The sequence below is a fragment of the Methylorubrum salsuginis genome (assembly GCF_900114375.1).
Lineage (GTDB): Bacteria > Pseudomonadota > Alphaproteobacteria > Rhizobiales > Beijerinckiaceae > Methylobacterium > Methylobacterium salsuginis.
On the sequence record NZ_FOSV01000010.1, the window covers coordinates 106669 to 159441 of the forward strand.

Sequence of the window (52773 nt, forward strand, 5' to 3'; positions counted from 1 at the left end):
GGAGCCTCGATCGCATCGGCAAGCCGTCGGGCGATGCCGCACAGTGGTTGACTGAAGCCGCTAAGTTCCTCGGTGTTTCGAGCCGAAACCTGAAGTGGCGCTTGATCAATTCGAAGCGGTGCCCCGAGCTGGCTTCCGTTCAGGAGGGTGATCTCATCGCAGCTGGCCGAGCGCAAATTGATGGCCCACGCTCTGAAGAGAAACCGCTCCTGTTCAGTCGCCCGTTTATGAAAACCATCGCCGCGGCTATCGAACAGGGCCATCTTTCGGGACAACGCGCTGCCGCCCTGCTTCGCATGGAACGCAGCGCAATTGGCGACTTGTGTGACGCCTATGGCGTGCAACGCCCTGTAGAGCTTGGAGGGAGATGCGTCGTGGACGTGGAGACTACCTCCGCTTGATATCCCGCGATACACCCATTCTGCTCGACGCTAACGCGATCGCCGCTTGCCACGAGTTCGCGTGCTGGCGAGCGATCGCAGGTGCGTTTCGTCTTGAAACAGTTGAAGAGTGTATTAAAGAGTTTCAAACTGGCGGCTACGCTCTTCAGTCGCAAGAGTACGTCGATGAGCGGACCTTGCGAGGTCAATTTCGCCACGTACACAATCCAACCGAGCTTGAGCTAGCAGAAGTCCTGCTTGACGGGGGCGCTGGCATCCATTGCGGCGAGCAGCACCTTTGGGCCCATGCCCTGGGGCGCGAGGATGCTTGGGTTTTGTGCGGACCAGATCGCGGTTCGATGCGATTTGGCTGTCACAGAAATCACGGCCAAAGGCTGATCGCCCTAGGATCGCTTCTAGATAGCCTTAGACATCCATCGGCAGGCAGGCTTCCTCACCACTATACGCAGAATTGGTTGGAAAAAGTGCGGCGAGATTTCATACTCGGGATCGTTTAATTTTGCACTTCCTCCCAGCTTTCAGTCGCTACGGAAAGACCTCTTCCTATTTCAGACCAGCTTGCCTCTGGCAGTGATTGAGCATGAGGGCGAAATAACGGCCCGGCTGGACATCAGATCCTTCGCCCGCCGCCGAACGATTCGCTCGCGCAGCCGGTCGAGCGGGCTCTTGCGCGGGTCCAGGAAATCGTCGCAGACGGCAGCATGCTGACTGCGGCTGCCTTGCCGGAGGAGCGCTCCAGTGCGATCTGGAAGCTGACGCGCGACTGGCGCCTGATCGCCGGGAAGCTGCGACAGGCGCAGGATCCGGCTTCCTTCGTCACGCGGCCGAACATCGCGACGCTGGGAACCTGGGCCGCGCTGCCAAACATCTCGGTCAGAGGCTACTTCGCCCTGGAGGGCACCGATCTGCAGATCGGGCCGGACGCGCGCGAAACCACAGCGGTCAGCGTTCTGGACGTGCTGTTGACCGAGGTGCCGGCGATTCCTCCGTTTGGCGAGCGTATCGAGGCGGTCTGACCCAGACTGCCGCCTAAACCCACGGGCGGGCGACTCCTGCCCGCGGCGCTGAGACCTAACACCTCGATCTGCTCAGCGGCCCGGCGCGCCAGCGCGCCGAGGCGCTTGCGGCGCTGCAAGGCAAGTCTCAATCGGCTTCAGGCCGAGGCGGGCCCGGCTTCTACCTCGACGATCTCCAACGTCCGCAAGATCGCCAGCGCGGTCACGTCCGCATCGGTCCGACCCTCGTGCGTCGCCGGCATCACCGCAACCGCCTCGAGCTCGTTGCCCGCCAGCGGGCCGACCACGACCCTGAGCACGTCGCCCTCGGGACCATTGGCATCCTCCATGAGCGCGACGAGGTAGCCCGCCGCGCGCCCGTAGACGTACGGCGGATGGAGCTCGGCAGCGGCCTGTGACGCGACGGGCGCGGCCTCAGCGCTTGGGCGCGGGCGGCTCCCGAAGGTCGGACGGATGACGTTGGACATGGCGGGCGCCTCCTCTCTCTCGGTCACGCCTCACGCCGCTTCGAAGGAAACCACGAGGCGACCGCCGAGCGCCGCGGCGGTCTCCTCCAGTTGGTCGAGCTTGGTGCCGTGGTCCGGGTCGAGGATCCGCCGTACCTCGGTCTCTGATCGGCCAAGACGCTCGGCCAGGGCGACCTTCGTCATCCCCGAACGCTTCCACGCGGCGTAGACCGAAGCCTTGGCGGCAAGCCGGGCCGACAACCGCACCGGATAAGATACCGCACCCGCGCGGGCGATGGTCGGGGCGACGAGGATCATGTCGTCCTTGATCCGTCCCCGCACCGCCGCCGCGAGTGCGTGGCCCATCTCCTGGAGCGCTTCGGCCTCCGTAGCGCCCGACGCGATCGCTTCCGGCACCTCCGGCGTATAGGCGTGCCATTCGCCGCCCTCGCGCCGCAGCTCGACCGGGTAAACCCATTCCTCCGACATCGTCCGCTCCTCAGGCGGGTGACACGAAACGCAAGGGGTGGGCCCCGCCTATAGATCGGCGGGGTCCACTCCGAGTTGCCGGCAGATGCGTTGAACGTGGAAGGGGCTGAGTTCACCGCTCTGGACGGTGGTGACGGCCCCTGCCAGCCGCACCCTGTAGTGGCTTCCCTTGCCGCCTGCCGTATCCACCTCGAAGAGCAGGTCTCTCTTCCTGGCGTACCGGCGGAGGGCTCGGATCAGTGCGTCTCGTGTCACTCCTCATCTCCGTTCCGATGAAGAGACTATCGAACATTTCTGTTCGAATGGCAACCTGTTTCGTACAAAAATGTTCGCTTTTACGCCTTGGGATACCCGGCGAGCACCGTAAACCCGCCCTCCCGCATCCGCTCGTAATGCGCGGCCATGTCCTTCAGCGGGGGCGCTCAGAGGTCATCGGTCGCCCCCTCCAGAAAGCAGCTTATCGATTTGCGCCATCCCGTTCTCGCGAGCTTTCGTCTCGGTTCGGAGGTCACGGTCCGATCGTTGTGTGAGCTTTCCATTCTTGCGGATCGCCCAATGGAACGAGCCCCCCTCCTTTTTCGGTTGGAGAATTTCTAGGCTGTAGGGGTAAGTTGCCGGGTTGGTCATTACCCGACCATGGCACGCCCAACCGCCGGGACCAAGGACGGGTCAAGCGGGGCGGATTTCAAACTGACCCACTACGGGCGGGGCTTGTTCATCGCGCTCCTGACTTTGCCGCGAACTCCCAGATCGGCACGCCGACCGGCCGCCCAGGCTTGTCCCGATATCCGTGCTGATTCCCGAGCGTCACGCAACGGGCGTCGACCCCGCCGGCCTTGCGGTCGCTGGTCATCATGACCTCGCAATAGTCTGGTATTATGCAGCATCGCCACCAAGCCCCACCCGTGAGCGCGACCACTCCCGCTGGGGCAGCTTGCATCTGTCACAGACGCGGCAATAATCGCCCCAAGCCGGCAATGACCGGCAGGGGGTGGGCGTCATGACGTTTGAGATTTTCCTGGCCGCGATGCTGGCGGCTGCGCTGATATCGCTGACGGTGCTGTTCTCGCGCTCGGCTGAGGGCCCGACCTATCTGCGTCGGGGCGGCAAGGCAATCCGTTGGGACCCGCCGACCCGGTGTTGACCAGATCGCGCAGGCCTTAGTGAAGCTGAGGCACCTCTTCATCGTGCGAAAGGTGCGCCGCCTCTCTCACAACCTGTCTCTCTAGCGTGTCCGCGTGCGCGTCGAAATCGTCGGCCATTGTGCGGAGTTGGGCGACGATACGATCATCCTGACCGTCGAGAAGGTCCGCCAATCCACGGAACAGGTCAGCCTTCTCACGGAAGTATGCGGCGGTGGCGTTCATGGCGGACCCATAACATAGGTTATTGGACCGCGTCTCGATGCCGGTGAGCCAAGCTTGTTCGGCAGAAGCAGTTGCCCCCAACCAACCGCTAAAAAGAAGCGCGCCACGAAGGGCGAGCTCTGGAGGTTGGCGCTGTCGAAATGGGGCAGATGACAGCGTTGCCGCACTGTAACGCTTCGACGGCGGCGCTAACAACCAAGCCGTCGTCACCGATGCGTGAAGGTCCCCCTACCGGAACGTCGTGCCAATCCCCTGAGTGAGCTTGCTGCCTAATTCCGCGGATGTGCGCGCTCGACCTCGGCGAGGTATTGTTCGAAGGCGTCGCCGGGCGGTTCTGGGGTCGTCACGTCACGTCTTCCGTCACCTTGGCCCGCTCTCGCGCCAAGGCCCGCAGCGCCTCTGCGTATAGATCGATCCGCTCACAAGGGATGGCGAGCCCGGTTTCGCGGCGCCGCTCGATGCGGCGGGCGATCTCCTGAAGCTCCTCGGACGTGAGCGCGTCCACCGGCGTCGCGGACAAGTCGCCGATCTTGCTCACGCCTTCTCCGCCCGCGCCAACAGGATCGCCGTCCGGACCGCGCTGCGCCGCGCCGCCGGCTCGCTGTCCTTGTCGCCCAGCACCGATTTCGCGAACGCGCTGGCCTCCACTGCCGCGCCGAGATCGACCACGTAGCCGTCGGCGGGCGAGACCCGGTCCGCCTGACCCTCAAGCGCCGCCCGCACGAGCCGGCTCACGTGGTCGTCGGTGACGGCCTTGGCCTTGAAGAGGTCGGAGACGGTGGGGGAGGATTCGGCCATGGCTGAACCTATCGACAGGTTCAGCGGAGCACCACGGGTTCTAGCGAACCTGCAAGCACTTCATAAATTGTCAGCTAAGTCGTTGAGATGAATGGTGCTGCGAGAGAGGATTGAACTCTCGACCTCCTCATTACCAATGAGGTGCTCTACCACTGAGCTACCGCAGCGCGGGTCCGGCGGGCGCTGCCTGCGCCGAACGTGAGGGGGCATTAGCGGATCAAATCGCGCTTGGCAACGCTCCTGCCGCGGTTCGGGGTCAGGAAAATCGAGGCGACCGGATCGGCGGTATAAACGTCACATCCTGCGCCCGCAGGAGGCACGGCCGTAGGCTCGGAACGTTGAGCGCCGCGCAAAGCGGGCCTGGGCGTCAGGCGAAGCGTCGAGCGAAGCCTGAGCTCGACTTTGGCCAATCATGCAGCGTTGCAAAAGGCATAGGCCCAGGGCGCTGGCAGTCGGAAGCGAGCTTTTTGTTCGGGCGCGTTGGCACCGCCACGGCGCCTCCGTCTTCAACGACGGTGCGCAGCCCGTTGAACACCTCGCGCAGGTCGTGGTCGCGCTGGGCCGAACCTCCCGCAGGAGCGCGAGGTCGAGCGCCAACAGCGCCTATTCCTCATCGGACACGTCGGACAGTCAGGCGGGGCGATCAAGCGGCATCCCCCCTCAAGGTGACGCTTTTCAACCCGTTCATAACACGCTCTAAGCTTCTGTGCCACAGCGACTTTTTCCGGAAGCCGGCTCCCCCCGTTCGGGCCGATGCCCGAACCCTCCGATCGATCTCGGTGAACTGCGACGGCGTTTCTGACGTTGGTGCAGGACCTTGCCGATCCATCGACTTCGGAGACGCCGACGTGCGTTCCAACGCCACCCGCCTTGCCCTTGCTCTGAGCCTCGCTCTCGCGCTGCCCATCGCCGTGCCGGCCTTCGCCCAGAGTCACGCGCCCTTCCTCGCCAAGGCGCCGACGGGGACGCTGAGCGGCGCGAAGTTCGTCGGCGTGCCGGTGATCGGCATGGACCATGTCCGCGTCGGCGAGATCGAGGATCTGCTGATCGACGGGTCGGGCCAGATCCGCGCGGTGGTGATCGGCGTCGGTGGATTTCTGGGGGTCGGCGAGAAATCGGTGGCGGTGCCGTTCGAGGAATTCGCGTGGAACACGGGCGATGTCTCGCTCACCAGCGGTCCGTCCTCGGTGGTGAAAGTGGATTCCGCGCCAAGCCAGGCGGCCGCCGACAAGGCGACGCCGGATACGATGCCGGGTTCGCAGACGACGCGCGAGGTACTCGGCGCCGTCCAGAACCAGCACAGCGACCGCGTGACGGACGCCACCGGCTCGGTCGAGGCCGCGCGCCCGTCGAAGCACCCCGCCACGGTGCTGGCCGGCGACAAGATCGTCCACGCCGAAGTGCGCCTGACCAAGGCGCAGCTTCAGGACGCCCCGGCCTTCAGCCTCAAGGGCAACTGATGCGGAGCGGCGCATGCCGATCCGGGACGTGCCGTCCATCCCTCGCCAGACCGGGACATCGCATGCGCCCCATCGCCACCGCCGCCGTGATCTGGACCGTGAGCCTGCATCGGGCCCTCGCCCAGCAGACCAACCCGGCGCCGCCCATTCCGGAATCCGGCCCGTCCGGCTCGAACTCGGCCGCGGTGAACGCCGCCGCGACGGATTTCAATTGGGTCTGGCTGAGCCTGCTGATCGCGCTCGCGGTGCTGGGCCTTTGGCTCGTCGCCCGCAGGCGGCGCTAGAGCGTCGTCCTGGATATCGGATCCAGGACGACGCTCTCCGTTCTTGTGCCGCATCGGCTTTTTTCCGAAAGCCGCTCCGCACCTTTCGGACCGATGCTCTAAGTTTCCCACGCGACGGCCGCGGATCACGATGCTGTGTTTCGCCCTGCCTCCGACGACCGAGGCCGTTGCTGGCCGACGCCTCGACTTGCATTGCGCCTGACCTTCGAATGCGCGGTGCGGTTCCGAAGCCGCCTCCTGCCGACCGCCGCGCGTTGACGGATAATGAATCCTGAAGTAGAAAATTCTCGCGCCAAGCCGCCCACTTAGCTACTTGAGGTTTTTCCTCGGGTCGCCGGGTTTGTAGCCGCGCTCGATTTGAGGGGGCCGTTCCTCGGCCGTCGATGGATACATGCCCGGTGCAGCATAGCATTCGGGCACCGATTGCGATCACGGAACCTTAGCTCTTCATGGGGCGGCGCGGCCTTTGTCGGCTGCACCGCCCCTTTTCCTGCTCCAAATCCAGTGGTGGAGGATGGCCGGGCCGGCGACCCGATGCTCTCTGGTATCGGACCGCATCGGCTTTTTTCCGAAAGCTGGTTCCCACCTTTCGGGCCGATGCTCTAAACGAAACACCGAGCTTGTCCGTGATCGGATGAAGCGCCTCGGGGAACGCCTCACCACATGACCGCCGCGCGGGAAATCGAGCTGAAGCTGGATTGCGACGCGGCCGACCTGGCGGCGCTGAACCTCCATCCGCTGCTGCCCTCGACCGACGAGCGCACGATTGCGCTGCGCGCCACCTATTACGACACCGATGCGGGCGACCTGCGCGCCGCCGGCCTGTCGCTGCGGGTGCGTCGCGAGACCGGCCCCGGCGGCGAGCGCGTGATCCAGACCGTGAAGGCCCAGGCGCAGGGCGCCGGGCTGTTCGACCGGGCCGAGTGGGAGCAGGCGATCGCCGGCCCGGCGCCCGACCGCGCCGCCCTCGACGACACGCCCGCGGGCAAGGTGCTGGAACGGGCCGGCGAACCGGAGATCGCGGCCCGCTTCTCCACCGTGATCGAGCGGGTGATGCGGCCGATCCGCTACGGCGCCTCGGCCATCGCGGTGACGCTCGACCGCGGCCGCATCGAGACGCCCGGCGGCGCGGTGCCGGTCTGCGAGGCGGAACTCGAACTCACCGAGGGCGACCCGGCCGATCTCTTCGCCCTGGCCCAGGCGCTCGTCGAGACCGTGCCCTTGCGCCTCGGGGCGCTGGCGAAGGGCGAGCGTGGCGAGGCGGCTCTGGCCGGACGCCTCGACCGTCCGAGCAAGGCGGAACGGGTGCCGCTCGATCCCGGCGCCGATGCGGGCGAGGCTTTCACGGCCGTGGCCCGGGCCTGCCTGCGCCACTTACGCCTCAACGAAGCGGTGTTTCTCGACACCCGCGACCCGGAGGCGCTCCATCAGATCCGCGTCGCCTTGCGGCGCCTGCGCTCGGCCTTCACCCTGTTCCGGCCGCTCTTCGCCGCCGACCCGGCCGCCGCGACCCTGCGCGACGAGATCAAGCGCGTCACCGAGCCGTTCGGCCGGGCACGCAATCTCGATGTCTTCCTCGACGAGACCCTGGCCCCCGAAATCGAGCGGCGGCCCGACGAGGCCGGCCTGCACGAACTGCGCGCCCTGCTCGGGGCCGAGCGCGAACGCGCCGCGACGGCGGTGCTGGCGATCCTCGACAGCGCGGCCTGGCGCGGTCTGATCATCGACCTCGTCGCCTGGATCGAGGCCGGGCCCTGGCGCCGCGCGGCGAAGACCGAGCGCAGCCGCCCGGCGGAGGAATTCGCAGCCGAGGTGCTGGAGCGCCTGCGCCGGCGGATCAAGCGGCGCGGGCGCCGTCTCGACCGGCTGGAGCCGGAGGAGCGCCACCGGGTGCGGATCGAGGCGAAGAAGCTGCGCTACGGCGCCGAGTTCTTTGCCGGGCTCTACACCGAGGGCAAGGCTCGCCGGCGCCACAAGGCGTTCGTGACGGCGCTCGCCGCGTTGCAGGATCGTCTCGGCGCGCTCAACGACATCGCCACGGCGCACGAGATCGGCGCCGATCTGGTCCCGCCGGAACGGCGGACCGCGGACGATTTCCCCGATCCGGCCGCGGCCCTGTTCTCCGCCGGCCTCGTCGCCGCCGATGTCGAGGCCCGCGCGCGGACCCTCTTGGAGGAGGCCGCGCAGGCGCATGCGGACCTGTTGGAGGTGCGCCCGTTCTGGCGCTGATCAGGTGTCCGGCGATAGCCGCACCGCGACCTCGTTGCGGCGCAGGAACGGGATCGAGAAGGGCGGATCGTATCCCATGAAGAAGGGCGGTCCCGCCGCCCGTTTCCCCGCGGCGTCGAGCACCCGCGTCAGGATCTCGGCTTGCCGCCGCCGCGCCTCCGGTTCGGCGCTCCCGGAGAAGCGCAGCACCGCCAGCCGCTCGGACGGGATGCGGACGATCCGTAGACCGGGCTCGGTCGGCTCCGGCGCGCCGGCCTCGACGACCTTGTGCGGCAGGTAGAACCGCATCGTCCCGCCCGCGCCCTGCTCGACCGGGATCGTCATGGCGATCATCCGCCCACCGGTCTCGACCGGCGTCGTCATGGCGATGCGCGCCTCGCCCGTGTTGGCGCCGGTGATGTAGCGGAAAAGCCGCCCGAACGCCGCGCCGTCCTGCTGGCCCCTCGCGTCGGTCTCGACGGCGGTGCGGGGCTCGTAGGCCCGAACCTCGACGCCCCGGTCCAGTCGCTCGACCACGGCGTAGCGCGGCTCCTCGTAGGTCGCCCGGATGCCGACGACGGACAGAGCCGATTCGAGAAAGGTGACAAGATAGTAGACGAATTTTTCCACGAGGCCGCTTCCGGAGACTCGCGCCCGTTCTGGGCCGCGCGAACACGAAAAGATCGGATATCGGATGCCGTTCCCGCCTCGGGCGGGCCGGAATGCCGCGGGGTCGGTCGGCGTATCGCATGGCACCGACCGACCGTTTCGACGCTTGTCGTCGGTCGGCACGCGAGAGGTGAATGTGACCCACGTCCTCGTCATCGGCGCCAGCAAGGGCATCGGCCTTGAGACCGTGAAGGCGGCGCTCAAGGCCGGGCACCGCGTGCGCGCCTTCGCCCGTTCGGCCGCCGACATCGCGATCTCCGATCCCGGCCTGGAGCGCTTTACCGGCAACGCGCTGGATTCCGGCGACGTCGTCGCCGCGCTGGAGGGGATCGATGTCGTGGTTCAGGCGCTCGGCGTCCCGGCCTCGAAGCTTCTCGGTCCCGTCAGCCTGTTCTCGGAGGCGACCAATCGGCTCGTGCCGGCCATGGAGCGGGCCGGAATCCGCCGTATCATTGCGGTCACCGGCTTCGGCACCGGCGACAGCCGGGCGGCGATCGGCCTGTTGCAGCGGGTTCCGTTCCGCCTCGTCTTCGGACGCGCCTACGACGACAAGGACGCGCAGGAGATGCGCATCCGCAAGAGCGGGCTGGACTGGACCTTCGTGCGCCCCGGCGTGCTGACGCCGGGCGCCGCCACCGGGCGCTACAAGGTGCTGGCCGATCCGACATCCTGGCGCAACGGCCTCGTCTCCCGCGCCGACGTGGCGGATTTCATCGCAGGGGAGATCGGGCAACCGGCCCATGTCCGGCAGGCGGTGGTGCTGGTCGGCTGAGCGCCGGCCCCGGAGGATCGAAGTCGCCGCGCGACATATCGAGGCGTCGGGCGGTCGCCGTGCCGCTTCGTCGAGCCGTCGAAGCGATCCGATGTTGTGGACGCGGGATCGGAGAGCGTTCATCCCGGAGAGCCGATACGCTTTCACGGCAACCGCCCTTGACCGACACCACCTATCCGCCCCTCGACACCCTGAAGCCGGTCGCGGCCGATCTCTGGATCGTCGATAGCGGCCCGCTCTCCGGCTCGCTCCCGCTGCCGGTGCGAATGACCGTCGTGAAGCTGTCCGACGGTACGGTCTGGCTGCATTCGCCGACGCGGTTCGACGAGGGACTGGCCCGCACGATCGAGGCGATCGGCCCGGTCCGCCACTTGGTCGCGCCCAACATCGCCCATTGGACCTTCCTCGCCGGTTGGCAGCGGCGCTTTCCGGAGGCCGTCACCTGGGCCGCGCCGAACCTGCGCCATCGCGGACAGGTGCGCCGCAAGGTCGAGGCGGGCGATCTGAGGCTCGACCGCGATCTCGGCGAGCAGAGCCCGGAGGACTGGGCCAGCGACATCCGGCAGACCGTGGTGCCCGGGGGCCTGCGCTTTCGCGAGGTCGCGTTCTTTCACGCCCCCTCGCGCAGCCTGATCCTCACCGACCTCGTGCTGAATCTCGAACCGCACAAGCTCCCGTGGCACCTGCGGCTGCCGATGCGGCTCGCGGGTGCGACCGCCCCGGACGGGCGGGCGCCGATCTACCTGCGGCTCACCGTGCGCCTCGGCGGGCGGGCCGCCTCGCGGGCAGCCGCCGCCCTCGTGGCACTCGCGCCGCAGCGGGTGCTGTTCGCCCACGGCGCATGGTTCGAGCGCGACGCGACGCCCGCCCTGCGGCGTTCGTTACGTTGGCTGCTGCGTTAGAGCATCGTCCCGAAAGGTGGTTTCCGGCTTTCGGACGACGACGATGCGGCCCAATAACGGAGAGCATCGTCCCGCAGGATGGTTTCCGGCTTTCGGAAAAACCCATTGCGGCACAAGGATGTAGAGGATCGTCCTTGTGCCGATGCCCAGGACGATGCGCTAGGCGGCCGCCGGTACGGGCGCGGTGCGGAGCCGGGCGCCGCGCATCAGCGCGAAGGCCAGCGCCGAGAGCGTCAGGCAATCGCCGGTCAGGCCGAAGACCGAGCCGACGAGAAGGTTGTGGGCGGCCCAGCAAGAGGAGGCGGCGAAGAACAGCCGGCGCATCGCCTGCGGCGACGCCTGAAGACGGGCCAGCGTCGCGAGCAGGGCGCCGATGCCGGCGCAGGCCGAGGGCCAGCCGTTCCACGTGGCGAGCGTCAGCCCGGCGGCGAGCAGGCTGGAGCCGGCAAACAGCGGCACGATCCAGGCCGGGCGGCGGCCCTCTCCCATGGCGAGGGCGGCGACGAGGCTCTGCATCGCGGAGACGACGCACATCGCCGTGCCGGTATAGGCGCCCAGATGCCCGTAATGCAGGGCGAAGCAGACCGAGCAGGCCGCCGCCGCGGCGAGGATCAGGTCACGCCGGGGCATGATGCCCGAAGTGAAGCCGAGGCAGAGCCCCAAGGCTCCGAAGATGTCGAGATGAGGCAGGACGGCGTTCGACAGGAGAGAGCCGAGATCCGCGGCGGTCATGGTCTTGTGCTTTTGCTGAGGGGATGAGTGCGTTCGGGCCGGACTTCGGCGCGCGCAAGCGCCGGTTCCGCACCGATCCGCTCGGATCGGACGGTGAAGCGGTGGTTAACGGAATGTGCGTGCGCCGAAGGGCGTGGCGCCGCCGCATCGCCCGGAACAGGGGCGGCGAAAAGGCGGTTCCCCGGCAGGAATCGGACGGACGATCCGACCAGCCCCCCTGCCGCGCGAGGACATGCGCCCGTGAGATTGAAGCCACTCCGCGATCAGGTCGTCGTCGTCACCGGGGCCTCCAGCGGCATCGGCCTCGCCACCGCCCGCCGGGCGGCGCGCCGGGGCGCCCGCGTCGTGCTCGCCGCCCGCAGCGGTGCCGTACTGGACGAGATCGTTCGCGAGATCGGGCCCCGCGCGCTCGCCGTCGTCACCGATGTCGGCGAGCGGCGCGACATCGAAAACCTCGCCGAGCGGGCGGTGGCGACGTTCGGGAGCATCGACACCTGGGTGAACGTCGCCGGGCTGACGGTCTACGGGCCGCTGCGGGAGATCGCCCAAGACGACCACGAGCGGCTGATCCGCACCAATTTCTGGGGCACGGTCAACGGCGCGCTGGTGGCCGCCGAGCATCTGCGGGCGCGGGGCGGCGCGCTGATCAATGTCGGCAGCATCGCCTCCGACCTCGCCTTCCCGTTCCAGGGGCTCTACGCCGCCTCGAAACACGGGGTGAAGGGTTTTACCGATACCCTGCGGATGGAGCTGATCGCGGAAGGGGCGCCGGTCTCGGTGACGCTGGTCAAGCCCGCCTCGATCGACACGCCGCTGCCGGCCCGCGCCCGCAACTACATGGACCGCGAGCCGATGCTGCCGCCCCCGGTCTACCCGCCGGAGGAGGTGGCGCGGGCGATCCTGCACGCCGCCGAGCATCCCGTGCGCGACATCGTCGTCGGTGGCGGCGGCAAGCTGTTCACGGCGGGCAAGGAGTTCGCGCCGGGCGCCTTCGACCAGTTGGCGCCCGCGATCATCGCGATGCAGAAGCGGAAAGACCCGCCGCGCGAACCGGAAGGGGCGCTGCACCGCCCGCGCAACGCCGGCCGCGAGCGCGGCGACCAGCCGGGATACGTCCAGCGCACCAGCGCCTACACGCGGGCGAGCCTCCACCCGCTGGCCTCGTCGGCACTGGGGATCGGCGTGGCGGCGACGGTCGCGGCCTTGGCGATGGGGGGACGGCGGCGGCCGTGATCATCAGTCGAAACCGACCGAGCCGGATCACGGCGCGTGTCCCCTCCCCTTGTGGGGAGGGTTTCGGGGTGGGGGTGGTTCAGGATGAGGCAGGAGCGGTACCTTCTGCACCACCCCACCTCCTCCCCTCCCCACAAGGGGGAGGAGATTGCCCTATCCTGTTGGCCCAGAGCCGCGTTACTGCTGGAAATACTTCGGATCGAGCGCCGACAGCGCCAGCAGCGGCGGCGGCATGACCACGCCCGCAACGCGCATCGAGCGGGCGGCGGCGCGGCAGGTAGCCTGATCATTGGCGGCGGCGGCCGTCTCGATCTTCTCGATCGTGGCCGGGTCCGGCTTCGGGCCGGGGGCGGGCGTGCCGGGGCCCGGGGGCACCTTGGCTTCGGCGTTGGCGCGGGCGCGCGGGTCGGTGGCCGGGTTGGTCGCGGCGTTCGGCACGGTCGCGGCCGTCTGCGGGTCCGCCGGCTTCGCGTCCGCAGGCTTGCCTTCCGCCGGACGATTGGCTTCCGATTTCGGTCCGCTCGCGGTGGCGGTCCCGCTGAGGCCGGCGGGGCTGGCGGTGCCGCCGGCCTCCGATGGCTTGCCGCCCTCGGTCTTGCCGGAAGGATTCGAGACGGCCGTGGCCTGCTGCGGCGGGGTCGTGGCGGCGGCCTTGGCGGGCTCGGGCTGCTTCACGAAGGCGACCAGTTCCTGGCACAGGTTGGCCGGCTTGCCGGGCTCGGGCGCGGCGGGTGCCGGCGCCGCATCCTGCGCCGCGGCGAGGCCGACGGAGAGCGCGAAGGCGCCGATGCCGGCCGCCAGACGACGGGCGAGGGAGGACGAGGTCATCGGGCGCTCTCCTGAGGCGGATCGAAGTGCGAACGGGCTCACGACCGTTTCGGGCTCGAGCCCTCGCCCTCGGCCTTGCCGTGCGGCTCGGACTCGAACTCGTCGGGGCGCGGCGCGCCGTTCCAGCGCGGGCCGACGAGGTTGGTGCCGGGCTCGGATACCCGGGCGCCGGAGGTCGCGAAGGCCTGATACGCGAATTTCTGGCTGCTGGTGAGCGCGAACATCGCCAGCACTCCGAGGGTGACGGCGGCGATCACGGCGGCGGCGAAGGCTTTCATGGAGGCGGTTCTTCCCGAGGGAGCCGGACGGCTCCAGTTCGAAAACGGCTGGCCGGGACGGCGGGTTTCCGCCGCCCCTTACAATCACTCGGCGGGCGCCGGATGGCCCTTGAGCTGCGGGCCGCTGGCGGTGCGGGCCTGCTCCTGCTCGACCCAGAGGTCGTGGTGGGCCCGCGCCCAGGCGAGATCGACCTTGCCGCTGCCCATGGCGTCGTAGGCGCCCTCCATGCCGAGCGAGCCGATATAGATGTGGGCCAGGATGCCCGCGATGAAGACGATGCCGATCACCGAGTGGACCACCTGCATCAGCTGCATCCCGTTGATGTCGGTGAGCGCGAAGGGGAAGATCATCATCAGGCCGGTGACGCTCATGGCGGCGCCGAAGCCCGCGACCATCCAGAACACGCCCTTCTGGCCGGCGTTGAAGCGGGCGGCATGGGGATGGCCCCTGCCGATCAGGCCGCCGCCGGCCTTGAGCCACGCGATGTCGACCTTGTTCGGGATGTTGTCCTTGATCCAGAGGACGAACATGAAGGCGACGCCGAGCATGAACGGCCACGCGAGGTAGACGTGGCTGTACTTCGCCCACTGCGCCAGCGCGCCGAAGGCGTCGGGGCCAATCAGCGGCATCAGCAGGCGCTTGCCGAAGATGTAGTTCAGGCCCGACAGCGACAGGATGATGAAGCAGGTCGCCGTCATCCAGTGGGTGAAGCGCTCGAAGGCGTTGAAGCGCAGGATCTTCTTTCCGGATTCCTGGCTGTGCTCCATCTTGATCCGGCCGCGGAACAGGAAGAAGAGCCCAAGCGCGGCGAGCATGCCGAGGATGACGAGCGCGCCGATCCACGGCAGCCAGCCCTCGCGGAAGTTCTGGTATTCGCGGCCCTGCGGCTGGATCAGATTGGCGGCCTTGCGGTCGGGGATCGAGATCCGGCCCTGGATCTTGTCCGACTGCTTGAACAGAAATTCCTCGTTGACCGAATCCGCGGTCGGCCGCGCGCCCATCGGGTTCACGCCGTCGGCCTGGATCGGGCTCTGCGCGAAAGCGGGCGCGGCGACGCCCAGCGTCGCCGCCACGAGGAGGGTGCTGAAGAGGGTCGTTGCCCGCCGCATCGGCGTCGTTCCTTTCCGGGCGTCTTTCGGTGAGGAGCCGCGGGCGATGGGAAAAAACCCGCGGCGCCGGATCAGATCGCGACGGTCTCGCGGTAGGCCGTCTTCCAGCCCCAGGCGCCGGAGCCGTAGCCGCGCTTGATCACCCGCTGCTTGTAGATCTCGGCGATCATCTCGCCGTCACCCGCCAGCAGCGCCTTGGTCGAGCACATCTCGGCGCAGAGCGGCAGCTTGCCCTCGGCGAGGCGGTTCGAGCCGTACTTCTCGTACTCGGCGGTCGAGAAGTCGGGCTCGGGGCCGCCCGAGCAGTAGGTGCACTTGTCCATCTTGCCGCGCGAACCGAAGTTGCCGACTCGCGGATATTGCGGGGCGCCGAACGGGCAGGCGTAGAAGCAGTAGCCGCAGCCGATGCAGATGTCCTTCGAGTGAAGCACGACCGCGTCGGCGGTGGTGTAGAAGCAGTTCACCGGGCACACCGCCGCGCAGGGCGCGTCGGTGCAGTGCATGCAGGCCATCGAGACCGAGCGCTCGCCGGGCTTGCCGTCGTTCAGCGTCACGACGCGGCGACGGTTGATGCCCCACGGCACCTCGTGCTCGTTCTTACAGGCGGTGACGCAGGCGTTGCACTCGATGCAGCGATCCGCGTCGCAGAGGAACTTCATCCGGGCCATGGTTCGGGTCGCTCCTCGTCACGCAGCCTGGATCTGGCACAGGGTACACTTCGTCTCCTGCATGCCCGTCACAGGATCGAAGCCGTAGGTGGTCACGGTGTTCACGCTCTCGCCGAGCACCACCGGATCGGTGCCCTTCGGGTAGTAGTCGCGCATGTCCTTGCCCTGGTACCACCCGGAGAAGTGGAACGGCATGAAGGCCACGCCCTTGCCGACCCGGTCGGTCACCAGCGCCTTCACCTTGGTCTTGGACTTGTTCTCCGGGCCGTAGACCCAGACGAACTGTCCGTCCTTGATGCCGCGCTCGGCGGCGTCACCGGTGTTGATCTCGACGAACATGTCCTGCTGCAATTCGGCGAGCCAGGGGTTCGACCGGGTCTCCTCGCCGCCGCCCTCGTATTCGACGAGGCGACCGGAGGTGAGGATGATCGGGAAGTCCTTAGCGATGTTGCGCTCGGCCACCGCCTTCTGGACCGTGAGGCCGATATTCGGCACGCGCAGCTGACGCTCGTCGGGCCGGGTCGGGTACTTCGCCACGAGGTCGGGCCGCGGCGAGTAGATCGGCTCGCGGTGGACCGGCACCGGGTCGGGCAGGTTCCAGGCATTGGCCCGGGCCTTGCCGTTGCCGAAGGGCGAGACGCCGTGCTCCAGGCACACGCGCTGGATGCCGCCCGACAGGTCGGTGGCCCAGCTCACGGTGTCGGGCTTCTCGCCGCCGATCTTGAGGATCGTGGCGCGCTCCTCGTCGGTCAGGTCCTTGTCCCAGCCGAGCTTCTTGAACACCCCGAAGGTGAATTCCGGGTAGCCGTCGGTCAGGTCCGAGCCCTTGGAGAAGGAATCCTCGGCAAGCAGGGTCTGGCCGTTGCGCTCCGTCCCGAACCGGGCCCGGAAGGTGCCGCCGCCTTCCTTCACGAGCATGTTGGTGTTGTAGAGGATCGCCGAACCCGGATGGCGCAGCTCGGGCTTGCCCCAGCACGGCCAGGGCAGGCCGTAATAATCGCCGCCGACCTCCGGATCGTCCTTCGGCGCGCGAAGGGTGATGAGGTCGAACTTGTGCTGGTTGCGCATATGCGCCTTCAGCCGCTCCGGCGACTGGCCGCAATAGCCCGTCGACCAGCCGCCGCGGTTGATCTCGCGGAGGATGTCCTCGGCGACCGGGACGCCGTTCTCGACCTTGATGTTCTTGCACAGCTTGTCGGCAAAGCCGAGCTTGGTCGCGAGCCGGTAGAGCACCTCGTAGTCGTTCTTCGACTCGAAGGCCGGCTTGACGATCTGCTCGCCCCACTGGATCGAGCGGTTCGAGGCCGTACGCGAGCCGTCCATCTCCAGCGAGGTGCAGATCGGCAGGAGGTAGGTGTTGTCCTGCCGGGCATCGAGCGCCGCGAAGGTGGTCGGGTGCGGGTCGGCGACGACCAGGAGTTCGAGCTTGTTCATGCCCTCGATCGCCTCGGGCATGCGGGTGACGGTGTTGCCGCCGTGGCCGAACACCATGAAGGCCTTGATCGGGCTCCTCTGGTCGATCTGCTCCGGCGGCAGGTTCACGGCATCGAACCAGCGGGTCGAGGTGATGCCCGGCGCTTCCATGTTCTCCTTGCGCGAGCGGGCCTTGCGGCCGGCCTGCGCCGGGACTTCATCGAAGCGCGATTGCAGCCACTCGTAGGGCACGTCCCAGACGCGGGCCCAATGCCGCCAGCCGCCCTCGACGAGGCCGTAATAGAGCGGCAGCGTCGTCACATCGAGGCCGAGATCGGTGGCGCCCTGCACGTTGGTGTGGCCGCGGAAGATGTTGGCGCCGGTGCCCGGCTTGCCGACGTTGCCGGTGGCCAGACACAGGATGCAGAGCGCGCGCACGTTGGCCGTGCCGACCGTGTGCTGGGTCGCGCCCATGCACCAGATCAGCGTCGCGGGCTTCTCCTTGGCGAACTTTTCCGCGACGCGCTTGAGCTGCTCGCCGGGCACGCCGGAGACCCGCTCGACCTCGTCGGGCGTCCACTTGGCGACTTCCTTGCGCACGTCGTCCATCGCGTAGACGCGCTGGGCGATGAACTCCTTGTCCTCCCAGCCATTCTGGAAGATGTGCCACAGGATGCCCCACACCACCGGGATGTCGGTGCCCGAGCGGATGCGGACGTATTCGGTGGCGTGCGCGGCGGTGCGGGTGAAGCGCGGATCGATGACGATCATGTTCGCGCGGTTGATCTCCTTGCCCGACAGCACGTGCTGGAGCGAGACCGGATGCGCCTCCGCCGGGTTGCCACCGAGCACGATCATTGTCTTGGCGTTGCGGATGTCGTTGTAGCTGTTGGTCTGGGCGCCGTAGCCCCAGGTGTTGGCCACGCCCGCCACCGTGGTCGAGTGGCAGATGCGCGCCTGATGGTCGATCGAGTTCGTGCCCCACAGGGCCGCGAACTTGCGCATCAGGTAGGAGGCCTCGTTGGTGAACTTGGCCGAACCGAGCCAGTAGACCGAATCCGCGCCGTTCTTCTCACGGATGGCGAGCAGCTTGTCGCCGATCTCCTCGTAGGCCTGATCCCACGAGATGCGCTTCCACTGCCCGCCTTCGAGCTTCATCGGGTACTTGAGGCGGCGATCCGACGAGACCAGCTCGCGGATGGCCGCGCCCTTGGCGCAGTGCGTGCCGCGGTTGATCGGGCTGGCATAGGACGGCTCCTGGCCGACCCAGACGCCGTTGACGACTTCCGCCGTCACCGTGCAGCCCACCGAGCAGTGGGTGCAGACGTTCTTCTTGATGACCGTGTCCGGTCCGACCGCCGAGGAGCCCGCGGCCTGGGCCTTGCGCACCGCGCCGAGCTGGATCGTGCCGGCGGCCGCGAGCGCGCCCGCCGTGAGGCCGGAGCGGCGCAGGAAGGCGCGCCGGTCGAGCACGCCCGCGGCGAGGCCCGCAGCCACCGCCTGATGCTTGGAGCGAGAGGCCTCGCCGACTTTACGCTTGATCAGCATCGCCGCCTCACTTCGTGCCCGTGGACGCCGGGTCCATGTTCTTCTTCAACGTCTCGTACCCGTTGGTGCGGTAGAACGCCTTGACGTGGTCGCTCTCGCGGTAGCGCCCCTTGGTCTCGTCGTTGCCCGGATCGTAGGCCTGCGCCTCGGTCGCCCCCATCGGCGAGGCGACCGCGGCGGCGGCCGCCACCGTGCTGCCGCCGAGCGCCCGGAAGAACTGTCGGCGACCGAGCGTCTTCCCGTCCTGTCCCATCGTCCTGTCTCCCTGGCGGCTCATCTCGGGATGATCCGTCCGCATGGTGTTCGAGTTCCGCGTCGCCGCGGCGATGATCCGCGAGTGCCGAGGCCGTCAGCCTTCCATCGCGAAGGCTTCGGTCTCGATCTCGATGAAGGTCCGGCCGAGTGCGCCGACCGTCCGGTAGAAGCGTGCCGCCTTCGCCCCTTCGAGGTCGGCGAAGAAGCGGTGCGCCCAGGGCGCGACGTGCCGGGCGAAGAAGCGCGCCGGCATGTCGGGCGCGGCATCGAACCGCCCGGCGGCGAGGCCCGCCATCACGTCGAGGAGGATCGCGAGGTGATCCTCCGGCTCGCTCACGGTCTCGTCGCGCTCGATGCCGAGGGCGGCGAAGTCCTCGCGCACGCGGGCGAGCGGGCGCTCGTTGAGGAAGCCGGTGAGATAGTAGGAAGCGTAGGGCAAAAGCTCGCCCCGGCCGACGCCGACGAACAGCGCGAAGAACTCGCGTTCGACGGCATGCGCCGAGGTCGTGGCGGCCGCCCGGCTCAGTTCGGCGCGATGACGACCGAGGATGCCCTCCCCGCCCTCAAGCTCCCTGAGCGCATCGAGCAGAGCCACATCGGGGGCGCGGCCGAGCAGGGTCGCCAGCAGGTCGTAATGCCGGGCGCGCAGCTGATCGACGTCGTCGATCACGGGGGCCGCCCCCGACGCCGCTCCCTCGGTCAATCCCAACACCGACGCCACCGAACCCACCGTCCCTCCGGACCCAGCCCGGGACCGCTTGTTTGGATCGATAATAAAAAGCGTTTGTGTTGGCCGCAATCAAATTTCACCGCTTTCAGGTGGGGATCGCGCCTCCGTGACGCCGCAGGCGCGGCTCGGAGCGCGGCGGATTCGGCACGGAAACGGGCGCAGCGGCGATGATTTCCGGTGCAGGCGCGGGTTCCGGAAGCGTACTGTCGCCATCAGCTTGCGCGACGGCCGCGGCCTGCGGCTCGGCGGGCTCCGGCTCAGGCGCCTTTTCGGGGGACTCGGGCTCGGGCTCGGTCTCCGCGGGATCGCGGAACAGGCGGCCGAGCATCGCCTTCACGTCGTCGCCCGGCAGCAGCGGCCCGAGCCCCGGTACGCCGCCGGGCGTGTTCCAGTCATAGGCGTATTCCCGCGCCTCGCTGACGAAGTCGCGGATCGAGGGATCGAGCGACCACATCCGCCGCAAAGCCGCGTTGCGCAGGGCGGCGGGGACGCCGCTGCGCAGGAACGGCGTGAGGTCGGTGTCGGGGGTAAAGGCGTCGAGGGACGGGAGGTCCGCGAGCGGGTTCTCGGCGTCGCCTTCCGAAGGCGGGCGGGGTTCGCCGAGCGCCACGGCCTCATGATCGGGCGCCTCTCCTCCCCCCTGTGGGGAGGAGGGAGGCGATGGGGGTGGTTCAGGAGGAACCAGGGCGGTGCCTTCTGCACCACCCCCACCCCGAACCCCTCCCCACAAGGGGGAGAGGACAGGCGCGTCCTGCGCCACATTCTGCTCCGCGGCCTTCACCGCCTCCTTGCGGCGGGCCCAGCGGGAGAGGAAGCCGTCGCTCATTCCCCCCTCCCCGCCTCGATCCGGGCGCGGCGGGCCAACGCTTCCGGGTCGGCGCGGTCGCGCTTGCGCTTCTCGAAGGTGCGCTCGATGTGGAACGCCTCGAAGAAGGCGAGCAGCTTGGCCTGGATCTCGGGCGGCATCGGCACCGCCTCGACGATCTCGCCGATGCCCTCGGCCATCGCCTCGCCCTCGTAGGGATCGGCGGTGACGGTGGCGATCTCGTAGGTCTCCTCACCGGTGGCGCGGAGCGCGACCCAGAGCGAGGGGCGGCCCGAGACGAGGTTGTCGCGGTAATGCGCGGTCTCGGCCACGTGCAGCGTGACCTCGTAGGCGCCGGCATAGAAGGTCGCCTCGTCCTCGGTCTCGCCGAGCTGGGTCCAAGCGGGTGCGGCGGGCGCCGCCGGAAGGGCGGCCACCGGCATCCAGGCATGGGTGGCCCACGGTCCCTTGAGCCGGCGGCGGGCGACGATGATGCCGACCTCGAAGCGATCCTCGGGCGTCATGGTCGATCCTCAGGCGGCGCGGTCGGCGAGCGGCAGGCCGACGACGAGGTTATGGGGCTTCAACGTCACGGTCTTCTCGGCGTTCATGGCGAGCAGCAGGTAGACCGGCTTCTCGCCGACCCGCGGATCGACGCGGGCCGGGTCGGCGAAGGTCAGGGCGAAGACCGCGAGCAGGCGCTCGCGGGCGGCCGCATCCGGCGCCTCGCCGTTCCACAGGGCGTTGCCCAGCCGCGTCGCTTCGGCATCCAGGCCGACGAACCAGCGCCAGTCCGGATCTTCCAGCCCGTCGCGGGGCTCGACCCGCACCGGCACGTGCAGGAGATGGCCGATATAGGCCTCGACGACGCGGGCGAGCCCGTCGCGCGCCTTCGTCCCAGCGAGGTTGAGCGCCATGGTGAAGGCGTCCGAGCGGCTCCAATAGGTCCAGGCGTTCTCGTCGTTGAGCACGTCGAGTTCGTTGGCGGCTTCCTTGCCGAGCATGGTGACGAGCGGTGAGAGCGGCGCGGAGCCTTCGCGGGCCTCGATCACCTCCGCGTCGGCGAGCAGCACCGCCCCCTCGTGCAGGCTGACCCGCTGCGGGCGAAAGAACAGCTCGGCGGCGCGCAGTACGAACGGGTCTTCGCACCCATCGAGGGCGTTGCGCAGGATGAGGTGGCAGAGCTGGTTCAGAAACAGCCCCGGCACGCCCTGCAACCCGCCCCGCACCAGCGCGAGATAGGCCGCCTCGACCGAGCGGGCGGTGAGCAGCCGGTCGCGGAAGGCCAGCATCACCTCCCAGTTCTCGCGGGCATCCGCGTCGGCGATCCGTCCCAGGTCGTCGCGGGAGACCGGGCGGCGCGGCGCGGCCATCAGCGCGGCGTGCAAGGCGCGCTCGGCCTCGCAGGCCTCCTCCGGCGGCACCAGCTCGGGCCGGGCCAGATAGGCGAGGATCAGCTCGTCCGTCACCGCGAGCCCACCGCCCTCGGTGCGCTGCGTCAGGTGGTGGCCGCTCGAAACCCAGAACTCGGTCATCGTCTCATCGTCCCGAAGCGGGGTCGCGCAGGAGAGCGACGAGGTCGGCGTCCTCTTCGACTTCGTCCTCGTCGGTCTCGACGAAGTGGAAGGCGCGGGCGTGGAGCGGGTCGCTGCCCGGCGCCCGCTGGTGGAGGGTGCGGAAATTCTCGTGGATTTCGCCGGCTTCCGCCGTGCGGTGCATCGCCACGACACTGCCGACCGGGAGCTGGCAGAGCGAGGCCGCCACGGCGATCTCCTCCTCCGCCGCCCCGCGGGCCGCCGCGAGATCCGGCGCGCCGAAGCGCTCCAGGATATGGCGGGCCAGCGTCTCGACGGCCTCCGCGCGCTCGGCCTCGCTCGCCTCGCTCACCACGACCAGCGTCGAGAATCCGAGCGAGCGCACGCCGGCAAAGCCCGAGCGGAAGGCCGCGCGCGCCTTGCCGGTGAGAGCCGCGGGGTCGGAATCGAGGAACAGGAACGAGCCCGTCACCGCCCATTCGCCGGGCTCGGCCGCATGGGTGAAGACGAAGGTGTCGGACGGGTCGAGGCGCAGGGTGCGCGGCAGCTTGAAAGGGCTCACAGCCGCACCGTCCCGGTCTCGGGATCGCGCCAGGCCGGTTGCACGAGGGCGGGCCGCAGCGGCCGATCCTCGGTGACGCCGGGGGCGAAGGTCAGGCGTAAGGAGCCGTCGTCCACGATCTGCGCCTCCCGGGCCTGGGGCGGCAGGGCGAGATGATCGAGGTAACGCCCGGCGAGGTGCTGAAATCCGTCCTCGGTCCAGATCTCGAACGCCTTGGTGAGGAACCGCGCAAAACTCTCGGCGAGCGGCCGCGCGAGGTCGGCGGGAAACCCCTCCTCCTCCAGCGAGGTCGAATCCGGCGTCAGCCCCGGATCGCCCGCATGGCGCTTCGAGGCGATGAGGCTCGCCGAGAAGACGAGCCAGTCCGGCACCGCTTCGTCCGTGCAGCCCTCCGGCCAGCCGAGCCGCCCGCCGGCCAGCCGCGCCTCGTTGAAATGCAGGGTATCGGGCCAGGAGACCACGACGGGAATCTCCGGCGGGCCGAAGCCGCCGATGGCCTCGATGAGCGCCCACATCCCGGCAAACAGCGCGCGGCGAGCGCCCCCCAGGGGCTCGTCGGGGGCGAGCACCACGGCGAGGGAGAGGGTCCCCCCGGACTCGGCCAGGAGCAGCGTACCGGCCTCGGCGCCCTCCTGCGCCAGACGGCAGGCCTCGTCGTGAGCATCGACGGCGGACGCGGCCAGGAGGCCGGTGAAGGCCGGGGGGAGGACGAGATCCGCCGGGCGGGCCTCCGAAAGCTGGGTCATGACAGGATGTCTTCGAGGGCTGCGGCGTCGGGTCGTCGGAGCGCGGGGCGGCCTGAGCGGGCGTGTCGGCTCGTAGTTTGGAACGATATGAGTATATGAAATGCCGGCCCCGGCGCGAAGGGGCCGCCCTCCGCGGTAACAGTCAGGTTCCCCCGTGTCCGATCGTCTCGTGTTCGCCTGCTCCTGCGAGAGGACGATGCCGCTCGACACCGCCGCCCTGGAGAAGGGCTGCGGCGGACGCATCGCCACCGCCGACCAGCTCTGCGGGCGCGAACTCGACCGCTTCCGGCAGGCGCTCGCCGGCGCGACGCCCGTCACCGTCTCCTGCACGCTGCAGGCGCCGCTGTTCGACGAGGTGGCCGAGGAGATGGGGGCGGGGAGCCAAGTCACCTACGCCAAGATCCGCGAGACCGCCGGCTGGTCGTCGGACGCCGCCCGCTCCGGCCCGAAGATGGCCGCTTTGCTCGCCGTCGCCGCCGAGCCGCTGCCCACCGCCGGCACGGTACCGATGGAGAGCGGCGGCGTCGCCCTGATCTACGGCCGCGACGAGGTCGCGGTTGAGGCGGGCAAGCGGCTTGCCGAGCATCTCGACGTGACGGTGCTGCTCTCGCGCCCCGGCGCGGTCGCCCCGCTCCACCGCAACGAGTTCCCGATCCTCAAGGGCACGGTGCGGACGGCCAAGGGCCATCTCGGCGCATTCGAACTGCGCATCGACGATTACGCGCTGCCCAGCCCTTCTTCCCGCACGCAACTCGATTTCGGCGCGACCCGCGACGGTGCGACCTCGACCTGCGATCTCGTGATCGACCTCACCGGCGGCACGCCGCTGTTTCCCGCCCACGAACTCCGCAGCGGCTACCTGCGAGCCGACCCGCGCGATCCGGCCGCGGTCGAGCGGGCGGTCACGGCCGCGTCCCATCTCGTCGGCGAATACGACAAGACCCGCTTCGTCAATTTCCGCGCCGAACTCTGCGCCCATTCGCGCTCGCGCATCACCGGCTGCACCCGCTGCCTCGATGTCTGCCCCACCGGCGCCATCGCCTCGGCCGGCGACAGCGTGGCGATCGATCCGTATGTCTGCGCCGGCTGCGGCAGCTGCGCCGCAATCTGCCCGACGGGCGCGGCCGGCTACGCCCTCCCCCCGGCGGACGCGCTGATGCGGCGCCTGCGGGTGCTGATGCGCGCCTACCGGGCGGCGGGCGGGACGGACGCCGTCGTGCTGTTCCACGACGGCGAGCACGGCGAGCCGATGATCGACGCGCTGGGCCGCTACGGCGACGGTTTGCCGGCCAACGTCCTGCCGGTGCGGGTCAACGAGGTGACGCAACTCGGCCCCGAAGTGTTCGCGGCTCTGTTCGCCTACGGCGCCGCTTGCGTGCGGCTGCTGGCGCGTGCCCGGCCCAAGCACGATCTCGATGGCCTGCACCGCAATCTCGCCCTTGCCGACACGCTGGCGACCGCTTTGGGCTACGGCGCCGGCCTCGTCGCCCTGATCGAGACCGACGACCCCGACGCCCTCGGCGCCGCCTTGCGGAGCGTCACGCCCGGCCGGACGGCGGTCGCACCCGCGGGCTTCGTGCCGGACGGGGGCAAGCGCGAGATGCTGCGCCTCGCCTTCCGCGAGATGCATGCCGCCGCGCCCACCCCGGTCGAGGCCGTGCCGCTCGCCGCCGGCGCACCGTTCGGCGGGCTGACCTTCCGCACCGACGACTGCACGCTCTGCCTCTCCTGCGTCGGCGCTTGCCCGACCCATGCCCTCACCGACAGCACGGATCGCCCGCTGCTCGCGTTCGAGGAGAGCCTCTGCGTCCAGTGCGGGCTCTGCGCCGCGACCTGCCCGGAGGACGTGATCGACCTCAAGCCGCAGATCGACTTTTCCGCCTGGGCTGCGCCGCGTCGTGTTGTGAAGGAGGAAGAGCCGTTCGCCTGCATCACCTGCGCCAAGCCGTTCGGCACCCGCTCCAGCATCGAGCGGGTGATCGACAAGCTGCGTGATCGCCACTGGATGTTCACGGGCGAAGCCGGCGAGGCCCGCATCCGCTCGCTGATGATGTGCGACGATTGCCGCGTCGAGGCGGCGCTGAACCAGGGCTTCGATCCGCATGCGCCGGAGCGGGCCAAGCCGCGCACGACCGAGGATTATTTAAGAGAGCGGGAGGCCGGTGGGTCGGCGTCCTGACGGGACGGGGTATCGCCCCTCACCGTGTTGCCTTCTCCAGGAACCGCACCAGCGCGTCGCGGTCTTCGGCGCTGTTGATCGTCTGCTCCGGCATCCGCGTGCCCGGCGTGTAGCGGGCCGGCCCGACCTCGAACAGGCGGGCCACGGTCTCGGGCGTCCAGACGATGTCCATGCGCTTGAGCGCGTCCGAGTAGCGGTAGTCCGGCAGGCTGGCGATGCGGCGGCCGAAGAGTCCGGCGAGCGTCGGACCGGCGCGGGGGCCCTCGTCGGGCTTCAGGGAATGGCAGGCCACGCAGGCGCGAAACACCTCGGCGCCGCGCTCACCGTGGAAGGCCGCGAGGGTATCGGCCGGGCGCGGCATGGCGAGCGGGCCGATCGGGGCGCCGGTCGCGGCGTCCCAGCGGCGCACGAGGCGGTCGCCGCCGCCGGTGAGGAGTTCCGACCCGTCCGGCCGCCACGCCACCGACCAGACCGGCAGGCCGGGCCCGACCAGGGTGTAGAGGATTTTCGTGGTTTGCCGCTCGATCACCGACACCGTGCCGCCCGCCCCCGCGGCGGCGAGCCGGGTGCCGTCCGGCGAGAGCGCGAGCGCGATCACCGGGGCCGGCCCGAGTTCGACGGAAGCTCGGATCTCGCCCACTGCATCAAGGAACCGCACCGTGGCGTCCGCCCCGGCGGCGGCGATGGTGCCGTCGGGGGCGACCGCGAGCGTGCTCAGCGCGCTCGGCAGGGTGACGTTCGTCGCCGGCTCTCCTGCGGCCGACCAGACCCGCACGGTGGCATCGGCGCCGGCCGTGACCGCACGCCCGTCGGGCAGGAAGGCGACGGCGTTGACGTTGCCCTTGTGGCCCTCCAGCACGGGGCCTGAACCGCCGGCCAGGGGCCAGAGCCGGGCGGTGCCGTCCCAGGCGGCGGAGGCGAGGGTTTGGCCATCGGGCGAGACCGCGAGGCCCACGACCGGGCCGGCATGGCCCTCCAGCACCCGCTCGGGCTCCGGCAGCCCGAGCCGCCACAGGGCGATGCGCCCGTCCTCCGAGGCGCTGGCGAAGCGCCCGTCCGGCAGCACCGCCACGGCATTCACCGCCCCCTCGTGGAAACGCAGCACCGAGAGTGCCGTGCCGGTATCGAGTCCCCAGACGATGGCCGCTTGATCGAACCCGCCGGAGATCGCGAGCCGCCCGTCGCCGGTGACGGCGAGCGCCCGCACCGGCCCGCCATGGCCGCGCAGCTGGGCGCTTGCCGGCCCGGCGAGGAGGGCGGCCGAGAGGCTAGCCAGGAAGGCAGCGATCGAGATGTTCAGGATACGCAAGGGCATGGCGGCTCGGAGCGAGAGGCGCCGGACCATAGCGAGCGCCCCTCCGCCTGTCTGCGCGCCGGGGGTGGGCCGCGATGTCTCAAGTCATCGCATGGTTCGGGACGGGATCGGGCGAGCCGGATCGTCCCCGCAGCACCGTCCATCCCGGCACGAAACTGCCAAGCTGCCTTGATCGCGACACCCGTTGCGCGAAAAACTGTCAAGGTCATCCCCGACAACGGGCCGTGGATTCGAAAACCGGATCCGAAGGGGCTGACCATGGCGAGCATCGATCTCCGGCCGGAGCGTGTGTCCGGCCAAATGTCCGGCCAAGTCTCGGGCGACGTCCTCGACCGCGCGCATGCGCAGGGGCGGCTCGATCACTCCATCGCGACCACGCTTCTGGTAATCGCCGCCGCCCGCGTCGAGCGGCAGGCGCCGCCGGTCCATGCCGCCCGCCAGCGGCTGGCCGAGGTCTACGGCGCAACACGTCTGCGCCGCCGCCTGGAACGCGAATCCGCGACCGGCTGATCAACTCGCGCGCCTCAAGAAATCCCGGAACGGGCGGCGCTGCGGCGGGGGGCTCGGCGGTGGGTCGGGCGAGGGCGGCGGTGCCGGGCTCGGCGCGTTCGTCTCGGTCAGCACCTCCGCCCGCACCGCCCGCGGCGCGGCGAAGACCGCGCCTTGCGCCAGCGGCACGTCGAGGTCGATCAGGTCCGGCACCTCGCTCTCGCTCTCGACGCCGGTGACTACCAGCCGGATGCCCGCCCGCGACAGCGAGGTCACGAGGTCTTCCAGCGCGATCTCCGGCATCGCCTCGCGCGGCAGCGGTCGCAGCAGCAGCCCCGCCGGCACCTTGACCTGAGAGATGCCGCGCTCGGCCAGAGCCACTGCGTCGAAACGCAGATCGCTCGGCCGGTCCATGACGAAGCCGATCCGGCCTTTCAGCCCGGCCAGCAGGGCGGCCTGCTCGGCATCGAGATTGCGCCAGCTCGTCTGCGGCAGGGCGAGCACGACGCGGCCCGCGAGGTCCGGCCCGTCGGCGACGAGCCGCCCGAGCGAGCGCAGGAACCCCGGCTCGAACAGCGAATGCGGGGTCAGCCCGTAGCCCACCGCCGCCGGGCTGCCGCGTCCCTGCAAGTGGCGGGCGATGGTGGCGACCCGCTGGAGCATGCGCCGGTCGAGCGCCGTGGTGCGGCCGTGCCGTTCCAGCACCGGCAGGAACAGCTCCGGGTCGAGGATCTCCGCGCCCACTTTCAGGCGCGGCAGCGCCTCGTAGGCCGTCACCTTGCGCTGCGGCAGGGTGACGATCGGCTGCAGAAACACCTCCAGCCCCTCGCCGTCGAAGGCCTCGACCAGCGCGGCTTCGGCGGCGGCGTCGCGCGGAGGCGGTTCGATCCGGGACGGCGGCGGCAGGGTGGTGCGCGGCACGAGGCGGGCGGCGGGCTCCGGTGCGAGGGCCGACGGAACGGCCTCCATCGGCGCGGACGGGGCGGCGGGCCGGGCGGCGCGCTCCTGGCTCATCCGATCCTGGGCCATCCGCTCCTGCACCGCCTTGACCCGGGCGATGTCGCCGTCCTGGTTCGCCACCACGGCGGCGAGTTCGCGCACGATGCCGCTGAGCAGGCCGATCTCCGCCGTCACCTCCTCGATGCCGGAGGACAGCCGCGTCTCCAGGGCCGCGACCGTCTCCGGGGCGGCGCCCGGCGCGGGCGGCGGTGCGGCGGCAGCGGGGGGCGCCTGATGCCGGGTCTGGACCAGCGCGGCGGCCACCGCTTCCAGCTTCACGAGCCGCTGCGACAGCACGCCGATCTCGCGGCTCACGACCTCCTGCGCAACCGCCATCGCGACGAGCCGGCGGCGCAGGAAAAAGCCGCTCACGACCGCCAGGCCGGAGACGCCCGCCGCCGCCATGAGCGGGGCGTAGAGGGCCAGCGGCACGAGGATCAGGACGACGATGAGGCCGAGGATCCAGGGGGTGCGGCGCGAGCCGATCGTCGGGGCTGTCGGTGTCTTCACCGTCTCTCGACGCGCTTCTTCTCGGGCGGCCCTCGGGCCGCGGGCCTCCCCGGAACGAGACGACCTTCGGGCCATCCCGCATGGACTACGTAAACCACTGTCGCCGAGCACGTCCGCTGCCGCAAGGCGGCCGATCGCCTTGTCCCTGTGCAAAGCTCGGAAGGCGCGCCCTCCGCTTGCCATCGCTGCCCCACGGAACAACATGGACGGTACGAGGAGGAGACCGCCGATGGCCGACACGCCGATCGAACTGACGATGCGGGTCGAGGGCATGACCTGCGAGGGCTGCGCCAACGCCGTGCGCCGCACGATCCAGCGGCTCGATCCCGCCGCCCGGGTGGCCGTGGACGTGACGGCGGGCCGCGTCACCGCCACGACCCGCGCGCAGAGCCTGGACGTGGCGCAGGCGCTGACGAAGGCCGGCTACACCGCCACCGCGATGACGGGTTGAGCGCCGTGGAGGGAGGCCCGCGCAACGACCGCGACGCGTGGTGGATGCCGTTCACGGCCAATCGCGCCTTCAAACGGGCGCCGCGCCTCATCGCCGAGGCCGACGGCCTCTACTACCGGGACAATTCGGGCCGAAGGATCCTCGACGGGATCGCGGGCCTGTGGTGCTGCAATGCCGGCCACAACCGCGCGCCGATCGTCGCGGCGATCCGCGCGCAGGCGGGCCGGCTCGACTATGCGCCGCCGTTCCAGTTCGGCCATGAGCCCGCCTTCGCCCTCGCGGCCCGGCTCGCGGCGCTGGCCCCCGCCGGCCTCGACCACGTGTTCTTCTGCAATTCGGGCTCGGAGGCGGTCGACACCGCCCTCAAGATCGCGCTGGCCTATCGCCACGCACGCGGCGAGGCCGGGCGCACCCGGCTGATCGGGCGCGAACGCGGCTATCACGGCGTCGGCTTCGGCGGCATCTCGGTCGGCGGATTGCCCAACAACCGCAAGGTTTTCGGCCACGGCCTGTCTGGCATCGACCATCTGCCGCATACCTACGACCGGGCGCAGCAGGCGTTTTCCATCGGCGAACCCGAATGGGGCACGCACCTCGCCGACGATCTCGAGCGGATCGTGGCGCTGCACGACGCCTCGACCATCGCGGCCGTCATCGTCGAGCCGATGGCGGGCTCCACCGGCGTGCTGCCGCCCCCCAAGGGTTACCTGAAGCGTCTGCGCGAGATCTGCGACCGCCACGGCCTGCTGCTGATCTTCGACGAGGTCATCACCGGCTTCGGCCGCCTCGGCACGGCATTCGCCGCCGAGCGCTACGGCGTGACGCCGGACATGATCTGCTTTGCCAAGGGCGTCACCTCCGGCGCGGTGCCGCTGGGCGGGGTGATCGTGGCGGAGCACATCCACGCCGCGCTGATGCGGGGGCCCGAGCGCGCCATCGAGCTGTTTCACGGCTACACCTACTCCGGCCACCCGCTCGCCTGCGCGGCGGGGCTCGCCGCGCTCGACCTCTATCGCGACGAGGGCCTGTTCGAGCGGGCGAAGCGCCTGGAGCCGGTCTTCGCCGAGGCCGTCATGACCTTGCGCGCGGCGCCGCACGTCCTCGACATCCGCACCTGCGGGTTGGCGGCGGGCATCGACCTCGCGCCGCACGCGGACGGGCCGGGGGCGCGGGGCTTCGCCGTCATGGAGCGCGCCTTCCACGACCACGATCTCGTCGTGCGCATCTCCGGCGACACCCTGGCCCTGTCGCCGCCGCTCATCGTCGGCGCGGACGACGTGGCGATGCTGGTCGAACGGCTCGGGGCGGCGATCCGGGCCGCGGCCTGAGGCTTCGCCCATCCTCTGAAGAAAGTTGCTGGGGTTTCTCAAAAAATTCCGAGAGGCTTTTCCCCTCGGCTTCGCCCAAACTGCGCGGAACGCTCTATCGTGGCCGTAGGGTTCGCCCGCTCGGGCCGCGCTTTCGGCGTGGGCTCAAGCTCACGCCACAAGAAACGACGGTGAAGGAAATGCCCTCAGATATCGAGATCGCCCGCGCGGCGACCCTGAAGCCCATCGCCGAGGTCGCTGCCAAGATCGGCATCCCGGACGAGGCGCTGCACAATTACGGCAAGCACATCGCCAAGATCGACCACGGCTTCATCAAGTCCCTCGACGGCAAGCCGCAGGGCAAGCTGGTGCTCGTCACCGCGATCTCGCCGACGCCGGCGGGCGAGGGCAAGACCACGACGACGGTCGGCCTCTCGGACGGCCTCAACCGCATCGGCAAGCGCACCGTGGCCTGCCTGCGCGAGCCCTCGCTCGGCCCCTGCTTCGGCATGAAGGGCGGCGCGGCCGGCGGCGGCAAGGCCCAGGTCGTGCCGATGGAGCAGATCAACCTGCACTTCACCGGCGACTTCCACGCCATCACCTCGGCGCACTCGCTCGCCGCCGCGCTGATCGACAACCACATCTATTGGGCGAACGAACTCAACATCGACGTGCGCCGCATCCACTGGCGCCGCGTGGTCGACATGAACGACCGGGCGCTGCGCGCCATCAACCAGTCGCTCGGCGGCGTCGCCAACGGCTTCCCGCGCGAGGACGGCTTCGACATCACCGTCGCCTCCGAAGTCATGGCGGTGTTCTGCCTCGCCAAGGATCTGGCCGACCTCGAAGAGCGCCTCGGCCGCATCGTCATCGCCGAGACCCGCGACCGCAAGCCGGTGACGCTGGCCCAGGTGAAGGCCACCGGCGCCATGACGGTGCTCCTGAAGGACGCGCTGCAGCCGAACCTCGTGCAGACGCTGGAGGGCAACCCGGCCCTGATCCACGGCGGCCCGTTCGCCAACATCGCCCATGGCTGCAACTCGGTGATCGCCACCCAGACCGGCCTGCGGCTCGCGGATTACACGGTGACGGAAGCCGGCTTCGGCGCCGACCTCGGCGCGGAAAAGTTCCTCGACATCAAGTGCCGCCAGACCGGGCTGCAGCCCTCGGCCGTGGTGATCGTCGCCACCATCCGGGCCCTCAAGATGCATGGCGGCGTCAACAAGAAGGACCTCGCGGGCGAGAACCTCGACGCCCTGGAGAAGGGCTTCGCCAACCTCGAGCGCCACGTGAAGAACGTGCGGGGCTTCGGCCTGCCGGTGGTGGTCGGCGTGAACCACTTCTTCCAGGATACCGATGCCGAGCACGCCAAGCTCAAGGAGCTGTGCCGCGACCGGCTTCAGGTCGAGGCCATCACCTGCAAGCACTGGGCGGAAGGCGGCGCGGGCGCCGAGGAACTGGCCCAGGCCGTGGTGAAGCTCGCCGAGGGCGAGCAGAAGCCGCTGACCTTCGCCTACGAGACCGGCACCAAGCTCACCGACAAGATCAAGGCGATCGCGACCAAGCTCTACGGCGCGGCCGACATCCAGATCGAATCGAAGGCCGCGACCAAGCTCGCCGGCTTCGAGAAGGACGGCTACGGCCACCTGCCGATCTGCATGGCCAAGACGCAGTACTCGTTCTCCACCGACCCGACCCTGATGGGCGCCCCCTCGGGCCACCTCGTCTCGGTGCGCGACGTGCGCCTCTCGGCGGGCGCCGGCTTCGTCGTGGTGATCTGCGGTGAGATCATGACCATGCCGGGCCTGCCCAAGGTCCCGGCCGCGGACAACATCCGGCTCGACGCCAACGGGCAGATCGACGGGCTGTTCTAGCGGAGCGATGTCCGACGAGACGGATACCGTCTCGTCGGAAACAGCCGCGAAACCATCGACCCGACGCCGCATCCGGCCTGACGAGATCAGGTCGGATGCGGTCGTCTGTCGTGGCGCAGGGCCTCGTAGGATCGGCGATGCGCGCGTCGCGATGGACGCCTCGAGCGACGACCGAGCCACCTCACAAAAGAAAGGCCCCGCCCGGGAGCACCGGGCGGGGCCTTTTCGACAATCGCGCGGGGCGCTTACTGCTCCAGCAGGCGGCGGGCGATGACCTGGGCCTGGATCTCGGCCGCGCCCTCGAAGATCGAGAGGATGCGGGCGTCGCAGAGCACGCGGCTGATCTGGTACTCCAGGGCGAAGCCGTTGCCGCCGTGGATCTGCAGGGCGTTGTCCGCCGCCGCCCAGGCGACGCGGGCGCCGAGCAGCTTCGCCATGCCGGCCTCGAGGTCGCAGCGCTTGCCCTCGTCCTTCTCGCGAGCCGAGAAGTAGGTGAGCTGGCGGGCGATGTTGATCTCGACCGCCATCATGGCGAGCTTGTCGGCCACGCGCGGGAACTCCACCAGCGCCTTGCCGAACTGCACCCGCTCCTCGGCGTAGCGCAGGCCGATGTCGAGGGCCGACTGCGCCACGCCGATGGCGCGGGCCGCGGTCTGGATGCGGGCCGACTCGAAGGTCTGCATCAGCTGGGCGAAGCCCTTGCCCTCGACCTCGCCGAGCAGGTTGGCGCCGGGCACCTCGAAGTTCTCGAAGGAGAGTTCGTACTCCTTCATGCCGCGGTAGCCGAGCACCTCGATCTCGCCGCCGGTGAGGCCGTTGACCGGGAAGGGCTCAGCGTCGGTGCCGCGCGGCTTCTCGGCGATCAGCATGGAGAGGCCGCGATGGCCCTTCTCCTCGGGCTTGGTGCGCACCAGCACGGTCATGATGTCGGCGCGGACGGGATGCGTGATCCAGGTCTTGTTGCCCGAGATCTTCCACACGTCGCCGTCCTTCACCGCCTTGGTGCGGAGCGAGGCGAGGTCGGAGCCCGTGTTCGGCTCGGTGAACACGGCGGTCGGCAGGATGTCGCCGGACGCGATGCCCGGCAGGAAACGCTGCTTCTGCTCCTCGGTGCCGCCGCACAGGATCAGCTCGGCGGCGATCTCCGAACGGGTGCCGAGCGAGCCGACGCCGATATAGGCGCGCGACAGTTCCTCCGAGACCACGCACATCGCGGCCTTGGGCATGCCCATGCCGCCGTATTCCTCCGGGATCGTCAGACCGAAGACGCCGAGTTCGGCCATCTTGGCGACGATCTCCATCGGGATGTAGTCGTTCTTCAGGTGCCATTCGTGGGCCTGATCGACCACTTCGGCCTTGCCGAAGCGGCGCATCTCGGAACGGATCGCCTCCATGTCCTCGTCGAGGCCGGACGCGCCGATCGTGGCGGCACCCGAGCGGGTCGCCTCACGGATCTTCGCCACCAAAGCCGCACGGTTCTCGGGGGTGTTGCCCTCGGCCGCGATCGTCTCGATGGCCGCGGTGCGGAAACCGGCGAGTTCGGAAGCCGTGAAGCCGAGCGAGGTCGTGGGGCGCACCATCTCGCCCTGGCTCATCGGGATGCCGAAGAACATCTGGTCGAGGTATTCGCCCATGCCGATCTTCACGAGCAGCGCCTCGGTCTCGCCGAAGCTGCCCTCGCCCTGAAGGCGCTCGGCATAGTCGGCGAGTTCGCGCACGGCCTCGCCGTAGGTGGTGAGCCAAGCCAGACCGTGGGCGGCGTGCTGCTCGCGCTCCAGCTTGCCCGCGTCGAGCTTGCCTTCCGCACCGGCGACCCGCGCCTTCACGCGCTTGGTGGCCTCGGCGACGAGCGCCTTGGCGCCGACGGCGGCGTCCTTGGCGAAGGCGACGAAATCCTGCGGGTCATTGGCGGGCTGAATGGCGGGGGAAGCGGCCATGTCTCACTCTCTCGCGATGATGGGGTTAGGTCTATTATAGGCAGGATCGACGGCGCAGTAGTCGATTTTCTTTGCCGCAGCCTATACCTTTGGATGAAACCGGGGACGGGGACGAACTGCATTCATCATGCAGTTCAGCGACTTCGGCTCGCCACCGCGACGCCCGCGGCGGCCACCGCCATGCCGGCGACCTGCACCGGCGTCAGCGTCTCGCCGAACATCGCGTAGGCGATGGCCGCCGAGACCGGCGGCACGAGGAAGAACAGCGAGGCGACGCCCGCCACCGCCCCGCGCCGGATCAGCGCCATCAGCAGCAGGATGCCGGCCACCGAATTGACCAGCACGGACCATGCCATGCCCATGCCCAGCGGCAGGCCGACCGTCGGCCAGGGCTCCCCCGCGAGGAGAGCCAGCGGCACCGCGAAGGCCGCCCCACCGACGAACTGGATCGCCGCGTTGGTGACGAGATCGGTCTTGGCCGCCTTGCGCTTCTGCCACAGCGTCCCCGCGGTCATGGCCAGCATGGCGGCGAGACACACGGTCAGCGCCACCGGCGGGATGCCGGCGGGATCGAGGTGGCCGACCTTGGGCGCCAGCACCATCCCGGCCCCGAGGAAGCCGAGGCCGATGCCGGCCCAGCGCCGGGGGCCGACCCGCTCACCGAGCAACGGCTCGGACGCGGCGGCGGTGAGCAGCGGCTGCAGGCTGCCGACGAGCGCCGCGATCCCCGAGGGCAGCCCGTGCTTGACCGACCAGAACACCCCGGCGACGTAGATGCCCTGCATCAGCACGCCCGAGACCAGCGCATCGCGCCAGCCAAGCCGATCCCGCGGCCAGCGGGCGCCGAGCGCCACGGCGATGCCGGCGAGCACCAGGGCGACGAGGGAGAGGCGCGCGGCCACGAACACCAGCGGCTCCGAGAGCGGCGCGACGTAGCGCGCGGCGACGAAGCCCGAGGCCCAGATCAGGACGAAGGCGGCCGGGATCAGCCCGGTGACGAACGGGGGCATGGCCCGCGCCACGCATCACAGGCGGCGCGGGAAGGCAACCGCCATCCCGTCCCGGCCGTCGGGCCGAACGAGCCTGCGATTGACGCGACCGGCCCCAATGCCCGTATGAAGGCCTGACACCTCGCCCCATCCAGAACACCCTCCCCTTGAGCCGCACCAAAAAGATCCTCGACGTGGCGAGCCTCGCCGCGCAGCGCTTCGTCGCCCATGACGGCTGGGCGATCGCGAGCCACATCGCGCTGTCGATGCTGACCTCGCTGTTCCCGTTCCTGATCCTGCTCGCCGCGCTCGCCGGCCTGTTCGGCACCAAGTCGCTCGCCGACGAGGCCGGAACGCTGATCTTCGACGCGGTGCCCCGGGAGGTGGCCAAACCCATCGTCGGCGAGGTGCACCGCATCCTCACCGAGCAGCGCGGCGGCGTGCTGACCATCGGCGCCGTGCTCGCGCTCTACTTCTCGTCCTCGGGCGTCGAGTCGCTGCGGGTCGGGCTCAACCGGGCCTACGGTCTGCGCGAGATGCGGCCCTGGTGGCTCACGCGGCTCGAATCGATCGGCTACGTCGTCTGCGGCGCCTTCGCCATGCTGGCCTTCGCGCTGCTCGTGGTGCTCGGGCCGCTGCTGTGGCGCCAGGTCGTGTTCGTGGCCCCCGGCCTGGAGCCGCTCGGGCTCACCGTGGCGATCGGGCGGATTGGCATCACCGCCTTCCTGATCGCGCTGGTGCTGGTGATCGCCCACAAGTTCGTCGCCGCCGGGCGCCGCTCCCTCGCCGCGGTCCTGCCCGGCATCGGCGTCACCCTGGTGCTGTGGTTCCTCGCCGGCCTCGGCTTCGGCTTCTATCTCGACCGGTTCTCCAACGCCTACGCCTCGACCTACGGGGGTCTGGCGACCGCGATGGTGTTCCTCGTCTTCCTCTACTGGCTCGCCGCGATGTTCCTGTTCGGGGGCGAAGTGAACGGCACCGTCATCGCGGCCCGGCGCCAGCGGCTCCAGGCGCGGATGCGGGCGCGTCAGGCGGAGGCCGCGACCCGTCCGTGAGCGTCTTTCGCGCACGGGCGAGTTCGGCGAGCCGCTCGATGCGAAAGCCGCGGGGCGGCGGATCGATCATGAAGCGCTCGGCGATCTCGCCCAGCACGAAATCGGGACGCACCCGTTCGAGATAGGGCCAGTCGATGCTGGTCGACCAGAGGAAATGGACCTCGGCGAAGGTGTCGGCCATCAGGGCGGTGAGCGTCGCCACGGGGCTGTAGCTCGTGTGCTGGCAGAACGAGTCGCCGAAGATCACGAGGCGGCGCGGATCGGCCTTGGGGTCGTCGTTGCGAAACACCGCATGGGCGCCGAGATGGGCCTCGATGCCGCGCCCCTGCGCCTCCAGCTCGGTGAGGAGATCGTTGGCGAAAACGCGTCGCGCCCCGGTCGCGAAGGTGGTGACCGGCGCGAGTTCGAAGCGGTTCGGCTCGAACTTGCGCCCGAGATCGCCGGAGAACGGCACGGCGCCGCCGGTGCGCCGGGCCTCGACATCGTCCCGGGGAGCAACCCCCATCCGCGACAGGATCGCCCGGTAGGCGACCTCGCTGCCGAGCAGGGTCCAGTGGGAATCCGTGCGCAGATAGAGCGGCGGCCCGTCGCGCACGGCGCGGAAGGCGGCGTCGAGATCGACGAAGGCGCGGGCGCCGCGCGAGGCGGTGAGCCAGCGGGCGAGCCGCCGCACCGGCGCGCGGGCGCGTTCGACGGACAGGTCGGGCGCCCGGTCGCCGTAGACCGTCAGCTTTTCCGGGGCGACGACGTGAACGTAGGTCGCGCCGAGCCGGGCGCAGGCCCGCACCCGGTCGGCGATGATCCGGCGCCAGCGCCAGAACAGGCGGCGCGGAAGGCCGGGCCGGCCATACTGCGCCAGGACGCTGTTGGTGCCCCAGGTGAGGAAGAGCCAGCCGTCACGCCCCTCGTGCACGTCGGCGGAGGGATCGGCGACGGGATGCGTCGGTCCCGTCCGTGAAGCAGGCAGCCCGCGTGTCATGCGTCGGCTGTAGCGGGACGCAGGCCCCGAGGACAATCGGCCGCCGGCCTATCGGCGCCGCGCCGCCACCAGGGCGAAGGCGAGGGCCGCGCCGGCCATCACGTCGGGCAGGTAATGCCCGCCCGCGCCGATGGCGGCGACGACGATGGTTGCGTTGAGGAGGAGCGCCAGCGGGCCGATCACCGGCACCGGCCTCAGCGCCCATCCGGTCAGCACCGCGAGGCTCGCATGGAACGACGGGAAGGTGACGAGGCCGCGAATCTCGAACAGGGCGAGGGTGTGGAAGCGGCCGTCGCGCAGCGCCTGCAGCATGTCGAGGTGCCAGAGCGCGCCGACCGTCTCGAGTTCACCCGTGGGGCGGCCCTGCACGGCCGCCGCCGCGTAGGTGCCCGCCGCGGGGACGAAGGCTGAGACGAGGATGCAGGCGGCGAGCGCAAGGGTGAACAGGCGGGCGTAGGCCCAGAGCCGCCCGGTGCGCCCCACGGCGCTCAGCACGACGACGACGAGCCCGATCTGCGGTCCGCTCGAATGGTAGGCGAGCGCGAGGACGCGGGCGAGGTCCGGATGCGCGGCGAGGAAGGCGAGATAGGCCGGGCCGTCGAAGCCCAGGGCGGTTTCGATGCCGGCCAGGGTTTCGTCGGCGAGCGGCAGGGCCGGCATCGCGGCGAGCACGTGCAGCACCGCCAGCCCCGTGGTGACGGCGATCAGGTAGGCGCTCGCCAGGGCCATCGCCCTGAGCTTCGGCTCCCGCAGGGCGCTGCACAGGAAGGCGGCGGCGAGCAGCACGAGGACCGCACCGAGGGCCGCGAGGAAGCCGAGAGGCTCGACCCGAAGCCCCGTCCAGGCGATGCCCAAGAGATCGAGCGCGCCGATCCCGGCGGCGATCCCCCAGAAGCCCCGGCCCGGTGCGGCGAGGCCGGCGGTGAGGCGCGGTCGCCGCCGGCTCTCCGCCTCGCGGGCCGAGCCGATCCCTTGTGCGTTCCCTTCCGCCTTCCCTTCCACGGGGAGGCACCGGGCGCCCGCCGCGCGTTCCACATCGAGCAGCATCCGCCCTCGGCTCCCGTCGATTCCCTGGAGGGGTTCCCTCGGGAGCAAACACGCGAGCCGCCCGGCGAGGTCCGCCGAGCTTGGCGATTTCGGCAAGCCGCGGACGCGCGCCCGGGAGCGCGCCCTCAGGGCGCTTCCGCCGCCGCGGCACCGTCTTCGGGGCGGTTGGTGTTGGCCGCGGGGGGCAGCGCCTCGACGCGGTCGCGTCCTCCGGCCTTGGCGGCGTAGAGCGCGAGGTCGGCGGCCTTGAGCAGGTCGTCCGCCGTCACGCCGAAGGCGCGGGTCGCGCCGTAGGCCGCGGTGGCGCCGACGCTCACTGCGAGCATCGCCCCCTTCGACAGGCCGGGATGGGGCAGTGCGAGCCGCGCGACGGCGGCCCGGATCGCCTCACCCGCCTCGATCGCCCCGGACAGATCGGTACCGGGCAGGAAGGCGACGAATTCCTCGCCGCCGTAGCGGGCCGCAAACCCGCCCCGCGCCTCGACCGCCGCACCGAGGGCCCCCGCGACCGCGATGAGGCAGCTATCGCCCGCCGGATGACCGGCCGTGTCGTTGAAGAGCTTGAAGTGATCGATGTCGAGCAGGAGGACGCCGAGCCATTCGCCCTCCTCGGCGCTCGCCTTCCAGGCCCGCTCGATGCATGCGGAGAAGTGGCGGCGGTTCGCCAACCCGGTCATCGAGTCGGTCTCGGACAGGATGGTCAGCCGCGCGTTGGCCAGAGCCAGGGCCTCCGCCTGGAGCTTCTCGCGCAGGCCGAGAAGGAAGATCTTCTTGGCCTCCCATTCCCGCGAGTAACCGAGCTTGAGCGGCACGATGATCAGCCCGGAGACCAGCAGCGGAACTCCGGTCTCGCCCGGTCCGGCGAGACCGAAGGCCAGGATCAGCCCGGCATAGAGCGCGAGGGAGGCGGAGCAGTAGCCGACCACGTGCCGGAACGGCAGCGGCGCGATCAGTCCGACCACGAGCGGCACGATCGCGGCCAGCAGGATGTAGGTATCGGTATGCGCGGGCGGAGCGAGGCGGGCGCTGTTGAGGACGATGGCGGTGTCGACGAGCCCCGTCGCCGAGGCCGCCAGGGTCATCCGCAGCATGGTCGGGCGTCCGCGCAGCGACAGGATCGCCAGGAGCGCCACCGGGCAGAACACGCCCAGGGTCAGGGCGAGCGGCACATGGAAGGCTGCCGGGCCGAACACGTCGTGGTCCATCACCAGGGACAGGACGTTGAACAGCGCGAAGACGGCGAGCCAGGTCTGAACCGTGAAGCCGCTGCCGTGCAGCGTTTCCGCGCGGTACTGCGCCTCGAGCGCGGGCGGCAGGCGGAGGCGATACCAGGGACGGCGCAGGCCGGCTTCGATCGAGGCGTGCATGAAGGTGCCGGGAAGCGGCCGATCGGCCCGTCCCGAACTAGTCCGGCATTTTCGCGCCGCCGTAAAGGGCTCGGGGGTCGTCGGCGCGCCGATGGATCGAAAACGCTGGCGGACGGTGCCGGAGGTCAGGGCCGTTCGGAGACCGGATCGCCCGCCGCACCGCAGCCGCGCCGGGCGGCCGCCCGGTTGAGCACGCCGAAGCGCAGCACCGCCTCCTCCAGGTAATCGACCGCCCGGACGAGGCCGCGGCGTGCCCGCTCGCGCTCCTCGGTGTCGGCATCCCCCGGCACCTCGGCCAGCGTCACGGCGGCGATCAACACGCGGTCGCGCTCGTCCTCGATGCGGCGGTCGCGTTCGACATGGCCGCGGATGTCGGCGTCGAAGGCGGCGACGACCCGCCAGGGCAGATCGTCCTTCGCGACGGCGCCGGGGAAGGTCGCGGCAAGCCGCCGTGCCTCGGCGGCCGCCCCCCGCATCAGATCCGCCACGCTCGCCGTCATCCGCTCCTCCTCGAACCGCGTCACGGCTGCCAACGATCGGTGCCGCGGATGTTTCCGGGCCTCGCTCCGGCGACGGCCGACATTCTCCCCACGTGCCATATTGTATTCACAGCTGCGCACAACTTGAACATCGCAGCCTCGAACGGAGATTCGGGCTCAAGATTGTGTCATGGGGGCAAACATGATGGATTTCGAAGGGCTGCCGGCCTGGGCGCGTCGGCGGCTGACCCGGCGGTTCGAGCGCGGCGCCAGCGAGCGGATCGTCCGCTGGGTGAGCATCCCGGTCGGCCGCGGCGCGGACCTGAACGGGGCGGTCTTCGGGGAAGCCGCCACGGCGCCCGACAACATCGTGACCTTCGTGCCGCGCCCGGATGCGGCACCGGATTACGAGCGGCCCCGGATGGCCGCCGCCGGCTGACGCGGCATCCCGGCATCCGCGCCCGCCCGACGAACTGGGGGCATAGCCGTCGAGCGGGGGCGGACGGACGGCGCCCGAAAGCGGCCGACACAGCTAAGCTAGGGCCGTGTCGCGTTCCGAAAAGGGCGATCCGACGACATTGCGGACGTCGTGCTCACATCCGGCCCACGGAGAACCGCGCCGGCGGCTGCGCGGAGATGGGGCAGTGCCTCGTGCTAAGGCGCAGGAGTTCGCGGCGGGTGGCGCGCAGGACGGCGGCGCGCTGAGCGAGCTGTTCGACGAGGACGTGACCGGGCTCGAACCGCGCCAGGGCCTCCGCCGCCTGATCCAGTGCCCGCGGGTCCGTGCCCCAGTGGAGTTGGTCCTCGGCCCCATGGAGGCAGTCGCAGAAGCGGTCGGCGTCGTGCATCATCGTCCTGTCCCGGCCTCCCGCCATGCTTCTCCGATGCGGGACCAACAGGGCAGGAGCCGTCGCGTTCCGGGGCCTCGCACACACGAAACCGCGCGTTGCGTGCGCGCCGCGGGAACGCGCGGCGAGCGCAGCCATAGAATCGGCATAAGATCTGCCTACGGCATCGACCACGAGCGTGGCCGCCGGCCGGTCGGATCGCACCGATGCGGCACCGGCTGGGCGGCGTGGGCGAAGGCGTTCGGCAGTCGCAGGGTCCGGCAAGGATCCGTGCGACCCGGCCGGGCAGTGGCGAGGTGCATGGGATGCGAGAGACAGGGTCGTTCGGGGTCGGTGCGGTCGTGGCCGCTTGCCTCGCCTTTCTGGCGAGTGCGGCCGCGTCGGTCGAGGCCCGGGCCGCGGACAGCGTGAGCGGCAAGGCGCGGGTTCTCAACGGCGACACGCTCGTCGTCGCCGGGCGGGTGATCGGGCTCTACGGCGTGGCGGCACCGGGCCTCAAGCAGACCTGCCTCGACGGCAAGGCGCAATCCTACGCGTGCGGAACGGTGGCGGCCAAGTCGCTCGCCGCGCACCTGCGCGAGGCGACCGTGACCTGCCGCGTGCGCGAGACCGACGATTACGGCCGTGCCGTCTCGGTCTGCCTGCGGGACAAGGAAGATCTGAGCGCGTGGTTGGCCGAGAAGGGCCTCGCCATGGCCGATCGCCGTCGCGGCCAGGCGGCCTATGTCGGCGCCGAGACGCTGGCCTGGGGCAAGCGGCGGGGTCTCTGGGCCGGCTCCTTCGAGGATCCGACCAACCGCCCGCGCAGCGCCTATAACCGCTCCAACGCGGTGGCCGACGCCAACAAGCCCGAGACGCCGTGACGGGCCCGGCGGGGCGCCCGGCTCCGCTCCGGTGAGGCCGCCATGGGCACGACAATTGCTGATCTGCCACACCGGCCGAAAATCCGTCGGAGCCCCCCGCCCTGCCGCCGATCGGCCATATCCGCCGCGTGAGCTGGACCGATCCGGGGCCGCCGGGCGGGAGCGAGGGGCGCGAACCGTCGGGTCGCACCGGACTGAGGAGCCACCGTCACCCGAAGACGTCAGCGAGGATCCGCCCATGTCGATCGAACAGGATTTCGGCTTCCGCTCCCGGCTGGTGCTGCACAAGCTCGGCCATGACCTCGGACGCAGCCTGGACGCCGACGCGGCTACGCCCCTGCCCGAAGCTTGGCAGGCCCTGATCGACGAGATCGGCGACCGGGCGGACGAGACCCTGACGCTGCGGCTCCACCGCAACGACGATCCGGCCTGCGGCCGGGACAGCATCGACTTCGACCGAGACTGAGGGACCGCTTGCGGGGGAGCCGGCGCGGTGCCACCTAGGTGCCTCGCGCAAAGAGACGTCCGGTCCGCCGGGCGCAGCGGTGGTGCCCTTCCTCGGGAATGCTGCCGGCGGCGCAGGCCTCAGGAGTGATCACCACGATGCGTTGCCCCACCGTTTCCGCCGCCCTCCTGCTCGCCGGTCTGATCGGGGCCGGCGCCGCCCAGGCGCAAGGGGCGGCCGATCCGCGCGTCACCCCGACCGGTCGCAGCGTGACCGCCACCGGCCAGACCAAGCCGCCCGCGCCCGCCGCCGGCGGAATCACGGCGCCGGGCCAGCTTTCGACCGCCTCTCAGGAGCAGATGCTGAAGGCGCAGCGCGCCGCCCGCGCGCGCGACAAGGCCTGGGACGCCAAGATGAACCGGACGATGGGCTCGATCTGCAAGGGCTGCTGATCGCGCGGCGTCCGGCGGCATGATCCGGTTCGAGGGCGTCACGAAGCGCTATCCCGGCGCCGACCGCCCGGCCGTTGCCGGCCTCGACCTCACGGTCGCCGAGGGCACGACCTGCGCCCTGATCGGGCCGTCCGGCTGCGGCAAGTCCACGACGCTCCGGATGGTCAACCGCCTCGTCGAGCCCGATGGCGGGCGGGTGCTGGTGGGGGGCCGCGACGTGGCCGAAACCGACCCCACGAGCCTGCGCCGGGGCATCGGCTACGTGCTCCAGGGCGTCGGCCTGTTTCCCCACCGCAGCGTCGGGCAGAACGTCGCCACCGTGCCTGGCCTGCTCGGCTGGAAGCGGGCCGCGATCGCCGAACGGGTCGATGCGATGCTCGATCTCGTCGGCCTCGATCCTACCCGATACCGGGACCGCCGACCCGCCGAATTGTCCGGCGGGCAGCGCCAGCGCGTGGGCGTCGCCCGCGCCCTCGCCGCCGACCCGGCGATCCTGCTGATGGACGAGCCGTTCGGCGCCGTCGATCCGGTCGCCCGCGACCGGCTGCAGGAGGAGATCGGCGCGATCCTCCGCTCGCTCCGCAAGACCGTGATCCTCGTGACCCACGACCTCGGCGAGGCGATGCGGATGGGCGATACCGTGGCGCTGATGCGCGACGGCTGTCTCGCTCAGGCCGGCCCCCCGGAGCGCCTGCTCGCCGCCCCCGCCGACGGCTTCGTCGAGAATTTCCTGGGCGGGACGCGGGCGTTGCGGCGGTTGGAGCGGCTGCGGGTGCGCGACCTCGCCTCGCCGGAGCCGGCGGCCCCTCCCCTGCCGGCGATCGCGCCGGAGGCGAGTGTGCGGGAGGCCCTCGACCGGATGCTGGCGACCGGGACGACGCGGCTCGCCGCGGGCTCCGGCACGCTCACCCTGGACGCGGTGCGGGACGCCGCCCGGCTGCCCGACGCCTGAAACGAATCAGCGCTTGCTCTTCTTCGGGTCGCGATTGCCCGCCGCGCGGATCAGACCGGCGAGCCCCGCCTCGATCACCGCGTCCGCCGCATCGGACAGCGAGAACCAGCGCGCCTCGCGCTGACCGCGCTCGGGGAATTTCTTCAACTGCTTGCGCACGTCGAGGGGGAAGACCGTGACCTGGCACAGGACCGCGTCGCGGTTCTTCAGCCGCTTCTCATAGAGATAGAAGCCGATCGGCCGCTTGCCGACATGGCCGAGGATGCCGGCCTCCTCGTAAGCCTCGCGGGCGGCCGCCTCGAACGGCTTGCGGCCCTTCATCGGCCAGCCCTTGGGGATGATCCAGCGGCGGGTCTCGCGGGAGGTCACGAGCAGCACTTCGGTGCCGCCCTCGGGCGTCCGCCGCATCGGCAGGACGCCGACCTGAGGCCGCGCGTCCCGGCCGTTCTCGATGGGACCGGCCGTCATGGTCGTGCAACGTCCCGCAACCGGCGCGGTTCGCACCCTCTCCCCGCCTGCATGTCCTTCCCCTTGGTGAGGGGACAAGGACCACGGCGTTTGACGCGATGATGACAGGTCGGCACGACGTTGCCCCCGAACACGCACACCGCGCTGCAGCAAGAGGTGACGCGCTCCCCTAACGGAACCGGGGGAGGGGTCTCAAGAGAAAATGAACCGGCAAAGCATTTCGGACCGTATTGGTCGCAGGCTTTGTCACCCGAGCGGGATCGCGCCGCGGCGAGCCCTGCATTTCGCGCCGGTGTCCCGGCGGTCCGACGGCGTGGGAGGATGCGGCTCCGTCCGGCCAAGCGCCCCTCCGGATGCTGCGAAGCTCTGGATCACGGCGTCCTGATACGCGCGAAAAAAATCAGCCGCCGGTACTCAGGTTCTCGATCAGGGCGTTGAGATCGGCCCGCATCGCCTGGATCTCCGGCTCGGACATGTTGAGCTGGCACATCACGGATTGGCGCACGGCGACGGCCTGGGCCCGGAGCGCGCGGCCTTCGTCGGTGAGGGAGATTTCGACCTCGCGCTCGTCGGAAAGGCGCCGGCTGCGGCTGAGGAAGCCGCTGCTCTCTAGGCGCTTGAGCACCGGGGTGAGCGTCCCGGAATCGAGGCGCAGGCGCCGGCCGATCTCGGAGACGGTGATGCCGTCGCTCTCCCACAGCACCAGCAGGACGAGATATTGCGGGTAGGTCAGGCCCATCCGTTCCAGCATCGGCCGGTACGACTTCGTCATCCGGTGGGCAGCGGCGTAGAGGGCGTAGCAGAGCTGGTTGTCGAGGAGCAGCGGGTCCTTGAGAATCCCTGCGGTCTCCTTGGGAGCATTCACGACGCACACCATGCCGTTCGCCATAGCCTTTCGACCGGCTGCGTGACCGAGGCGAATGCCTCGACGGCGACGGACCGGACCCAATCACGCCGGAAACACGATAACGGATGATAGACCGGTGGGAACATGCGCGATCGCGCCACTGTCGGTTTTTCCCGGACTTTCCGCCGGCTCACGCCGTATCATCCGCCATCGGCGGTCAATATGCAAAAAGGCGGCCTCCCGGCCGCCTTCCCGCATCTCTCGATTGTCGAAGCGGGCTCAGGCCGCGTCGGCCTCGACCTGGGTCGGGCCGGAATCCTTGCCGCGGGCGTCGACGTCGCGGTCCACGAACTCGATGACGGCCATCGGGGCGTTGTCGCCGTAGCGGAAGCCGGCCTTCATGATGCGGCAGTAGCCGCCCGGACGCGACTGGTAGCGCGGGCCCAGCACCGTGAAGAGCTTCTTGACCATGTCGGCGTCGCGGATCTGCGCCATGGCCAGGCGGCGGGCGTGGACGCTGTCGGTGCGGCCGAGCGAGATCAGCTTCTCGACGACCGGACGCAGGTCCTTGGCCTTGGGCAGGGTGGTGATGATCTGCTCGTGCTTGATCAGCGCGGCGGACATGTTGGCGAACATCGCCTTACGATGCTCGGCGGTGCGGTTGAAGCGGCGACCGCGGTAAGCGTGACGCATGGTATCGGGCCTTTCCGTTGTGATCCGGCCGCCGTGCCAAGGGCCGACCGGTGCCGCTCAATGCGGCTCTTCGTTTGTCCGCTTGACCCCGCGGCGGGATTCTTCTGGGAGTGCCCGCCCCGGCTTCGCTGGAGCGAGAGGTCGCGCCGACCCGGCGGCACAGCATCGGGTCGGATCGGCCAAACTGACGGCACCGTGCAGCGCCGCCCAGTCCAGCCAGGGGCGGCTTCGCCCCCTCAGTAGTGTTCTTCGAAGCGCTTGGCGAGATCCTCGATGTTCTCCGGCGGCCAGCCGGGAACGTCCATGCCGAGGTGCAGGCCCATGCCGGCGAGCACTTCCTTGATCTCGTTGAGCGACTTGCGGCCGAAGTTCGGGGTGCGCAGCATCTCGCCCTCCGACTTCTGGATGAGGTCGCCGATATAGACGATGTTGTCGTTCTTCAGGCAGTTCGCCGAACGGACCGACAGCTCCAGCTCGTCGACCTTCTTGAGCAAAGCCGGGTTGAAGGGGAGCTGCGGCGCGAGCGGCGCGGCCTCTTCCTTGCGGGGCTCTTCGAAGTTCACGAACACCTGGAGCTGATCCTGGATGATGCGCGCGGCGTAGGCGAGCGCATCCTCCGGCGAGATCGCGCCGTTGGTCTCGACCGTCATGGTCAGCTTGTCCTTGTCGAGATCCTGGCCCTCACGGGTGGTCTCGACGCGGTAGCTGACCTTGGTCACCGGCGAGTAGAGCGCATCGACCGGGATCAGGCCGATCGGCGCGTCCTCGGGACGGTTGCGCTCGGCCGGGACGTAGCCCTTGCCGGTGGCGACGGTGAATTCCATGCGGATCTCGGCGCCGTCGTCCAGCGTGCAGATCACGAGGTCGGGGTTCAGAACCTGCACGTCGCCGGTCACGGCGATGTCGCCCGCGGTGACGAGGCCGGGGCCGGTCTTGCGCAGCGTCATGCGCTTGGGGGTGTCGGTCTGCGAGCGGAGCGCGATCGTCTTGATGTTGAGGACGATGTCGGTCACGTCCTCGCGCACGCCGGGGATCGAGGAGAACTCGTGCAGCACGCCGTCGATCTGGACGGAGGTGACGGCCGCGCCCTGGAGCGAGGAGAGCAGCACGCGGCGGAGCGAGTTGCCGAGCGTCGTGCCGAAGCCGCGCTCCAGCGGCTCGGCCACCACGGTGGCGACCCGCTTCGGATCGTCGCCGGCCGACACCTGGAGCTTGTTCGGCTTGATCAGCTCTTGCCAGTTCTTCTGAATGACCACGGTCCTACCTCTTGCCAAACCCGCGCCGCCGGCGTCCCGGAAGCGCTTCGGCCGGCCGGGCGCACCGCTGGGGCGCCCGGCCGGTCCCTGAAACGTCTAGCCCTCGCCGCCGACCCAGAGGACGGGGACGAAGCTGTAGCCCGAGCCTTCGCGGGCAACGTGCCCAAGGGCCGGGAATTCGAGATGCGAGCCGGCGATCAGGCTCTTCTCGGTGGCGACCTCGTCGAGGACGCGCTTGCGGGTCGCCCGCGCCTGCTCGCCATCGACGTCGAAGGCGACGCCGGCCTCGGGCTGCTTGAACTGGATCGCCGGCATGTGCACCACATCGGTCCACATGAAGAGCGACTTGTCCCCAGACACGATCCGCATGCCGCAATGGCCGGGGGTGTGGCCGGGGAGCGGAACGGCGGTGATGCCGGGCACCAGTTCGCCGCCTTCGTGCCGGCGAAGCCGCGCGCCGTAGGGCGCGACCGCCTTGCGGGCGTTCTCGAAATACGGCTTGGCCTCGTCGGGGGCGCGGGAGAACGCCGCGTCGGGAAGCCAATGGGCGGCCTCGTCGGCATGCACCACGAGCTCGGCATTCGGATAGGCCGCCGAGCCGTCCCGCTTCACCAACCCGCCCGCATGGTCGGGGTGGAGATGGGTCAGGAGCACCGTCTCGATCTCCTCCGGCTTCACGCCGGCCAGAGCGAGGGCGGCGGGCACCCGGCCCATGGTCTCGGGGCCGAAATGGCCGTAGCCCGAGTCGATCAGCACCGGCTTGCGGCCGGCGCCGGTGATCAGGAACGCGTTGAGCGTCACGACCGGAGCCTCGGGACGGAAGCCCGCGCGCTGAAGCGCGCCGGCCTCCTCGTGCGAGATGCCCGTGACGAGATCGAGCGAGCCCTGGAACCAGCCGTCGTTGAGCGCCGTGACCGTGAGGTCGCCGATGCTCCACCGCAGCACGCCGGGTAGGGGCTTGTTCGAACCGTCCGCCATGGGCTTCTCCGTTTCGTCGTGGCTCCGAACGATCAGACGCGGCGACGCTTGCGCGGGCGGCAGCCGTTGTGCGGGATCGAGGTCACGTCGCGGATCGAGGTGACGGTGAAGCCCGCCGCCTGGAGCGCGCGGAGCGCGGACTCACGGCCCGAACCGGGGCCCGACACCTCGACCTCGAGGGTGCGCATGCCGTGCTCGGAAGCCTTGCGGGCGGCGTCCTCGGCGGCGACCTGGGCGGCGTACGGGGTCGACTTCCGCGAGCCCTTGAAGCCCATGGCGCCGGCGGACGACCACGAGATCGTGTTGCCCTGGGCGTCGGTGATGGTGATCATCGTGTTGTTGAACGAGGCGGCGACGTGCGCCACGCCCGAGACGATGTTCTTGCGTTCGCGCCGGCGGACGCGGGTCGGTTCCTTGGCCATCTTTTTCTCGCTGGTCCTTCAATCACGCCCGTAACACCAGGCGCTCGGGATTCTTTTTGGGACTTGGGTGCGGCTGCTGTGCAGGGCTGTCCCGTTCAACCGGCGGCGTCGAGGGGCACCCGGCGCGACGGAAAGAAGGCCGAGCGAAGCACGGCCTTCCAATCGCAAAATTACTTCTTCTTGCCGGCGATCGGCTTCGCCTTGCCCTTGCGGGTGCGGGCGTTGGTGTGGGTGCGCTGGCCGCGGACCGGGAGCTGCTTGCGGTGACGCAGGCCGCGGTAGCAGCCGAGATCCATCAGGCGCTTGATGTTCATCGAGACTTCGCGGCGCAGATCGCCCTCGACGAGGTAATCGCGGTCGATGGTCTCGCGGATCTGGAGCACCTCGGCGTCGGTGAGCTGGTTCACACGGCGCTCGGCCGGAATGCCGACCTTCTCGGTGATCTCCTCGGCCTTCTTCGGGCCGATGCCGTGGATGTACTGAAGCGCGATGACGACGCGCTTGGCGGTCGGGATGTTGACGCCTGCGATACGGGCCAAGAGAATCTCTCCATGGGCGGGACAAAGGCCCGCCGCTCTGCGATGACGGTGCGCGTCCGGTGGAGGCCGGCCCCTGCGCACCCGCCCGAAACGACAAATCGGCCCGCCAGCGTCCTCGTCGAGGCGCTTTCGGACCACATCCCGTTTGGACGAAGGGGGCCCGCCTAGCGCAGGCGAGCCCCCTTGTCAACGATGCCGTAAGGATTTCGGGAAATCGGCGCGGTGCCCGTGCCTCCCCTCTTCCCGCGAGCGAGGAGAGCGAGAAACCCGCGGCAAGCCGGACTTACGAGACCGCCTTCTCGCGGAACCCATCGAGCAGGCTCACGACCTCGCGGGTGACCTGATCGATCGGCTGCATGCCGTCGATCTTCCGCAGCAGGCCGGTGCCGGCATAGTAGTCGGAGAGCGGGGCGGTCTGTTTCTTGTAGGCGTCCAGGCGGGTCTTGAAGACCTCCGGCGTGTCGTCCTTGCGCACGGGCTGGCCGCGGGCGGCGGTCTCCTCGGCCCGCTTGGCGATCCGGCCCACGAGGGCGTTCTCGTCCACCACGAACTCGACCACGGCATCGAGGGCGATGCCCTTCTCGGCCAGCATCGTGTCGAGCGCCTTGGCCTGCTCGACGGTGCGGGGGAAGCCGTCGAGGATGAAGCCGCGCTTGGCGTCGGCCTCCTCGACGCGGTCGGCGACGATCCCGACCACAACCGCGTCCGGCACGAGGCCGCCGCTCTCCATGATCGACTTGGCTTCCAGCCCCACCGGCGTGCCGGCGGCGACCGCGGCGCGCAGCATGTCGCCGGTCGAGAGCTGCGGGATTCCGTAGCGCTCGACGATACGCTCGGACTGGGTGCCTTTCCCCGCTCCCGGCGGTCCGAGCAGGATGATCCGCATAGCGTTTCCTCGTCATCAGGGCCCGGCGCCGGGCTCGTTCTTCACTGCGGGCGCCCCCTTCGCATGGGCGCCCCGGTCACATCGACGGTGATGCGAGAATTCGCCCGGCCCGTCCACCGAACCTTTGGGCGAGAGATGACGAATCAGCGACGCCGTGCACCGCCGGCCGAGGCGCCGCGCAGCTTCGCCTTCTTCACGATGCCCTCGTACTGGTGCGCCATCAGGTGCCCGTGGATCTGCGCCACCGTGTCCATGGTGACGGAGACGACGATGAGCAGCGAGGTGCCGCCGAAGCCGAGGGCCGCCGAGGTGTAGGAGGCGACGATCTCGGGCACGAGGCAGACGAAGGTGAGGTAGGCCGCACCGATCACGGTGATGCGGGTCAGCACCTTGTCGATGAAGGCGGCGGTGCGCTCACCGGGACGGATGCCCGGGATGAAGCCGCCCTGCTTCTTCAGGTTGTCGGCGGTCTCCTGCGGATTGAAGACGACGGCCGTGTAGAAGAACGTGAAGAAGATGATCATCGCGGCATAGGCCAGCATGTAGAGCGGCCGGCCGTGGCCGAGATAGGTCGTCAGCGTGCCGAGGATGCCGGTCGAGCCCTGGCTCGCCGAGAAGCTGGCGATCGTGGTCGGCAGCAGAAGCAGCGAGGAGGCGAAGATCGGCGGGATGACGCCCGAGGTGTTGAGCTTGAGCGGCAGGAACGAGGACTGGCCCTCGTACATGCGATTGCCGACCTGGCGCTTGGGGTAGTTGATCAGGAGCCGGCGCTGGGCGCGCTCCATGAAGACGATGAAGTAGACGAGCGCGACCGCCGCGACGCCGGCCCCGAGCAGCACGGCGGGGGAGAGCGCGCCGGTGCGGGTGAGTTCGAGGGCGCCGAAGATCGAGGCCGGGAGGTGGGCGACGATGCCGGCGAAGATGATCAGCGACGAACCGTTGCCGATGCCGCGGGCGGTGATCTGCTCGCCGATCCACATCAGGAACAGCGTGCCGCCGGTCAGCGTGACGACGGTGGAGAGGATGAAGAACGGGCCCGGGTTGATGACCGCGTTCGAGCCCTGCAGGCCGAAGGCGATGCCCCAGGACTGGACCAGCGCCAGCACCACGGTGAGGTAGCGGGTGTACTGGTTGATGACCTTGCGGCCGGACTCGCCCTCCTTCTTCAGCGCCTCCAGGCTCGGCACCACCGAGGTGAGGAGCTGAACGATGATCGAGGCCGAGATGTAGGGCATGATGTTGAGCGCGAAGACCGCCATGCGCTCGACGGCGCCGCCCGAGAACATGTTGAACAGGCCGAGCACGCCGCCCGCCTGGTTCTGGAAGTTGCGGGCGAACTGCTCCGGATCGATGCCGGGAATCGGGATGTAGGTGCCGAGCCGAAACACGATGAGCGCCCCCAGGGTGAACCAGATGCGCTTCTTGAGTTCGTCGGCCTTGGCAATGGCGCCGAAGTTCAGGTTGGCGGCGAGCTGCTCGGCGGCTGAGGCCATGTCACGTTTCCTGAGAATTGCCTCGGGACACCTCGAAGAGTCCCTGAAAGCGGAAGCGGCGGCCGCGTGCGAGCACGGGCCGCCGCTTCGGCGTTGGATTTAAGGGTCGGCTCAGGCCGACGCAACTGCGTCCTTCGGCGTGCCGCGATGGGCCGCGCCCGCCGCGAACGCCGTGGTGACCGAGCCGCCGGCCTTCTCGACGGCCTCGACGGCCGACTTGGAGGCGCGGGTGACTTCGAAGCTGAGCTTCGCGGTCAGTTCGCCGACGCCGAGCAGCTTCACGCCGTCGCGGGCGCGGGAGATGATCCCGGCCTTGATCAGCGCATCGACCGTCACGGTGGCGTTGGCGTCGAGCCGGCCCGCATCCACCGCCTGCTGGACGCGACCGAGGTTCACCTCGTTCAGGTCGTGGGCGTGGATGTTGTTGAAGCCGCGCTTCGGCAGGCGACGGTGGAGCGGCATCTGACCGCCCTCGAAGCCCTTGATGGACACGCCGGTGCGGGCCTTCTGACCCTTCACGCCGCGGCCGCCGGTCTTGCCCTTGCCGGAGCCGATGCCCCGGCCGACGCGCATCCGGTTCTTGGTCGCGCCTTCGTTGTCGCGGATTTCGTTGAGCTTCATGATCGAGCCCTCCTTACGCCGCGGCGTCGTCGAGGACGCGCACGAGGTGCGCGACCTTGCGGATCATGCCGCGAACCGAGGGAGTGTCCTCCAGCTCGGAAACGCGGTGCAGCTTGTTCAGCTTGAGGCCGATCAGCGTCGCGCGCTGGGAGGCCTCGCGACGGATCGGCGAACCGATCTGCTCGACGCGGACAGTTTTGCTAGCCATGCTGCCCTCCCCTTACGCCACGGCGGCTTCGGAGGTGTCGGCCGGATCCGCGTCGCGGCGACGCGACTGGAGGGCCGAGACCTTGAGACCGCGACGGGCCGCGACGGAGCGCGGGCTGTCCTCGTTCTTGAGCGCGTCGAAGGTGGCGCGCACGAGGTTGTAGGGGTTCGACGAGCCGAGGCTCTTGGCCACCACGTCCTGCATGCCGAGCGTCTCGAACACGGCGCGCATCGGGCCGCCGGCGATGATGCCGGTACCCTGCGGAGCCGCACGGAGAATCACCTTGCCGGCGCCGTGACGACCGTTGACGTCGTGGTGGAGGGTGCGGCCCTCGCGCAGCGACACGCGGATCAGACCACGCTTGGCGGCTTCCGTCGCCTTGCGGATCGCCTCCGGCACCTCACGGGCCTTGCCGTGGCCGAAGCCGACGCGGCCCTTCTGGTCGCCGACGACGACGAGCGCCGCGAAGCCGAAGCGACGGCCACCCTTCACCACTTTGGCGACGCGGTTGATGTGGACGAGCTTGTCCACGAACTCGCTGTCGCGCTCCTCGCGGTCGTCGCGGCGACG

The 52773-nt window shown here is 69.7% G+C and carries 60 protein-coding genes, 1 tRNA gene and 1 pseudogene (2 of these 62 cut by a window edge); 20 read left to right on the top strand and 42 right to left on the bottom strand.

Annotation, left to right across the window (positions count from 1 at the left end; genetic code table 11):
* Together BM140_RS13485 and BM140_RS13490 are read left to right on the top strand one after the other, a co-directional pair.
* On the top strand, positions 1-401 hold the end of the coding sequence (locus BM140_RS13485; RefSeq protein WP_165616463.1) for a helix-turn-helix domain-containing protein. 781 nt of this gene lie to the left of the window's left edge; only the last 401 of its 1182 coding nucleotides appear in the window; its start codon lies beyond the left edge, outside the window; its stop codon occupies positions 399-401.
* Between the two features lie 701 nt (positions 402-1102).
* On the top strand, positions 1103-1417 hold the full coding sequence (locus BM140_RS13490) for a hypothetical protein (protein WP_091946936.1): 315 nt from the start codon (positions 1103-1105) through the stop codon (positions 1415-1417).
* Between the two features lie 137 nt (positions 1418-1554).
* Here BM140_RS13490 and BM140_RS13495 read toward each other — a convergent pair whose 3' ends face one another.
* Positions 1555-1884, bottom strand: a complete 330-nt coding sequence (locus BM140_RS13495; protein ID WP_091947142.1) for a hypothetical protein — start codon at positions 1882-1884, stop codon at positions 1555-1557.
* Between the two features lie 30 nt (positions 1885-1914).
* Positions 1915-2352 carry a type II toxin-antitoxin system HicB family antitoxin gene (locus BM140_RS13500; RefSeq protein WP_091946939.1) on the bottom strand — a complete coding sequence of 146 codons (438 nt, stop codon included), beginning with the start codon at positions 2350-2352 and terminating at the stop codon, positions 1915-1917.
* A gap of 1000 nt (positions 2353-3352) precedes the next feature.
* Between BM140_RS13500 and BM140_RS25900 the strand changes: the two genes are divergently transcribed.
* Positions 3353-3496, top strand: coding sequence for a hypothetical protein (locus BM140_RS25900; RefSeq protein WP_165616464.1), 144 nt, complete (start codon positions 3353-3355; stop codon positions 3494-3496).
* Positions 3497-3512: 16 nt separating this feature from the next.
* Here BM140_RS25900 and BM140_RS13515 read toward each other — a convergent pair whose 3' ends face one another.
* The 5 genes and pseudogenes from BM140_RS13515 to BM140_RS25160 form a co-directional block, all read right to left on the bottom strand.
* Positions 3513-3719, bottom strand: a complete 207-nt coding sequence (locus BM140_RS13515; RefSeq protein ID WP_091946946.1) for a hypothetical protein — start codon at positions 3717-3719, stop codon at positions 3513-3515.
* Between the two features lie 343 nt (positions 3720-4062).
* A complete protein-coding gene (locus tag BM140_RS13520) occupies positions 4063-4257 on the bottom strand; it encodes a hypothetical protein (protein ID WP_091946949.1) in 195 nt (64 codons plus the stop codon).
* Positions 4254-4517: a hypothetical protein gene (locus tag BM140_RS13525; protein ID WP_091946952.1), complete on the bottom strand. Its 264-nt coding sequence runs from the start codon at positions 4515-4517 to the stop codon at positions 4254-4256. Before BM140_RS13525 ends, BM140_RS13520 begins: the two co-directional genes overlap by 4 nt.
* A 92-nt stretch (positions 4518-4609) precedes the next feature.
* Positions 4610-4684, bottom strand: a tRNA-Thr gene (locus BM140_RS13530).
* Positions 4685-5003: 319 nt separating this feature from the next.
* Positions 5004-5147, bottom strand: a pseudogene (locus BM140_RS25160) (IS5/IS1182 family transposase); the annotation flags it as partial.
* A gap of 218 nt (positions 5148-5365) precedes the next feature.
* Between BM140_RS25160 and BM140_RS13535 the strand changes: the two are divergent.
* From BM140_RS13535 to BM140_RS13545, 3 genes are all read left to right on the top strand, one after another.
* Positions 5366-5977 (top strand): PRC-barrel domain-containing protein, encoded by a 612-nt coding sequence (locus tag BM140_RS13535; protein ID WP_091946955.1) that lies wholly within the window; start codon positions 5366-5368, stop codon positions 5975-5977.
* Between the two features lie 62 nt (positions 5978-6039).
* Entirely contained in the window at positions 6040-6261 is a 222-nt protein-coding gene (locus BM140_RS13540; protein WP_091946959.1) for a hypothetical protein, read from the top strand.
* A 663-nt stretch (positions 6262-6924) separates the two neighbouring features.
* On the top strand, positions 6925-8490 hold the full coding sequence (locus BM140_RS13545; protein ID WP_091946962.1) for a CYTH and CHAD domain-containing protein: 1566 nt from the start codon (positions 6925-6927) through the stop codon (positions 8488-8490).
* Here BM140_RS13545 and BM140_RS13550 read toward each other — a convergent pair whose 3' ends face one another.
* Positions 8491-9099: an SOUL family heme-binding protein gene (locus BM140_RS13550; protein WP_207549460.1), complete on the bottom strand. Its 609-nt coding sequence runs from the start codon at positions 9097-9099 to the stop codon at positions 8491-8493.
* 175 nt (positions 9100-9274) lie between these two features.
* On the opposite strand from BM140_RS13550, the gene BM140_RS13555 reads away from it, so the two are divergent.
* Together BM140_RS13555 and BM140_RS13560 are read left to right on the top strand one after the other, a co-directional pair.
* Positions 9275-9910: an NAD(P)-dependent oxidoreductase gene (locus BM140_RS13555; RefSeq protein ID WP_091946965.1), complete on the top strand. Its 636-nt coding sequence runs from the start codon at positions 9275-9277 to the stop codon at positions 9908-9910.
* Positions 9911-10068: 158 nt separating this feature from the next.
* Positions 10069-10812: a DUF4336 domain-containing protein gene (locus BM140_RS13560; protein ID WP_091946968.1), complete on the top strand. Its 744-nt coding sequence runs from the start codon at positions 10069-10071 to the stop codon at positions 10810-10812.
* Positions 10813-10971: 159 nt separating this feature from the next.
* On the opposite strand, the gene BM140_RS13565 is transcribed toward BM140_RS13560, so the two are convergent.
* A complete protein-coding gene (locus BM140_RS13565; RefSeq protein ID WP_091946971.1) occupies positions 10972-11544 on the bottom strand; it encodes a YgjV family protein in 573 nt (190 codons plus the stop codon).
* Between the two features lie 240 nt (positions 11545-11784).
* Between BM140_RS13565 and BM140_RS13570 the strand changes: the two genes are divergently transcribed.
* Positions 11785-12777: an SDR family oxidoreductase gene (locus tag BM140_RS13570; RefSeq protein ID WP_091946974.1), complete on the top strand. Its 993-nt coding sequence runs from the start codon at positions 11785-11787 to the stop codon at positions 12775-12777.
* 177 nt (positions 12778-12954) lie between these two features.
* Here BM140_RS13570 and BM140_RS13575 read toward each other — a convergent pair whose 3' ends face one another.
* The 12 genes from BM140_RS13575 to BM140_RS13630 all read right to left on the bottom strand — a co-directional run bounded on the left by BM140_RS13575 (position 12955) and on the right by BM140_RS13630 (position 23255).
* Entirely contained in the window at positions 12955-13605 is a 651-nt protein-coding gene (locus tag BM140_RS13575) for a hypothetical protein (protein WP_091946977.1), read from the bottom strand.
* Positions 13606-13643: 38 nt separating this feature from the next.
* On the bottom strand, positions 13644-13883 hold the full coding sequence (locus BM140_RS13580; protein ID WP_091946979.1) for a hypothetical protein: 240 nt from the start codon (positions 13881-13883) through the stop codon (positions 13644-13646).
* 84 nt (positions 13884-13967) lie between these two features.
* On the bottom strand, positions 13968-14993 hold the full coding sequence (locus BM140_RS13585) for a formate dehydrogenase subunit gamma (protein ID WP_091946982.1): 1026 nt from the start codon (positions 14991-14993) through the stop codon (positions 13968-13970).
* 71 nt (positions 14994-15064) lie between these two features.
* Positions 15065-15661: a formate dehydrogenase FDH3 subunit beta gene (gene fdh3B / locus BM140_RS13590; RefSeq protein ID WP_003605051.1), complete on the bottom strand. Its 597-nt coding sequence runs from the start codon at positions 15659-15661 to the stop codon at positions 15065-15067.
* Positions 15662-15679: 18 nt separating this feature from the next.
* The gene (locus tag BM140_RS13595) at positions 15680-18622 is read right to left on the bottom strand and encodes a formate dehydrogenase subunit alpha (protein WP_091946985.1); all 2943 of its coding nucleotides are present in this window, start codon (positions 18620-18622) and stop codon (positions 15680-15682) included.
* Positions 18623-18629: 7 nt separating this feature from the next.
* On the bottom strand, positions 18630-18875 hold the full coding sequence (locus BM140_RS13600) for a formate dehydrogenase (protein ID WP_091946988.1): 246 nt from the start codon (positions 18873-18875) through the stop codon (positions 18630-18632).
* Positions 18876-18971: 96 nt separating this feature from the next.
* Positions 18972-19607 carry a TorD/DmsD family molecular chaperone gene (locus tag BM140_RS13605; RefSeq protein WP_091946991.1) on the bottom strand — a complete coding sequence of 212 codons (636 nt, stop codon included), beginning with the start codon at positions 19605-19607 and terminating at the stop codon, positions 18972-18974.
* An 85-nt stretch (positions 19608-19692) separates the two neighbouring features.
* A complete protein-coding gene (locus BM140_RS13610; RefSeq protein ID WP_091946993.1) occupies positions 19693-20433 on the bottom strand; it encodes a DUF3306 domain-containing protein in 741 nt (246 codons plus the stop codon).
* The gene (locus tag BM140_RS13615; RefSeq protein ID WP_091946996.1) at positions 20430-20936 is read right to left on the bottom strand and encodes a DUF3305 domain-containing protein; all 507 of its coding nucleotides are present in this window, start codon (positions 20934-20936) and stop codon (positions 20430-20432) included. Before BM140_RS13615 ends, BM140_RS13610 begins: the two co-directional genes overlap by 4 nt.
* Positions 20937-20945: 9 nt before the next feature.
* Entirely contained in the window at positions 20946-21947 is a 1002-nt protein-coding gene (locus BM140_RS13620; protein ID WP_091946999.1) for a DUF6352 family protein, read from the bottom strand.
* Between the two features lie 4 nt (positions 21948-21951).
* Entirely contained in the window at positions 21952-22509 is a 558-nt protein-coding gene (locus BM140_RS13625) for a DUF6505 family protein (RefSeq protein WP_091947002.1), read from the bottom strand.
* Complete coding sequence (locus tag BM140_RS13630) at positions 22506-23255, bottom strand: biotin/lipoate--protein ligase family protein (protein WP_091947005.1); 750 nt, start codon at positions 23253-23255, stop codon at positions 22506-22508. The genes BM140_RS13625 and BM140_RS13630 overlap by 4 nt, the downstream gene beginning before the upstream one ends.
* A 196-nt stretch (positions 23256-23451) precedes the next feature.
* On the opposite strand from BM140_RS13630, the gene BM140_RS13635 reads away from it, so the two are divergent.
* Positions 23452-25434: a 4Fe-4S binding protein gene (locus BM140_RS13635; protein WP_091947008.1), complete on the top strand. Its 1983-nt coding sequence runs from the start codon at positions 23452-23454 to the stop codon at positions 25432-25434.
* Positions 25435-25453: 19 nt separating this feature from the next.
* Here BM140_RS13635 and BM140_RS13640 read toward each other — a convergent pair whose 3' ends face one another.
* On the bottom strand, positions 25454-26749 hold the full coding sequence (locus BM140_RS13640) for a c-type cytochrome (protein ID WP_091947147.1): 1296 nt from the start codon (positions 26747-26749) through the stop codon (positions 25454-25456).
* Between the two features lie 258 nt (positions 26750-27007).
* Here BM140_RS13640 and BM140_RS13645 point away from each other — a divergent pair, with 258 nt between their 5' ends.
* The gene (locus BM140_RS13645) at positions 27008-27259 is read left to right on the top strand and encodes a hypothetical protein (protein WP_425287062.1); all 252 of its coding nucleotides are present in this window, start codon (positions 27008-27010) and stop codon (positions 27257-27259) included.
* Here BM140_RS13645 and BM140_RS13650 read toward each other — a convergent pair whose 3' ends face one another.
* Positions 27260-28747 carry an EAL domain-containing protein gene (locus tag BM140_RS13650; protein ID WP_091947011.1) on the bottom strand — a complete coding sequence of 496 codons (1488 nt, stop codon included), beginning with the start codon at positions 28745-28747 and terminating at the stop codon, positions 27260-27262.
* Between the two features lie 229 nt (positions 28748-28976).
* On the opposite strand from BM140_RS13650, the gene BM140_RS13655 reads away from it, so the two are divergent.
* From BM140_RS13655 to BM140_RS13665, 3 genes are all read left to right on the top strand, one after another.
* Complete coding sequence (locus tag BM140_RS13655; RefSeq protein ID WP_091947014.1) at positions 28977-29198, top strand: heavy-metal-associated domain-containing protein; 222 nt, start codon at positions 28977-28979, stop codon at positions 29196-29198.
* Between the two features lie 44 nt (positions 29199-29242).
* On the top strand, positions 29243-30526 hold the full coding sequence (gene aptA, locus BM140_RS13660; protein ID WP_091947153.1) for an omega-aminotransferase AptA: 1284 nt from the start codon (positions 29243-29245) through the stop codon (positions 30524-30526).
* A gap of 179 nt (positions 30527-30705) precedes the next feature.
* Complete coding sequence (locus BM140_RS13665) at positions 30706-32379, top strand: formate--tetrahydrofolate ligase (protein ID WP_091947017.1); 1674 nt, start codon at positions 30706-30708, stop codon at positions 32377-32379.
* Between the two features lie 245 nt (positions 32380-32624).
* On the opposite strand, the gene BM140_RS13670 is transcribed toward BM140_RS13665, so the two are convergent.
* A complete protein-coding gene (locus tag BM140_RS13670; RefSeq protein ID WP_091947020.1) occupies positions 32625-34316 on the bottom strand; it encodes an acyl-CoA dehydrogenase family protein in 1692 nt (563 codons plus the stop codon).
* Between the two features lie 134 nt (positions 34317-34450).
* Positions 34451-35326 carry a DMT family transporter gene (locus tag BM140_RS13675; RefSeq protein ID WP_091947023.1) on the bottom strand — a complete coding sequence of 292 codons (876 nt, stop codon included), beginning with the start codon at positions 35324-35326 and terminating at the stop codon, positions 34451-34453.
* A 146-nt stretch (positions 35327-35472) separates the two neighbouring features.
* On the opposite strand from BM140_RS13675, the gene BM140_RS13680 reads away from it, so the two are divergent.
* Positions 35473-36360 (top strand): YihY/virulence factor BrkB family protein, encoded by an 888-nt coding sequence (locus tag BM140_RS13680; RefSeq protein WP_091947026.1) that lies wholly within the window; start codon positions 35473-35475, stop codon positions 36358-36360.
* On the opposite strand, the gene BM140_RS13685 is transcribed toward BM140_RS13680, so the two are convergent.
* The 4 genes from BM140_RS13685 to BM140_RS13700 all read right to left on the bottom strand — a co-directional run bounded on the left by BM140_RS13685 (position 36287) and on the right by BM140_RS13700 (position 40253).
* Positions 36287-37339: an alginate O-acetyltransferase AlgX-related protein gene (locus BM140_RS13685; protein ID WP_091947029.1), complete on the bottom strand. Its 1053-nt coding sequence runs from the start codon at positions 37337-37339 to the stop codon at positions 36287-36289. The two genes, BM140_RS13680 and BM140_RS13685, sit on opposite strands and share 74 nt — an antisense overlap.
* 48 nt (positions 37340-37387) lie before the next feature.
* Positions 37388-38386, bottom strand: a complete 999-nt coding sequence (locus BM140_RS13690; protein ID WP_091947032.1) for a phosphatase PAP2 family protein — start codon at positions 38384-38386, stop codon at positions 37388-37390.
* A 125-nt stretch (positions 38387-38511) separates the two neighbouring features.
* Entirely contained in the window at positions 38512-39753 is a 1242-nt protein-coding gene (locus BM140_RS13695; RefSeq protein ID WP_091947035.1) for a GGDEF domain-containing protein, read from the bottom strand.
* A 125-nt stretch (positions 39754-39878) separates the two neighbouring features.
* A complete protein-coding gene (locus tag BM140_RS13700) occupies positions 39879-40253 on the bottom strand; it encodes a hypothetical protein (protein WP_091947156.1) in 375 nt (124 codons plus the stop codon).
* Between the two features lie 181 nt (positions 40254-40434).
* Between BM140_RS13700 and BM140_RS13705 the strand changes: the two genes are divergently transcribed.
* Entirely contained in the window at positions 40435-40671 is a 237-nt protein-coding gene (locus tag BM140_RS13705) for a hypothetical protein (RefSeq protein ID WP_131803832.1), read from the top strand.
* Between the two features lie 154 nt (positions 40672-40825).
* On the opposite strand, the gene BM140_RS13710 is transcribed toward BM140_RS13705, so the two are convergent.
* Positions 40826-41083 (bottom strand): hypothetical protein, encoded by a 258-nt coding sequence (locus BM140_RS13710; RefSeq protein WP_131803834.1) that lies wholly within the window; start codon positions 41081-41083, stop codon positions 40826-40828.
* Positions 41084-41421: 338 nt separating this feature from the next.
* Between BM140_RS13710 and BM140_RS13715 the strand changes: the two genes are divergently transcribed.
* The 4 genes from BM140_RS13715 (at position 41422) to BM140_RS13730 (ending at position 43792) form a co-directional block, all read left to right on the top strand.
* The gene (locus tag BM140_RS13715) at positions 41422-41943 is read left to right on the top strand and encodes a thermonuclease family protein (RefSeq protein ID WP_244535426.1); all 522 of its coding nucleotides are present in this window, start codon (positions 41422-41424) and stop codon (positions 41941-41943) included.
* Positions 41944-42181: 238 nt separating this feature from the next.
* The gene (locus BM140_RS13720) at positions 42182-42409 is read left to right on the top strand and encodes a hypothetical protein (RefSeq protein ID WP_091947047.1); all 228 of its coding nucleotides are present in this window, start codon (positions 42182-42184) and stop codon (positions 42407-42409) included.
* Positions 42410-42546: 137 nt separating this feature from the next.
* Positions 42547-42840, top strand: coding sequence for a hypothetical protein (locus BM140_RS13725; protein WP_091947159.1), 294 nt, complete (start codon positions 42547-42549; stop codon positions 42838-42840).
* Positions 42841-42859: 19 nt separating this feature from the next.
* Entirely contained in the window at positions 42860-43792 is a 933-nt protein-coding gene (locus BM140_RS13730; protein ID WP_091947051.1) for an ABC transporter ATP-binding protein, read from the top strand.
* Positions 43793-43798: 6 nt separating this feature from the next.
* Here BM140_RS13730 and BM140_RS13735 read toward each other — a convergent pair whose 3' ends face one another.
* From BM140_RS13735 to rpsE, 12 genes are all read right to left on the bottom strand, one after another.
* Positions 43799-44260 carry an NUDIX hydrolase gene (locus tag BM140_RS13735; RefSeq protein WP_091947053.1) on the bottom strand — a complete coding sequence of 154 codons (462 nt, stop codon included), beginning with the start codon at positions 44258-44260 and terminating at the stop codon, positions 43799-43801.
* Positions 44261-44660: 400 nt separating this feature from the next.
* The gene (locus BM140_RS13740) at positions 44661-45125 is read right to left on the bottom strand and encodes a MarR family winged helix-turn-helix transcriptional regulator (protein WP_244535427.1); all 465 of its coding nucleotides are present in this window, start codon (positions 45123-45125) and stop codon (positions 44661-44663) included.
* Between the two features lie 261 nt (positions 45126-45386).
* The gene (gene rplQ, locus BM140_RS13745) at positions 45387-45800 is read right to left on the bottom strand and encodes a 50S ribosomal protein L17 (RefSeq protein ID WP_091947056.1); all 414 of its coding nucleotides are present in this window, start codon (positions 45798-45800) and stop codon (positions 45387-45389) included.
* A 236-nt stretch (positions 45801-46036) separates the two neighbouring features.
* Positions 46037-47074 carry a DNA-directed RNA polymerase subunit alpha gene (locus BM140_RS13750; protein ID WP_171015565.1) on the bottom strand — a complete coding sequence of 346 codons (1038 nt, stop codon included), beginning with the start codon at positions 47072-47074 and terminating at the stop codon, positions 46037-46039.
* Between the two features lie 78 nt (positions 47075-47152).
* Positions 47153-48034, bottom strand: coding sequence for an MBL fold metallo-hydrolase (locus tag BM140_RS13755; RefSeq protein WP_091947063.1), 882 nt, complete (start codon positions 48032-48034; stop codon positions 47153-47155).
* A gap of 32 nt (positions 48035-48066) precedes the next feature.
* A complete protein-coding gene (gene rpsK, locus BM140_RS13760; protein WP_003597118.1) occupies positions 48067-48456 on the bottom strand; it encodes a 30S ribosomal protein S11 in 390 nt (129 codons plus the stop codon).
* A gap of 170 nt (positions 48457-48626) precedes the next feature.
* Entirely contained in the window at positions 48627-48995 is a 369-nt protein-coding gene (rpsM, locus tag BM140_RS13765; protein WP_012454040.1) for a 30S ribosomal protein S13, read from the bottom strand.
* Positions 48996-49278: 283 nt separating this feature from the next.
* Entirely contained in the window at positions 49279-49881 is a 603-nt protein-coding gene (locus tag BM140_RS13770; protein WP_091947067.1) for an adenylate kinase, read from the bottom strand.
* Positions 49882-50024: 143 nt separating this feature from the next.
* Positions 50025-51374: a preprotein translocase subunit SecY gene (gene secY, locus BM140_RS13775; protein WP_091947070.1), complete on the bottom strand. Its 1350-nt coding sequence runs from the start codon at positions 51372-51374 to the stop codon at positions 50025-50027.
* Between the two features lie 111 nt (positions 51375-51485).
* Complete coding sequence (rplO, locus tag BM140_RS13780) at positions 51486-51995, bottom strand: 50S ribosomal protein L15 (RefSeq protein ID WP_091947072.1); 510 nt, start codon at positions 51993-51995, stop codon at positions 51486-51488.
* Positions 51996-52008: 13 nt separating this feature from the next.
* The gene (gene rpmD / locus BM140_RS13785; protein ID WP_091947076.1) at positions 52009-52203 is read right to left on the bottom strand and encodes a 50S ribosomal protein L30; all 195 of its coding nucleotides are present in this window, start codon (positions 52201-52203) and stop codon (positions 52009-52011) included.
* 12 nt (positions 52204-52215) lie between these two features.
* Positions 52216-52773, bottom strand: the 3' portion of a protein-coding gene (gene rpsE / locus BM140_RS13790) for a 30S ribosomal protein S5 (RefSeq protein ID WP_091947078.1). Its footprint extends 21 nt past the window's final position; only the last 558 of its 579 coding nucleotides appear in the window; its start codon lies off the right edge, out of view; the stop codon is at positions 52216-52218.

Coding starts and splice junctions, on each gene's coding strand:
- BM140_RS13490 (WP_091946936.1), top strand. CDS start 1,103: ATGCTGACTGCGGCTGCCTTGCCGGAGGAGCGCTCCAGTGCGATCTGG.
- BM140_RS13495 (WP_091947142.1), bottom strand. CDS start 1,884: ATGTCCAACGTCATCCGTCCGACCTTCGGGAGCCGCCCGCGCCCAAGC.
- BM140_RS13500 (WP_091946939.1), bottom strand. CDS start 2,352: ATGTCGGAGGAATGGGTTTACCCGGTCGAGCTGCGGCGCGAGGGCGGC.
- BM140_RS25900 (WP_165616464.1), top strand. CDS start 3,353: ATGACGTTTGAGATTTTCCTGGCCGCGATGCTGGCGGCTGCGCTGATA.
- BM140_RS13515 (WP_091946946.1), bottom strand. CDS start 3,719: ATGAACGCCACCGCCGCATACTTCCGTGAGAAGGCTGACCTGTTCCGT.
- BM140_RS13525 (WP_091946952.1), bottom strand. CDS start 4,517: ATGGCCGAATCCTCCCCCACCGTCTCCGACCTCTTCAAGGCCAAGGCC.
- BM140_RS13540 (WP_091946959.1), top strand. CDS start 6,040: ATGCGCCCCATCGCCACCGCCGCCGTGATCTGGACCGTGAGCCTGCAT.
- BM140_RS13545 (WP_091946962.1), top strand. CDS start 6,925: ATGACCGCCGCGCGGGAAATCGAGCTGAAGCTGGATTGCGACGCGGCC.
- BM140_RS13565 (WP_091946971.1), bottom strand. CDS start 11,544: ATGACCGCCGCGGATCTCGGCTCTCTCCTGTCGAACGCCGTCCTGCCT.
- BM140_RS13575 (WP_091946977.1), bottom strand. CDS start 13,605: ATGACCTCGTCCTCCCTCGCCCGTCGTCTGGCGGCCGGCATCGGCGCC.
- BM140_RS13580 (WP_091946979.1), bottom strand. CDS start 13,883: ATGAAAGCCTTCGCCGCCGCCGTGATCGCCGCCGTCACCCTCGGAGTG.
- BM140_RS13585 (WP_091946982.1), bottom strand. CDS start 14,993: ATGCGGCGGGCAACGACCCTCTTCAGCACCCTCCTCGTGGCGGCGACG.
- fdh3B (WP_003605051.1), bottom strand. CDS start 15,661: ATGGCCCGGATGAAGTTCCTCTGCGACGCGGATCGCTGCATCGAGTGC.
- BM140_RS13595 (WP_091946985.1), bottom strand. CDS start 18,622: ATGCTGATCAAGCGTAAAGTCGGCGAGGCCTCTCGCTCCAAGCATCAG.
- BM140_RS13600 (WP_091946988.1), bottom strand. CDS start 18,875: ATGGGACAGGACGGGAAGACGCTCGGTCGCCGACAGTTCTTCCGGGCG.
- BM140_RS13610 (WP_091946993.1), bottom strand. CDS start 20,433: ATGAGCGACGGCTTCCTCTCCCGCTGGGCCCGCCGCAAGGAGGCGGTG.
- BM140_RS13615 (WP_091946996.1), bottom strand. CDS start 20,936: ATGACGCCCGAGGATCGCTTCGAGGTCGGCATCATCGTCGCCCGCCGC.
- BM140_RS13620 (WP_091946999.1), bottom strand. CDS start 21,947: ATGACCGAGTTCTGGGTTTCGAGCGGCCACCACCTGACGCAGCGCACC.
- BM140_RS13630 (WP_091947005.1), bottom strand. CDS start 23,255: ATGACCCAGCTTTCGGAGGCCCGCCCGGCGGATCTCGTCCTCCCCCCG.
- BM140_RS13635 (WP_091947008.1), top strand. CDS start 23,452: ATGCCGCTCGACACCGCCGCCCTGGAGAAGGGCTGCGGCGGACGCATC.
- BM140_RS13640 (WP_091947147.1), bottom strand. CDS start 26,749: ATGCCCTTGCGTATCCTGAACATCTCGATCGCTGCCTTCCTGGCTAGC.
- BM140_RS13645 (WP_425287062.1), top strand. CDS start 27,008: ATGGCGAGCATCGATCTCCGGCCGGAGCGTGTGTCCGGCCAAATGTCC.
- BM140_RS13655 (WP_091947014.1), top strand. CDS start 28,977: ATGGCCGACACGCCGATCGAACTGACGATGCGGGTCGAGGGCATGACC.
- aptA (WP_091947153.1), top strand. CDS start 29,243: ATGCCGTTCACGGCCAATCGCGCCTTCAAACGGGCGCCGCGCCTCATC.
- BM140_RS13665 (WP_091947017.1), top strand. CDS start 30,706: ATGCCCTCAGATATCGAGATCGCCCGCGCGGCGACCCTGAAGCCCATC.
- BM140_RS13670 (WP_091947020.1), bottom strand. CDS start 34,316: ATGGCCGCTTCCCCCGCCATTCAGCCCGCCAATGACCCGCAGGATTTC.
- BM140_RS13675 (WP_091947023.1), bottom strand. CDS start 35,326: ATGCCCCCGTTCGTCACCGGGCTGATCCCGGCCGCCTTCGTCCTGATC.
- BM140_RS13685 (WP_091947029.1), bottom strand. CDS start 37,339: ATGACACGCGGGCTGCCTGCTTCACGGACGGGACCGACGCATCCCGTC.
- BM140_RS13690 (WP_091947032.1), bottom strand. CDS start 38,386: ATGCTGCTCGATGTGGAACGCGCGGCGGGCGCCCGGTGCCTCCCCGTG.
- BM140_RS13695 (WP_091947035.1), bottom strand. CDS start 39,753: ATGCACGCCTCGATCGAAGCCGGCCTGCGCCGTCCCTGGTATCGCCTC.
- BM140_RS13700 (WP_091947156.1), bottom strand. CDS start 40,253: ATGACGGCGAGCGTGGCGGATCTGATGCGGGGGGCGGCCGCCGAGGCA.
- BM140_RS13705 (WP_131803832.1), top strand. CDS start 40,435: ATGATGGATTTCGAAGGGCTGCCGGCCTGGGCGCGTCGGCGGCTGACC.
- BM140_RS13710 (WP_131803834.1), bottom strand. CDS start 41,083: ATGATGCACGACGCCGACCGCTTCTGCGACTGCCTCCATGGGGCCGAG.
- BM140_RS13720 (WP_091947047.1), top strand. CDS start 42,182: ATGTCGATCGAACAGGATTTCGGCTTCCGCTCCCGGCTGGTGCTGCAC.
- BM140_RS13725 (WP_091947159.1), top strand. CDS start 42,547: ATGCGTTGCCCCACCGTTTCCGCCGCCCTCCTGCTCGCCGGTCTGATC.
- BM140_RS13730 (WP_091947051.1), top strand. CDS start 42,860: ATGATCCGGTTCGAGGGCGTCACGAAGCGCTATCCCGGCGCCGACCGC.
- BM140_RS13735 (WP_091947053.1), bottom strand. CDS start 44,260: ATGACGGCCGGTCCCATCGAGAACGGCCGGGACGCGCGGCCTCAGGTC.
- rplQ (WP_091947056.1), bottom strand. CDS start 45,800: ATGCGTCACGCTTACCGCGGTCGCCGCTTCAACCGCACCGCCGAGCAT.
- BM140_RS13755 (WP_091947063.1), bottom strand. CDS start 48,034: ATGGCGGACGGTTCGAACAAGCCCCTACCCGGCGTGCTGCGGTGGAGC.
- rpsK (WP_003597118.1), bottom strand. CDS start 48,456: ATGGCCAAGGAACCGACCCGCGTCCGCCGGCGCGAACGCAAGAACATC.
- BM140_RS13770 (WP_091947067.1), bottom strand. CDS start 49,881: ATGCGGATCATCCTGCTCGGACCGCCGGGAGCGGGGAAAGGCACCCAG.
- secY (WP_091947070.1), bottom strand. CDS start 51,374: ATGGCCTCAGCCGCCGAGCAGCTCGCCGCCAACCTGAACTTCGGCGCC.
- rplO (WP_091947072.1), bottom strand. CDS start 51,995: ATGAAGCTCAACGAAATCCGCGACAACGAAGGCGCGACCAAGAACCGG.
- rpmD (WP_091947076.1), bottom strand. CDS start 52,203: ATGGCTAGCAAAACTGTCCGCGTCGAGCAGATCGGTTCGCCGATCCGT.